This is a genomic window from Peribacillus sp. NPDC097264 (genome assembly GCF_050277925.1).
Taxonomy (GTDB): Bacteria; Bacillota; Bacilli; order Bacillales; family DSM-1321; genus Peribacillus.
This window is the reverse complement of record NZ_JBNNSR010000009.1, coordinates 1-57,671: the sequence shown is the minus strand read 5'-3', so window position 1 is coordinate 57,671 and position 57,671 is coordinate 1. Positions and strand designations below refer to the sequence as shown.

The window sequence follows — 57,671 nt, the reverse complement described above, 5'->3', positions numbered from 1 at the left end:
GTGGGTGAGTCTAATGGAAATGAAAGTTGAAACTGGAAATAACATACAAGTTCAAGAAGTGAGTCCTTCGGGAATGAAAATCATTTGGCAGGAAATTAAGAAAGATAAAATGGCAATGGGCTCATTGATTCTACTGGCAGCCATCTTGCTTTTCGTTTATGGTGCATCTTTCTTCATGGATGCCAAGGAAATCGCTAAAGTCGATTTCCTATCCATCTATATGGAGCCATCTTCGGACTATTGGCTTGGAACTGACTATGGTGGACGGGATGTATTTGGACAACTCATCATCGGTACAAGGAATTCATTCACGATTAGTTTATTTATTACTTTATTCACGGCTATCATCGGATTGACTTTTGGGCTTCTTGCTGGTTATTTTGGCGGTGCTACCGATAATGTAATCATGCGTATTATAGATTTTGTCATTGCGCTGCCACAGTTAATGTTCATCATTGTTTTCGTTACGATTGTGCCTACTTTTAATGTCCCGGTTTTCATTTTGATCATGACGCTGTTTTTATGGACCGGTAAGGCAAGGCTCATTCGTTCGAAGGTATTATCTGAGCGAGAATTGGATTATGTTCATGCGTCACAAACACTTGGTACTCCACATTGGAAAATCATCATTTTCCAGGTGCTTCCAAATATAAGTTCTCTGATCATCGTAAACTTCATTTTGAATCTTGCAGGCAATATTGGCCTAGAATCCAGCTTGACCTTTTTAGGATTCGGTCTTCCAGAGAGCACACCGAGTTTAGGTACGCTCATAAGTTATGCTCGAAACCCAGATGTTTTAGAAAACAAATGGTGGATATGGATACCCGCATCACTCATGATTCTAGTGTTGATGCTGAGTATAAATTTTGTTGGTCAAGCATTGAAACGTGCTGCTGACGCAAGACAAAGAAGAGGATAAAAAAGGGGAGTGTATGTCATGAAAATTAAAAATTATAGCAAAGTATTAAGTGCATTGGCCATATCGTCGCTACTTCTTGCTGCATGTTCAGATGATACGTCGACTAAGGAGAAAAAGGGAAAAGCTGTTGAACAAGTGGATGCATCGAAATTCCCGGCGGTTACATCAAATAAAGGGAAACCAATCGAAGGCGGTCACCTTACTTACGGTTTGGTATCTGATACGCCATTTGAAGGAATCTTAAATAAAGTCTTCTACCAAGGTGATCCGGATAATCAAGTTATTACGTTCTTTGATGAAGATTTATTGGATACCGATGAAGATTGGGTATTTACAAATGAAGGCGCAGCTACCTATGAAATATCAGAAGATAATAAAACGGTCTCACTTACCATCAAAGACAATGTTAATTGGCATGACGGTAAACCTGTAACGGGGGCCGACTTGGAATATGCTTATCTTGTAATGGGAAGCAAAGAGTACAAGGGAGTCCGTTATGATGAACAAATGGCATTGATTGAAGGGATGGAAGAGTATCATGAAGGCAAGGCAGACAGTATTTCCGGAATCAAGGTAGACGGAAAGAAAATCAGCTTCACCTTTAAGAAAGCGAATCCTTCGGTTAAGACAGGACTATGGACATATCCGCTTCACAAGGAATACTTAAAAGATGTTGCAATTGGTGATTTGGAGTCTTCCGATAAAATCCGTAAAAACCCAATTGGTTTCGGACCATTCAAAGTGAAGAAAATCGTTCAAGGTGAAGCGGTCGAATTCGAAGCGAATAAAGATTACTACCGCGGCGCTCCTAAGTTGGACAGCGTCACACTGAAAGTCATCAACCCATCCGTCGTTGTAAAATCATTGGAAAACGGCGATGTTGATGTAGCAGAAGTTACGGCAGATTATTATGATCAAGCCGATAAGTTGGAAAACATCGAGATTTTAGGGAAAGTCGATTTGGCTTATACGTACATCGGTTTCAATTTAGGGCACTACGATAAGAAAAAAGGCGAAAACGTAATGGATAACCCGAAATTCCAAGATAAACGAGTTCGCCAGGCGATGGCCTATTCCATCAACAACGAACAAGTCGGCGAGAAGATGTATAAAGGGCTTCGTTTCCCTGCCAACTCGGTTATCACGCCAACCTTTAAATATAACAATAAAGATATAAAACCGTATGAATATGATCCAGAAAAAGCGAAAAAATTATTGGATGAAGCAGGATATAAAGATACGAATGACGATGGCCTTCGTGAAGATCCGGATGGCAAGGAGTTCAAAATTAATTTTGCATCCATGAGCGGAGGCGACATTGCCGAACCGCTTACGAAATATTACATCCAACAATGGCAGGAAGTTGGACTGGATGTACAAATGTTAGATGGACGTCTCCATGAGTTCAATTCATTTTATGATTTGTTGAAAAAAGATAGCGATAAGGTTGATATTTTCCAAGCAGCCTGGGGTGTGGCTTCCGATCCTGATCCATCTGGAATTTGGTCAAGACAAGCACAATTCAATTATACTCGCTGGGTGAATGATAAGAATGATGAACTATTGGCAAAAGGAATTTCGGAGGAAGCGTTCGACGATCAATTCCGTGTCGATGTCTATAACGAGTGGCAGCAATTGATTCATGATGAAGTGCCTCTTATCCCAACTCTATTCCGATATACAATGACCGGGGTCAATGAACGTGTGACGGGTTATGATTATACTGCTGGTCGCCAATATCAATGGTTTGATGTGGGTGTGACAGAAGAATCAGCTAAAAAATAATGTAGAAAGTCGGCTGCCACCATTGGCAGCCGATTCTTTGGTTTTAAGATGGTGAATTATGGCTATATATGAATAGTAAGTAATTGGAAGGGTGATAGTGATGGAAGTGAGAAATCCAAATGAAACAAAGCGGGAACTTGAAGTATTGTTTACGGAGTCGGTTGGTCGTCTATTAAAGCCACTTGAAGAGGAAATCATTGCGGACATCGTAGCCTATCCTGATGAAAAGAGAATTGCCTTCTTGGAATTCATGAAGGAAATGTCCAATAAACAAAGACAGTTAAAGTAATCATGGTTCGCAAGTTTCATCGCGTTACCTGGATTAAGGAATCGGTTTGCATGGGACCGTCAATGGACGGTCTTTTTATACGGCCTTTAATATGTTCTTTGATCGCTGAAAGAGATATACTTTTATATAAGAAGAAGGGAGTGTCATTGATGAATCAAGTTAATGAAAAAGAAATCGTTTCGTACATAAAAGAGTTGGTATCCATTCCCAGTCCTTCCGGTTATACGGAACAGGCCATAAAGTATACGGCAGCCTTCATGGAAAGTAAGCAAGTACCCTACCAAATCACGAACAAGGGGGCATTGCTTGCCACGATAAAAGGGAAAGATGATAGCTGCCATCGATTGCTGACGGCCCATGTGGATACATTGGGAGCCATGGTTAAGGAAATTAAGCCAAATGGGCGACTGAAATTGACGATGATTGGCGGGTTCCGGTGGAATTCCGTAGAAGGGGAATACTGTGAAATCCATACCGCAAGTGGAGATGTTGTCACAGGCACGATATTGATTAACCAAACATCCGTACATGTGTACAAGAATGCTGGGGACGCCAAGCGCGATGAAGAGACAATCGAGGTTCGTATCGATGCAGTCGTCAAATCAAAAGAGGAAACAGAGGCCGTGGGCATATCCGTTGGCGATTTTGTTTCATTCGCACCAAGGATCGAGGAAACGGAGACTGGTTTCTTGAAGTCTAGACATTTGGATGACAAAGCAAGTGTCGGCATTTTGCTTCATATTATTGAGCAGATTCAAGCGGGGAAAATCGAATTGGCATATACGACGCATTTCCTGATTTCAAATAATGAAGAAATCGGATATGGCGGTAATTCCAATATTCCCGATAAGACGGTTGAATACTTAGCTGTCGATATGGGCGCAATCGGGGAAGGGCAAACGACGGATGAATATAGTGTTTCCATTTGTGCTAAAGATTCTTCCGGTCCGTACCATTATAAGTTACGCCAGCATCTGGTTTCACTTGCCAAGGCGAATGACATCGATTATCGCGTCGATATTTACCCGTACTATGGTTCTGATGCCTCAGCAGCAATCCGTGCAGGATTCGATGTGGTTCATGGCTTGATCGGACCAGGGATTGATGCATCGCATGCATTTGAGAGAACGCATCTCTCATCTTTGAAGCATACAGCGAACTTAGTTGCACACTATTTACAATCTGAGCTTGTTTGATCACATAAAAACCCTCGCTTATGCGAGGGTTTTTATATTTATCGGTCGATTCCATTCGTTTATCAGTCAAACTTGAAGATATATCGGTCCATTTATCAATATATCGGTCAAATTACGATGTTTATCGGTCAATTGGTTACTTAAAGGTTTAGTTCTTCTGGTGGCTCACCGTTATTATTCATAAGTCGAATAGAATCGGGTTTGATCTGTAATAATACGTAGTTTGGATCTTCTGGCCCTTCAAACCATTGTTCAAAGGATTTATTCCATAATTTTTTCTTCAATTCGGCGGTATCATTGATTTTCGATGTTCCTGAAATTTCAATGTATGAATCGCCAAGGCCTTCATTGTCATAGCCAAACAAGACATGAACATGTGGGTTCTTTTCTATTTCATCTATTTTTTCAGTCTTTACGCTTGTTGGTGTATAAAAGGTTAATTCCTCGTTGAAGAATGTCATGTAGCGCGAATAGGGCTTGTTATTTTCTACTGTTGATAGGACTCCGATTTTGCTTTCCTTGATCACATTCAATATTTTTTCTTTTAATTGATCTTGACTCATCTTCACCACTCCTTTTATTTTTCTCTTTATTACTCTTCCTCGTATGCCTATAACTTAAACGGATTTGCACAGTTTTTATTATTTGGATGAATGGAATTTATGCTAAAGTACCATACTATTGATTACGTGTTTATGGAAAAAGCAAATTCTTATTTTTAAATCTATAGGTGAAGGTGAGTACAAGCAAATGAATTGTGGAGAATTACTGATCATCGGCGGGGCGGAAGATAAATGCCCAGAAGGTGAAGTTTTGAATAAATTCGTGGAGCTTGCAATGAGAAAACCAGGTGGAATCGGGATCCTACCGACTGCTAGCGAAATTCCCGATGAGGTTAGTAAAGAATACATCCGCCTCTTTAAAGAGCTTGGTGTAAATCGAGTGGAAGTTCTCGAAGTGAATTCGAAACGAGATGCAGAGGATCCGGCCATTTGTGAACAATTGGCCTCTTTTTCGGCTGTATTTATAACAGGGGGAAATCAAAGCCGATTGTCCGAGCTGATCCGTGATTCCCGATTGCACAAAACCCTTTCGAAAGCCTGGCATGATGGGATGGTCGTGGCCGGGACAAGTGCGGGGGCCTCGATAATGGGGAAGCAGATGATCGTTGCCGCAGACATGAAACTGGATGATGAAAAATTAAAAGTCGAAATAGGGAAGGGATTCGGCTTTTTGGACGACCTCCTGATTGACCAGCATTTTTCACAACGCGGCCGGTTCGACCGGTTATTAAGTGCGATAGCCGAGAATGAAGAAATCATGGGAATTGGTATAGATGAAAATACAGCGATAGTAGTAAGCGATGGGAAATTTGAAGTGTATGGAATAAATCAAGTTCTGGTGCTTGATGGAAGTAGTAGTGACTATATCAATATTACGATTGCTGAAAACGGTAGCGAAGAACTGACACTTTCAGGTTTTCGTCTACATGCTTTAACTAGAGGGTATCAATTTGACTTGAAGACAAGAAAATTGTCGCTGGAGAAGAGGATTCAATCATGAAAATCAATCGAGTCCGCTATTTAAAAGGACCTAACTTTTTCGCATATAAACCAACCATTTGCATTGAATTGGACTTGGAGGAACTGGAGGAAAGGCCATCTGATTCGATTCCTGGCTTTAATGAAAGGCTGTTGGAGGTGCTCCCCGACCTGGGCAAGCATACATGTTCTCATGGATATGAGGGTGGTTTTGCAGAGAGGTTGAACCGTGGTACATGGATGGGACATGTATTGGAGCATATGGCGATTGAACTGCAAAATATGGCTGGTATAGACGTTGTTCGTGGGAAAACGATTATGATGAAAGATCCTGGGGTTTATTCCATTACCTACGATTATAAGGAGCCTAAGTCGGGGTTTCAGGCATTCCTCTCCAGCAAAGAAATCGTGGAAGCCATTTTAAAACGTGAAAAGAATATCAATGTTCAATCCTATGTGGAGCAAATAGCCAATTTATATTACCAACATAAATTGGGACCTAGTACAGAGGCCATTTACCAGGCGGCACATGCGAGGAATATCCCTGTGGAGCGAATTGGGGAAAATAGCTTGGTCCGGATAGGGACTGGTTCTAGGCAGAAGTTTGTCCAGGCGACGATTACAAGCCAGACTTCCAATATAGCCGTAGAGAATGCCTGTGATAAATCGATGACGAAGGAAATTCTGAAAGGCTGTGGCCTTCCCGTACCGGAAGGCGAAGTCGCGCATTCGATTGAGGAAATATTTGATTCAGCGGATAGACTTGGTTTTCCACTCGTCCTTAAACCTTTTAACGGGCGGCAGGGCCAAGGGGTCATTACCCATATTAAAAATAAAGATGAATTATTTAATGTCGCTCATTGCTTGGAATCCCACGTACAGAAGTACATTGTGGAACGCCATTTTGAAGGACATGATTATCGCTTATTAGTCGTAGATGGAAAGCTTGCTGCTGCTAGTCTCCGGCTACCACCCTACGTCATCGGGAATGGGAGGGAGACTATACGCAACTTGATAGAGAAGGAAAACCAGAATCCGTTGAGGGGAGAGGGCCATGAAAAACCGATGTCCAAAATCCCCCTTACACATACGGTAACGTGTTATTTGGAAAAACAGAACAGGAACCTGGGGAGCATTCCGAAAAAAGGCGAGGTAATCCAAGTGGTCGGAAATGCAAACCTTTCAACCGGAGGGAAGGCAATCGATGTAACGGAACAGGTTCACCCGACTATAAGGAAAGTGGCTATAGGTGCTGCAAATGCGATTAATCTGGATGTAGCGGGCATAGACTTTATTTGCCAAGACATTTCGAAACCATTCGATTACACAAAAATGGCCATCATAGAAGTGAATGCAGCACCGGGGATTCGGATGCATCATTATCCAAGTGAAGGCAAAAAAAGAGATGTGGGCAAGGCAATTGTCGATTATCTATTTCCTAGCCGAGAAGAAGCGGCCATCCCAATTATCGCAGTAACGGGGACAAACGGAAAAACCACAACAACCAGAATGATACATTATTTTCTTTCTAATGATCGGAATAAAGTCGGAATGACGAATTCCGACGGGGTATATGTGGGACAAGAGGTTCTCGATCAAGGGGATTGCAGTGGGCCAATAAGTGCAAGAATGGTCTTATCCCATCCAGAAGTAGATACAGCCGTATTGGAGACAGCAAGAGGTGGGATTTTAAGGGAAGGGCTTGCTTTTCGTAGGTGCGACGTAGGGGTTATTACCAATGTGAGTGAGGATCATCTTGGTCATGATGGAATTGAAACGCTGGAGGACCTAGTTAAATTAAAGCGACTGGTAGCGGAGGTTGTTCTCGAAAATGGATATTGTGTGTTGAACGCGGATGACCCTCATGTAGTGGCCATGAACGAATATACAGACGGGGAAGTGATTTATACCTCTACTCAAGCCAATCATCCCGTCATAATGGCAGCGATTAAAGAAAGAAAAAGGGCTTGGTTTGTGGATGAACAAGGAATAATCAATTATGTGGAAAACGGAGGAGTAAAACGTTTCATGGAATGTGAGGAAGTACCCATCACGATTAAGGGTAAGGCCCGCCATAACGTATCCAATTTGCTCCAAGCTTTAGCGGCAGCCTCGACACAAGGCATTTCTATCGATGAATTACGAAAGAAGGCTATGACATTCATGCCAGATGGAAATCTATCCAAAGGAAGATTTAACTTGAAAAAGGTCAATGAAAGGACCATTCTCATTGACTATGCTCATAATGCAGCAGGACTAAAAGCCATTTTCGATACCGTTAGTGCGTATCATAGAAATCGACTCATTACTGTTTTGGCGGGACCAGGCGATCGAATAAATGAAGAAATCATTAGCCTGGCAAATATCGTGGCTGTACAGACGGATTTGTTCATTATTAAAGAGGACGATGATTTGCGAGGCAGAAACCCTTTAGAAGTAGCTGAACTGATTCAGGAAGCAGCGTTTAAAAGAGGTTTGACCGGTGAACAGACAGTCATTGTTCCAAATGAAATGGATGCGTTTTTAAAAGCTTGGGAATTATCCCAACCTGGGGACCTTCTATTGTTTTTTTACACCGATTTTAATTATGTAGAGCGTTTTTTCGAAACCATTACAAAAAATGCATTGCCTAAGAAAATGAATGGAAATAGGTAAATAGCGGCTTTAGGAAGATGATCCTTACATAAAGGTCATCTTCTTTGGCCTTTTACCCTTTATCCTATAAAAAACCCTGTAGTTCAGACTCCTTGAAAAGTCTGAACTACAGGGTATAGTAATAGGGTTAGCTTTTTTTTGCGTTGGTTTCATTGACGGCAGGCACATTTGTCTTTTCGTTGTTATAAACACGTTGAAGTACAATGGTCTGTACAATCATGAATAATCCGCCTACTGACCAATATAGTGGCAAAGCAGCAGGGGCGGAGAATGAAATGAACAAAATCATGGCAGGTGAGACCAAACTCATTATCTTCATTTGTTTCTGTTGATCTTCCGGCATTTGCCTCATGGAAATCACAGATTGGAAATAGTAAATGACTCCGGCAATGAGTGCCATGGCGATGTTAGGCTCCCCAAGGCTGAACCAAAGGAAGTTATGGGTAGCAATTTCATGAGATCCTTGAATCGCATAATACACACCCATTAGAATTGGCATCTGGATCAAAAGGGGCAGGCAACCCATATTTAAAGGATTGACACCATGTTTTTGATAGAGTTTCATCATTTCCTGCTGAAGTTCCTTCTGTTTGGCCGGATCCTTCGTTTCTTTAATCTTCTGCTGAATGGCAGTCATTTCTGGCTTGAGTCCATTCATTTTCGTCTTCATGTTGCGTTGTGTTTTATATTGCTTGATATTCAATGGTAACAGAATGAGACGAATGATGACAGTCATCATGATGATGCCTATCCCATAATTCCCGTTAAAAAAATCCGCATTAAATTCAAGCAATGTGTTCATCGGATTGACTACTACAGTATGAAAGGGTCCGCTAGTAGCTGCTGAACATCCTGATAAAAGGCCGATCATTAGAAAGAGTGTTCCAATTAATAGTACATTTTTCTTCTTCAAAATATATTCCTCCTCAAATTGTTAATGGTTAAACAATGAGAAGGAGGCTTGGCTCTTCAGAATCATCTGGAGAGTCCTTTTGGCGAATATACGTGATAAAGCGTCGTATTCCTAGTGGATGAAAAACGCTACCTGTATAAACAAGAGATTTACCAGGGCTTGAGTGAAGTGAAGCTTGATATTTATCATTTAAGAGTGTCTGATTTTTATTAATAAAGTAAAACGCCGCAAAAGGGAAGACGAAGGTCAATAAGTACCCTGCCCATAGTGCATGGCGGATGGTTTGATAATCAAATTCTAATAATAACTCCCACATAGTAATCCCTTCTTTTTCTTAGATAAGGATAGTTGCTGTAAAAACGCATTCTAATATCTGTAAGAACACTATACCAGATTCAAGTTATAGAATGCGAAAAAATCATATGTTTTTTAAAAAGAAAATAGAGGGATATTTTAGTTTTTCATGGGTACGCTGAATGAAAATCATTTTAATTATATCAGTCAGCCATGTCACGGATGGTCTGCAGCCTACATATGAATAGAGGGAAGTTTATAACGAGGTGAAAAAAGGATGAATCTATACGATCCATTAAATTCGCACATCAATTATTTTGATAGTCATTTCTATCTTAATCCATTTAACCCATATGTGGATAATGGTTTTCCAGTGGAGCCCAATCAATTTGACTATCTGAATTTTGAAGAGAGGCAGCCGCCACCACCAAGACCGCCTCAAGGTGGACCACCACCAAGACCGCCTCAAGGTGGACCACCACCACGACCACCTCAAGGAGGTCCGCCACCACGACCGCCTCAAGGAGGTCCACCGCCACGACCACCTCAAGGAGGAGGACCACCTACTGTACCTCCGCCGTCATTCATCCCCCAATTTCCAAATGTAGGTTTTTTCGGAATTGAAGCTGGGGCAATGAGAGGGTGTTTATATAAAAATACGTATATTTGGTTAAGGAATGGCCGCTCATTTTGGCTTTATCCTACGTATGTTGGTCGGAATACCGTTGCAGGTTACCGCTGGAGACCCAATCAAAAACGATGGGCCTACTATGGTACCGATGAAGATGAAATTCAATCTTTTCAATGCTATTGAAAAAAACAATCCGCAGAAGCGGATTGTTTTTTTGGGGGATCCAATGTTATCTCTCTTTCAAAAAAAGTCAGGAAAATCCGAAATGATTCCATCCAAGTTCATTTTCTTTAGAGATTGCATCTGTTTTTTATTGTTGACTGTCCAAGTAAATACTTTCATTCCGTGACTCTGAATTCGTGTTTTAAGATTCGGGTTTAATAAAGTTTGTTTTGGATTCGCAAAACTAGCGAATTCCGATATCTCTTTTAGTTTTTGATCCGACACTCGGCGATTTAGTAGTACACCGACTGGAATGTTGGGTAAGAGTTCGTGAAAAGTTTTCATGGAGTTCATATCAAAAGAATGAACCATGATTTTATTTTCAACGTTTGAATTAAGCGGACTTTTCAAGAGTTCTTCTGCCAGTTTTCTCTCGATACCGGGGTAAAGGGAGGGGTGTTTAATTTCTATTAATAGTCCAATCTCATAAGACGAAAAAGTTTCCAAAACCTCGCTAAGCAAGGGAATCTTTTCATTTTTAAAATCAGGGTGAAACCAGCTCCCGGCATCCAATTCTAGTAACTCTGCGGCTGTATAGTCCCTGAGATTTCCCTTACCGTTAGTCGTCCTCTCGAGAGTTGGATCATGATGCACAATAAGTTCCCCATCTTTACTAAGATGGATATCTACTTCCAGAACATCCACGCCCATCTCTATTGCTTTATAATAGGATGCCATTGTATTCTCAGGACAATATCCAGATGCCCCGCGATGTCCAATCTTTAGTGGTGTATGTTGATTTGAGAGAATGGGAACCACCCTTTTCCTTCTGTTAAAGGAAAAAATGAGCAGGATGAATAAGATGATAAAGACTATAAGGAATAACTCTTTCAATTTGCACACTCCTTGATTATATTTATGGGTTATTAGATATCTACCCTCATTTAAAAGAAATAAAAGAACGTTGTCAAAACGTCTCTATTGAAAGGGAGAGAAGGAGGATTGAAGGAGTAAGGCGCGCGTTGTATATTATAGGCAATAAAAAAAGGAATGGATGCAGCTTTAGAAGCTGCATCCATTCCTTTTTCATTATACGATGATTGGTGTAACGTCTATATTCCCGCGGGTTGCCTTGGAGTAAGGGCAAGTTGCGTGTGCTTTCTTTACAAATCCTTCAGCTTCTTCTTTGCTCAGGTCTGGGATGGAAACATCTAATCTAACGGCCAATTTGAAACCGCCATCTGTCTCATCTTTCCCGATTGTGACATTCGCAGTCACGGATGTATCCACTTTCTTTTTTTCCTTACTAAGTACAAGGTTCAATGCACTGCCAAAACAAGCGGCATACCCTGCGGCAAATAACTGTTCCGGGTTTGTTGCCTTTTCACCAGAACCACCTAATTCTTTCGGTGACCTTACATCAAAATCGAGGATACCGTCCTCCGATTTTACATGGCCTTCACGTCCACCGTGTACGGTAACTGCAGTTGTATATAATGGTTTCAAAAAAACAACTCCTTTTGATTTAGTTATATTATATAGGTTCCCATTAATTGGACTTGTTAAACAAAAGAAAGAGAGTTGGTCATCTATTTATAATTTATTTATAAAATGTATTAAATTGGAATAAGTTGTTTTATAATAACTGTATTAAGCCAAGTAGTACACTTAGTACAGTGAGGGGGCTGATGATGTTTGAGTTGGACGTACAAAGTAGAAGACCCATTTATGAACAATTAATGGAAAAATTCAAAGAGCTTATAATCAGTGACGTACTAAAAGAACATGACCAGCTGCCTTCCGTTAGAATATTGGCTCAGGAACTGACCATTAACCCTAATACGATTCAAAAAGCTTATAGGCAGCTTGAAGCGGAAGGGTTTATATATACGATACCAGGAAAAGGTAATTTCGTTTTACCCCCCGGGGAATTGAAGAATTCATTAAAGGAAGAGAAGATAAGGTCGGAGCTTACTAGGGTGTTAGCGGAAGCCCTGTATATTGGTATCGAAAAAAAAGAAATTTATAGGTTGGTCAAGGATATAAGTTCGATAGCAAAGGGGGGGGAAACATGATAGAAATCAAGCGTGTTAGTAAGTTATATGAAGGAAAAGTAGCGATCAAAGACGTAAGTTTGGATATACAAAGAGGATCTATTTTTGGATTGTTGGGATCGAACGGGGCAGGAAAGACGACCCTTTTGAAAATGCTCTCTGGAAATTTGATCCAGGATAGCGGTGAGGTTCTTATCGATGAATCCCCAGTATTTGAAAACCGGGTAGTGAAAAATCGATGTTTCTTCCTTCCTGATATGCCTTACTTCTTGGCTAACTATTCCATCATGCAAATGGCAGGTTTTTATAGTCATGTTTATAGTGAATGGAATCAAGAACGTTTTTATCAATTGCAGGAAGTGTTTGCGATTCCCTTTCAATATAAAATTCACAAGCTGTCTAAGGGAATGCAGAGGCAGGTTGCTTTTTGGCTGGCCCTTTCAACGATGCCAGAAGTTTTAATACTTGATGAACCCTTTGATGGGCTTGATCCGGTCATGCGCAAAAATGTGAAACAGTTGCTGATTCAGGATGTATCCGAACGAGAAATGACGATCTTGATTTCATCCCATAACCTTCGGGAAATTGAAGATTTAGCAGATCATGTGGGGATATTGCATCAAGGGGAGCTCATCATCCAGAAGGATTTGGATGATTTGAAAGCGGATGTACATAAAGTTCAAATAGCCTTTAAAAATAAAATTCCATATGGCATTTACCGTGGCATGCAAATCCTGAATAAGGAAAGGAGGGGCAGCGTCATCGTCTGCATCTTAAAAGGAAAAGAATCTGATATCAAGACTCATTTCAGCCAGTTTCAACCTGATATATTCGATATTCTGCCCCTCACTTTGGAAGAGATCTTCATATATGAAATGGGGGACATCGGCTATGCCATTCAAAATAGTCTCGTTTAATAAAGAACTGGTATTTTATATTTTTAGAAGTACCGGATGGATTGGGTTTCTTTATTTTATCGGCCTCATTTTTGCACTGCCTTTGGAAATATTAACGATTATTCTCAATAATAATAGTGAATATATGAACTTTGTAAATTTATTTTCCAGTCAGGGGATGATTCAATTCGTCCTAGTCATAAGCATTCCGGTATTGCTCGCCATTTTCCTATTTCGATTTTTACAAGTAAAACAGGCTTCGGATTTTATACATAGTTTACCGATCACTAGGAGAAGTATATACGTTCATATGATAGGGATGGGGATTTCCTTTATCATTGTCCCCATTTTGCTTACAGGCCTCATCTTGTATTTATTCCACTCAGCCTTAGATGTTGAAAAATTGTATAGCCTGACAGATATTTGGTCGTGGATGGGCATTACTTTTGTCATGGAGACAGTGATTTTCTCTGTAGCTGTCTTAATTGGAATGGTGACGGGATTATCGGCTCTACAGGGCTTACTTACCTATATAACGCTTGGGTTGCCAGCTGGGCTATTTATCTTACTAGCGGCGAATGTGAAGTTTTTGATGGTTGGTTTTTTTGCCGAATACTACTTAAGTGCCAACATGAATAGCATGTCCCCTATATTGGCGGCAACTGAAATGGAAAAAATGAATGTTTTCTCCTTTCAGCTACTAATCTATGCACTGGTCTCCTGCCTATTTCTATGGCTTTCATTGGTTCTCTATAAACGGAGAAAGCTGGAGCATGTATCGCAAGCCTTTGTGTTCCCCTTGATTAAACCGGTATTTAAATATGGTTTAACGATAAGCATGATGCTTTTTTCCGGCTTTTATTTTAGTCAAACAACCGGGAAAATCGAATGGGTCGTGTCCGGCTATGTGATTGGATCCATAATTGGCTATTATTTAGGCGATCTCGTCTTGCAAAAGACTTGGCGGGTCCGGTTTTCTTTTAAAGGGTACATCACCTTTATGGTGAGTGTCATCGCTCTTTCCATCCTTCTAAAGTTAGATCCGCTTTCGTATGAGTCAAAGGTGCCTGATAAAAAGATGATCAACCAAATATATATAGGGAACCATTCACCTATATATTATGAAGATGAGGATTCAGGGAGTTCAATCTATCTAAAAGAAAAAGAAAATATCTCAGCTGTACGTTTGTTACATCAGCAGATTCTTGAAAAGGGTAAGATGGAGAGCGTCGCAGATCCTAATCCTGAAAACTCCGTGTTTCTTATATACGAACTTGAAAATGGAAGACATTTAGCGAGGGAGTACCATTTGCAAAATTATGAGTCGTATATGCCGCTTTTAGCCAAAATCTATGAATCTAGCGAATATAAACAAACAGTTAATGAGCTGTTGCATGTACCGGTTGAAGAAGTTTCCAAAATGAAAATCAATGCCACCGGAGAAATGGATAAGTCCGTAATCATTACTGATAAACAGCAGCTTGCGGAAGCGGTTCAGGCGTTATCGGAAGACCTGAATAACCAGACACTCGCCCAAATGACGAAGACCTGGGGAGAATATGCATACATTGAAATTCTTCTCGAAAATAACAAGACCATCTATATGAATTGGAACTCTTCTTATCCTGCCTTCACAAATTGGATGGAACAAACGGGACAAGCTGAAGAGGCAAGATTAACGGCAAATGATATCTCTCATATTCTTGTAACGAAGACCGATTTTAATTTATATAGTACGTCCGAAGAAGAAATTGAACAAAAAGTGGAAAAGCAGTCGATTCTGTTGAAGATTGATCAGCCTGATGAAATAGAGATGGCCATCGAAAACAGTCAATTGGATTATGGGGAAGGAAAGTATACAGCTGTTTTTTATTATAAGGATAGCCGAGATTTTGAGATAAGGACTTTTTCTGGTGACCATGTTCCCGATTTTATTTTAAACCACTTTGAATGAAAAGAAAGGGAGGATGAATTTGAAGAAAGGACATTGTAATGAAGCTGAAGGTTTCACCAGGGTTTATCATTCATTTTATAAGCGAATCTATTACATTGCTTTATCCATCATCAAATGTCCATATCTCGCCGAAGATATTACTCAGGAAACCTATATAAAAGCCTATACTAAACGTGATACGATCAAGGATGACAGAAAAATGGGGGCATGGTTAGCCTGCATCGCCACGAGGACGGCCATTGATTTTTCGCGTAAGCAAAAACGGGGAAGCCATTTGATTCAGCAGGAAATGATGGATTGGTTGGAAAGTCAGCCCTGTAGTCAAAATGAGGTAGAAGATGCCATGGATTTATGGACATTAAAAGAAGACATCATCCACGTCTTATTTAAATTATCCCATAAACAGCGGGAAATACTATTGCTTAAGGTGAATGGCGGGTTAAAAGAACGTGAAATCGCCATGGTGCTCAACATTAAGCAGGCGACGGTTAAAATCAATCTGTATAGGGCAAGAAAACAATTAAGAAATGAGTTGCAAAACAAGGAAATTGCATAAAAATCAACGGGATGATGCCCAATTGCTACTTCCATTTATATTTTTTATTGAACGGTTTACGTAAGTTATTCTTACTTTAAGGAAAAAATATGTAAAAGGGGGGAGATGAGATGAAAATCAGTCAAGTTTATTATCTACTAGTCATCATGGCGGTTTTCATGGCGGGTTGTAAAGATGAAGAAGGTTCTACTCATTCTTCAACTGCGGATGAGGGCATCACTTCGAAGCAGGCGACCCACGCATCAGTAGAGGGAGCCACGTATCCTCTTGAAGAAATGGAGAGTTTGTCAAACAAAATGGATGTGGCGTTCACGAGCCAAAATCGTTCGAAATGGCAGAATGAAAATCAGGCAGTCATGAAACGTTGGAAACAATTGCATGATCAAGTAGGGATAGCGAATGAGGAGTATGCGGTGGTAGAAAATGAGCTGAAAATGATAGAGGCTGAGCTTCAAAAAGAAGAGGCAAATGAAGCAAAACTGAAATCAATGATGAAGGAAGCAAAGGTGAGAATCGATTTACTTAAGCTGACATTAAAAGAATGATGTGGGGCGATCTAAAGTTTTCCTAAACGATATTTTGGGTATAGAAAAGGAAAGAAAGGATGATGAATCATGAAAAAACTCCTAAAACGAGCAGTCATTTTTGCCGCTCCTTTAATCTTTAAAGAAGTCAAGAAACGTTGGAAAAAAAAGCGTAATCAAAAAGCCATGAAGGCTGGTAGGATAAGTAACTAGCAGACTCAACATCACATTATAAGCACCAGGGGAGAAGACGCTGATACAGCGTCTTTTGTTTTTTATTACTCCTTTCATTTCTTGGATTCATTCACCTCTACATCTTTCGTTCATATCGTGTTAAAATAGTAAGGTTGATTGAAATGGATACCGGAGTAGCGAAGGTATAAGCCTTATGATATATTTTTCGTACATATATTGTGTATGTTCAAGACTTTTGCATACTAGGAAAGGTTGACATTCCAATGTGAAAAAAACGATTAGGTTCTCTATACATGCTATGTGACAATTCCAATAATGAAAGGAACATATTATGCCTACTTTAAAAGATGAGGTCCATTCAAGACGGACTTTTGCAATAATTTCCCACCCGGATGCCGGGAAAACTACATTAACAGAGAAACTACTACTGTTTGGTGGCGCGATTCGTGATGCCGGAACAGTTAAGGCTAGAAAAACAGGAAAGTATGCAACGAGTGACTGGATGGAGATTGAAAAGCAGCGGGGAATCTCCGTTACATCTTCGGTCATGCAATTTGATTATGACGATTTCCGTGTGAATATCCTGGATACACCAGGTCACCAAGATTTCAGTGAAGACACATACCGCACACTGATGGCTGTAGATAGTGCCGTAATGATTATCGATTCGGCAAAAGGGATTGAAGATCAAACGGTTAAATTATTCAAAGTATGTCGGATGAGAGGCATTCCGATTTTTACCTTCATTAATAAAATGGACCGTCAAGGGAAAATGCCACTTGAATTGCTTGCTGAACTTGAGGAAGTGCTTGGTATTGAAACGTATCCAATGAACTGGCCGATCGGGATGGGAAAAGATTTCGTAGGTATATACGATCGATTCAATAACCGCATCGAACAATTCAAGACGGAAGGACCGGAACGTTACCTTACTTTGAATGACGAAGGTGAACTTGATGGAGATCATATATTGAAGGAATCACCGTTATATGAGCAAACATTAGAAGAAATTATGCTGTTGACGGAAGCCGGAAACCAGTTCTCGGAAGAGAGAATTGCTAATGGTCAACTAAGTCCAGTATTTTTCGGTAGTGCGTTAACGGCGTTCGGTGTCCAAACATTTTTAGATGCTTATCTCCAGTTTGCACCTGAGCCACAAGCTCGTATGACCACTTCAGGTGAAGTGAATCCTGTCAGTGAAGAATTTTCCGGATTCATTTTCAAGATTCAAGCGAACATGAATCCGAAACACCGTGACCGGATTGCTTTCCTCCGCATTTGTTCAGGAAAATTCGAGCGTGGAATGAATGTGAACTTGAGCAGAACGGGCAAACCAATCAATCTTTCGTCTTCTACCCAATTCATGGCGGATGACCGGAACACCGTGAATGAAGCCGTGAGCGGAGATATCATTGGTCTGTATGACACTGGGAACTATCAAATTGGTGATACGATTACGACAAGTAAAGATATGTATCAGTTTGAACGTTTACCTCAGTTTACCCCTGAGCTTTTCATGCGGGTAACGGCTAAAAATGTTATGAAGCAGAAACATTTTCATAAAGGTATTAATCAACTGGTCCAAGAAGGAGCGATTCAGCTCTTCAAAACGGTCCGTATGGAAGAATATCTTCTTGGTGCCGTTGGTCAACTTCAATTTGAAGTATTCGAACACAGAATGAGAAACGAATACAATGTTGAGGTAATGATGGAGCGTATGGGTAGCAAAATCACCCGTTGGGCAGAAGATGAAAAACTCGATGAAAATCTGCACAGTTCTAGAAGCATACTGGTCAAAGACCGTTATGATAAATATGCATTTTTGTTTGAAAATGAGTTTGCATTACGTTGGTTCCAGGATAAGAATCCGGATGTGACTTTATATAACCCAATGGATTTGAAATAAGGTTGAGCCCGTGGATCATAAACACGGGCTTTTCTTATAGAAATTAATAGTGATTAGTTTTTTCCTATTGTTATGTCCACAGCTTAGAGAATAAATTCGAAAAGGACATCTAAGGATCATCACGTAACTGTAATAATGGGGAAGACTTAAGGATAATGCATATGAATAGAATCGTAGAAGGTATTCGTGCAATTTGGTGATACTATGAGCACCGTATAGAATAAAATTCCTTTGACAATATTGAAAAACTTATATATATTTATACCTATGCTTTAGTGCTTAAAAGCGTCTAAGTGAAAGTGAGTGCGAGCGATTCTTACCTCGAGAATTTTTAACTTGAAAGCGGTGAAAAATATCATGCGTCTTGAAGATGCGAAGCTTAAGCTCTCATTGCCCGAAGCACTCGGTGTTTTGGCCATTCTATTATTGATTATAGCAACTGGAATTATACATTATGGCTTGGATCCTCATATTCCAATTATAGCAGCTATCCTTTTTTTATTTGTTTATGGGAAAGTGAAAAAGCTTCCATTTTCAATCATGGAGTCAGCTATCGTCAAAGGGGCGGTCTCCGGTATGGGAGCCATCTATATTTTCTTCTTTATTGGAATGTTAATTTCAATCTGGATGGCGAGCGGAACAATTCCGACCATCATGTATTATGGATTTGACTGGATTTCTGGTGAATCCTTTTATGCAGTGACATTTCTGGTGACATCGCTTCTCGGATTGTGCATCGGGAGTTCACTCACCACCTCGGCTACGATAGGTGTCGCTTTCATCGGAATGGCGGCGGCCATGGATTTATCGCTGGCCATCACGGCGGGTGCCATTATCTCGGGGGCCTTTCTTGGGGATAAAATGTCACCACTTTCCGATACAACGAACTTGGCATCGGAAACAGTGGGCGTATCTTTGTTTGAACATATTAAAAATATGCTTTGGACGACACTTCCGGGATTTATTATTACGCTGGTTATCTTTTTCTTCCTTTCCCCTGATATCAATATAGCCCGGATAGAGGAAATAGAAGTGATGAGCCGTACGTTGAAGATGGAAACGAATATCAGTATATGGAGCTTGCTTCCATTTATCATCGTTTTAGGTATGGCTTTGAAAAAGATATCAGCCATCCCGACTTTATCTGCAGGAATCGTTTCCGCAGCAATCATTGCCTTTTTACAAACACCGGGTTTTACTGTTCCAAAGCTAGCTGATATTCTATTTAGCGGTTTCGTTCTTGATAGTGGGATGGAACAGCTGGATTCCATTTTATCCCGGGGTGGCATTGAAAGCATGATGTTCTCGATTTCTCTCGTTCTATTGGCATTGGCCATGGGTGGACTTTTATTTGAATTGGGCATTATCCCATCTATTCTTAGTAGCATTCAGGATTCGCTGACGAGTGTTTCGAAGTTAATTGCCGCAACTGTTTTTACAGGAATCAGTACCAACTTCCTTGTTGGGGAGCAATATTTATCGGTGTTGTTGCCGGGGAAGGCTTTCCAACAAAAGTATGATGATCTGGGGTTGCATCCTAAGACACTGGCACGTGTGCTTGAAGATTCAGGAACGGTAGTGAATCCACTTGTACCTTGGGGAGTCTGTGGTGTCTTTCTGACAAAGGTACTGGATGTTCCGACCTTGGAGTATGCACCATTTGCTTTTTTCTGTTTACTCTGTCCATTACTTAGTTTGATCAGTGGATTCACAAAAATCGGCATTCATTATAATAAGTAAGAAAAAAAGCGGTGAAGAAAACGAAAGGTTTTTCTTCACCGCTTTTTTACATTACAGACTCTTCTTTTGAAACAATACTCCATCCGTTCGCCAAAAGCTTATCTATATAATCTTCGATAGGCAATTCCTCTAAATCTATGGCCACGGGTTTCATAGATACATAGCATTCATCTTTCTCATAATTAACAGTGACTTTTACGACCTCGTACCCATTATGATACTTAGCATCAAATCCAGGGTCCTCGATGATATCTCCTAGAAAGGGACGAAAGGATGATTCAAATGTTTTCATTACAACTTCGGATCTATTTTTTTCCTTATGTTCCTTGGAAGACGTTAAAAAAATGAACAGTTTAATTTTCATCAGTACCTCTCCTTTTCTAAAGTATAGTAAGCAGTAGCTACCCTTTGAAGTTCTTGAAATAGGAAAGGCTGCCCCAAATGTCACCTTTGATGATGTTTGGGGCAGCCCTTTTTTTGTTAAATTGGTTTTATCCAATTCACTTGGAAGAGAGAATATCTTCCGTTGGAACCGTCGTAATGACTTTTTCTTTTTGTTCAAGCAAGTTCATTCTCATCACGACATTTTGGTAGATACCCATTGAAAGCATCAGTAGGAGTAAGGATGAACCACCATAACTGATGAATGGAAGGGTAATCCCTGTAATGGGAATGAGCCCCGTCACGCCTCCAACATTAATGCCCACTTGTATGCCTATCATGGAAGATATACCAATCAAGAGAAGGCTGCCAAATGGGTCTTTGCATTTTGCAGAAAGGATGAAGCCCCTTAAGACGATGAAACCGAGTGTCAACAGGACGAAAGCCACACCGAATATTCCTAGCTCTTCCGCAATGATGGCCATGATGAAATCGGTATGGGATTCGGGAAGATAGCCATACTTCTGTACGCTGTCTCCAAGGCCGACTCCCGTAAGACCGCCAGAACCGATTGCAAATAAAGAGTTCACGAGTTGATATCCGTCTTCTCCGGCTGTACCGAAAGGATCAGCGAATCCGGTAAAACGGGATACCTTATTCTCGGTGAAAATACTCGAGAAATTCCCTGTCACTAGTACGCCTAGAGCTACAAGGCCGATTAATAGCATCGTAAGTATAGATAGCTTAAAGATACTTTTAAAAGACATGCCAGACGAAAGGACCATGGTAACTGCAATGAGAAATATGACGGCAGCCGTTCCATAGTCAGGTTGAATGGCAATTAAAAAGCAAATACCAACGAGAAACCCGATCGGTGGAATGACGGCTTTATCGATGCTGTTGATTCGATCCTGCCTTTTACCGTAAATGGCGGCCAGATAAATAATCATGGCTAGCTTGGAAAACTCCGCGGGCTGAATGGATTTTGTTCCTATCTTAAACCAGCTCGTAGCATTACCCGCTGTATGGCCGAAGATGAATAGAAGTAAAAGGATACCAGCCATTCCAAACATCATACTCATTAAAAACGTTTTGTGCTTGTACATCTTATAAGGAAGAATCATCGTCACGATCATGGCAATGAATGAGATGATAAAGGCCGTTTTTTGTTTTTCAAAGAAGAAATCCATGGACAAGCCGTATCGAGCAACTGCAGTAATCATGCTCGAACTATAAATCATGACTAAACCAAACAGACAAAGTAATGTGACTGCGATGAAAATTGGGAAATCATATGCTTTAATAATTCTTTTCACTTGTGCGCTCACCTCGAATATGTATGCGCGAAAAATTCGCCTTCTTATATAGTAACGGAAAATCGGTTAGATAGATAATGATTTTAATCATTTACTAGAATTTAACCTTAAAGAATAGAATATAAACACCCGGTTTATTTAATGCACATGAATACTACTATTCTCTATTTTCGATAATCTGGTTGGATACTCCTTTTAAAAAACAATATTTTTCTTTTCATCCCTTGAATAATAGTAATAATTTGTCAAATAACTTACAATTAAGATAATTAAAGGGAGGGATAGGATGGGACATATATACTTTTTTACTGGTTTTCCAGGGTTCATTAGCAATCAGTTGATTAGGGAGCTTATAAAACGGGACGAGGCAGTAGATAAAGTCTATCTACTTGTACTACCTGAGCAAATGGGAAAAGCGGAAGCGGAAATCAAGACAATAGAAAGCGAACTGGACGGGGCAAAGGTGCTATTCCAATTAGTAATAGGAGATATCACGAAAGAGAACCTCAATATCACTGTTCCGGAGAGTCAAAGTCTTCAACAAGAAATCACGCATGTTTTTCATCTAGCTGCGATATATGATTTGGCTGTCCCGGAAAAAATTGCTCAGCTAGTCAATGTCGTTGGTACGAAGCATGTGAATGAATGGGTCAAAGGGATCCCCAAACTTGTACGTTATACCTATTTTAGTACCGCTTACGTTGCCGGGAATCGGGAAGGTGACCTGTTTGAACATGAACTTGTACTGCCGAAAAGCTTCAAGAACCATTACGAGCGGACGAAGTATGATGCAGAATTACTGGTCGAGCAATTAAAAAGCGAAGTACCCACAACTATCATCCGTCCAGGGATTGTGAAGGGACACTCCAAGACAGGGGAAACCATCAAATTTGACGGGCCATATTTTATCCTCAACTTCCTAGATCGTCTAAGTTTCCTGCCTATGTACCCATATATCTCGTCGGAAAGGGAGACCGTTGTCAATCTTGTGCCAGTTGATTATATTATACAGGCAACCGCTTATCTGGCATTATATAAAGAAGGTGTAGGTAAGACGTATCATCTAACCGATCCGAGTCCTTGTAAAGCCACTGAGATTTATGAACTTTTTGTTGGTGAATTATATAAGAAGAAACCAAAGGGTCATATGCCAATGGCGGTAAGCCAGGCCTTTTTATCGATCCGTCCTGTACGGACATATTTAGGTGTCGAAAAAGAAGCATTGGATTACTTCACATGGCAGGGACGATTCGATTGTACAAAAGCACAGGCTGATTTAGCGGGATCTGGAATTGCTTGCCCGAATTTCAAGGATGGCGTACCGGCCATGGTCGAATTTTATTTAAGAAACAAAAACGAAAAAAGATATCAGATAAAAATAAGGTGAAGCAAGGGGAGACATTATGGAAGAACTACATAAAAAGTGGGAAGTGTATTCTCCGGCAACAGGAAAGAAAATAGCGGAACTTGATGAAACCCCACTGGAGTCCATTCCTCAATTATATATAAAATCAAGGCAGGCTTTTCTGAATTGGTCTAAACTACCCATCGCCGAACGCTTGAACTATTTAAAGCGCCTTCGTTTATTGATGGTGGAAAAGATGGATGAACTAGCAGAAACGATTTCGAAAGATACGGGGAAGGTCAAGATAGAAGCGCTTGTGGCTGATATCATGCCAACGATAGATGCGATCAAGCATATTGAAAAACATGCTGCAAAAGCCCTTTCGAGGCAGAAGGCATCAACCCCACTCATGTTAATTGGTAAGAAATCCTATATTGAATATATGCCACGTGGGACGGTCCTTGTCATTTCACCTTGGAATTATCCTTTCCAACTGGCGATGGTGCCGATACTGAATGCCTTAATTGGTGGAAATACGGTCATTTCCAAGCCTTCAGAGGTGACCCCTTTAGTGGGTATAAGCATGGATGACTTGTTTCAAGAAGCTGGATTTCCGGAGGGCGTCATTCAATTTGCCCATGGCGGAAAAGAGCTAGGGGCAGCATTGACGGAACAAAAACCCGATTATATATTTTTTACCGGCTCTGTAAGGACCGGTAAAATTATCGGTGAAGTGGCGGCTAAACAATTAATCCCCACTACGCTCGAACTTGGTGGAAAGGATCCGATGATCGTATTTGGTGATGCCAATTTGGAACGTGCTGTAAATGGGGCACTTTGGGGAGCTTTTACTAACAGTGGACAGGTGTGCATGAGCGTGGAAAGGGTTTATGTGGAAAGGACCGTTTATAAAGAGTTTCTGTCCTTGCTGAAGGAAAAGACGACTGCTTTAAGGCAGGGTACACAATTAACGGACGATGTTGGTTCGATGACGTTCCCGGCCCAGCTTGATATCGTTGCAGATCACTTGGATGATGCACTGAATAAGGGAGCCATCATGGAATCCGGCAGCACGCCGCATGACTGGAAAAAAGGAAGTACTTATTTCATCCCACCGATTATTTTGTCCAATGTCGATCATTCGATGAAAATCATGAATGAGGAAACATTCGGCCCGGTTCTTCCTGTTGTGCCATTCGATAGTGAAGAAGAGGCGGTTCGTCTTGCGAACGACAGTCAATATGGACTTAACTCAAGCGTATGGAGCATGGATGAGGAAAAAGCGAACCGGGTGGCCCGTCAGTTAGTGACAGGAGCGGTGACCATCAATGATGTCTTGATAACCGTTGCCAATCATGGACTGCCGTTTGGCGGGGCAAAGCAAAGTGGTATTGGCCGTTATCATGGGGAACAGGGAATGCGGATATTCTGCCATGAAAAAGCGATCATGCAGGATAAAGGGAAAAAGAATTCGGAAATCCAGTGGTATCCTTATGAAGGGAAATACCCAAGATTTTTATCGCTGTTCCAACATTACTTTTCAGCCAAGACCAATTGGATCAAATTTGGAAAAGAATATATGGAATTATTAAAGATTTCCAAAGAAAAACGAAAAAAATGATTGTTATTTTTGCGGGTAGCACGTATACTACTAATATACTTAATAACTGATTTTCCTTTAATCAAAGGGGAGTAGCGTTAGGGTTCGCCCTAAAACAAAGTCGTCATTACGTGAATGGAGACATTCATCGGCTTTGTTGACATGATTTCATGTTCAGCAAGACCTTTGCCTATACGGCAGAGGTCTTTTTATTTTGCCAAATGCCGATAGGGAGGAAAATACAAACTATTGGAGGTAAAATATATGGAAGTATCATTATTATTGGAATATGGATGGGTCCTTCTTATCTTGGTCGGACTTGAAGGGATACTCGCTGCTGATAATGCAGTCGTCATGGCTGTCATGGTTAAGCATTTACCAAAAGATCAACAACGGAAAGCTTTGTTTTATGGATTGTTAGGAGCTTTTGTTTTCCGTTTTGCAAGTTTATTCCTGATTTCTTTCCTTGTCGACGTATGGCAAGTTCAAGCACTCGGTGCGCTTTACCTTCTCTTCATCGCTTTTCAGCATCTTTATAAGAAATATGCTGGTAAAGGTGAGGCTGAAGTCAAGAAACCTAAGAAACAATCCGGCTTCTGGATGACCGTCGTCAAAGTAGAAGTAGCGGATATTGCATTTGCCATTGATTCGATGCTGGCAGCCGTTGCATTAGCTGTTACACTTCCTGCTACAGGTTGGATGAAGGTCGGTGGAATTGACGGAGGACAATTTGCTGTCATGTTCCTCGGCGGGATGATAGGCTTGGTCATCATGCGTTTTGCTGCTAATGGATTCGTGAAGTTGCTTCATCAACGTCCATCACTTGAAACTGCAGCCTTCTTGATTGTAGGTTGGGTAGGGGTTAAATTGGCCGTCTACACGCTAGCTCATCCTTCCCTTGGCGTCTTGGAACAGCATTTCCCTGAATCAACCCTTTGGAAGTCAATTTTCTGGGTTGTATTAGTTGGAATCGCGGTTGGTGCTTGGATCATTTCGAGTAAAAAAGAGAAACAAATTCAAGAAGTATAAAAAATGTCAGGCGTGAAAGTCACGCCTGACATTTTTTGTGCAATGAAAATTAATCATTTTGTGGAAAATGACCGCGTTACCCACAAAAAAATAATCCTATTTTCGAAATTTATGCTTAAGAGTCAAATATTAAATTAAAGTAATAAAAATGACAAATGTCCTATGAAACCATTAGAAAACTTCGATTTTTTTATTGAACTGTAACTTTAATGTAATAAACGAGAAAAAACTAAGCATTTTATCATGTTATATCGAAAATTTAATCTGTGATTTTCGGAAAATAGGTCTTTTGGAACTGTCATTTAGGCTTGCTCCCCTTAAGATTAAGATGTTGATGCATTATTTTGCATCAATAGGAGCGAGGTGAACAAATGCTTGGTTTGTTGTTTACAGCATTCAAAAAAAAGCGTTCTTTAGAATCGACCGTCTTGAAAATTCAACAAGGCGATTTAAGCCTTCGAAATGATACCATAGAATCATTCAAGCCTTTTATAGCTAAAACCGTCTCATCCGTTTGCAGACGTTACATATATGAAACAGATGATGAATTCAGTATTGGATTGATTGCATTTAATGAAGCAATCGATAAATATTCTCCTGAAAAAGGAAGTTCGTTACTGGCATTTGCAGAAACCCTTGTTAAAAGGAGGGTTATTGACTATTTGCGGAGCCAGTCAAGACGTAAAGAAATGACTGTGGATCTTGCAGTGGACGAAGAAAATAACCAAAACCAAAGTTATTTCGATGATAAAAATTCCATACAAGAATATGAAAAGCAATTGGAATCAGAAAAAAGAAGTGAAGAAATTCATCTTTACATAAATGAATTAAAAGATTTTGGTCTGTCGTTTGACGATCTTGTCGAAGTTTCTCCGAAACATGCTGATGCTAGGAAAGGAGCAATCATGATAGCTAAAATGCTAATGGAAGATGACGAGTTAAAAGAAATCCTGTTTACCAAGAAACGTCTTCCTGTTAAGCAGCTAGAGGGTAGGGTGGAAGTGAGTCGAAAAACAATTGAACGGAACCGAAAGTATATCATTGCTGTGGCCATAATACTGAATGGGGATTTCCTGTACTTGAACGAGTATATTAAAGGGGTGATTAATGGATGAAAAAAGGAGTTGTTCTTTCTATAAATAAACGTTTTGTCACTCTTTTAACCCCTGAAGGCGAGTTCTTAAAAACTAAAAGGAAAGCCCGGCCCTATAAAGTAGGAGAGGAAATTACCTTTTCGACTGTTAAACCATCGTTTAATTTTTCTTTATCTACCTTTCATTTTTCAGCAAAGAAAACCGTCGTACTCAGCTTGACATCCAGTTTTCTTATTCTCATTTCCCTCCTTCCGTCATTGTTTTCTGACCATGTCTCGGCTTATATGACGATCGATGTGAACCCAAGTATTGAATTGGAACTTAATGATGAACTGGAGGTTCTCAAGCTCACTGGACTTAATGGAGATGGGAAGTTGGTGATTAGGGAAATTTCAAACTGGAAAGGCAAGAATGTTAAAACGGTCACGAATCGTATCGTGAAGACCACAAAACAACTTGGTTATTTGAAAGGGAAAAAACAAATTGTGGTTTCAACAACTTTATTGGATGAGAATAAAGAACTGGATAAGAACCTAAAATCAGAAATTAATAAAATCTCAACTCAGGATAATATCGCCCAAACAAAGCTGAAAGTTATCCCAGCAACAGAAAGTGACCGCAAACACGCAAGGGAGCAGGGGATATCTACCGGAAAATATGTGGAAAAGAAGCTCGAGAAAAAGGAGAAGGAAAAAGGGGACACAAGGAAACCGGTACAGGGAAGTAACGCGAATCATTCAAGACACAGTGAAAATAATAGTAGCAAACGTGAATTACATAAAAAAGAAGCCGGAACAATACCTGAAAAAAATAAAGAGCTCGAGCAAAAGGAAAAAGCGGTAAAATCTTTAAGGGATTCAGTAGAAGAGTCAACCAGAAAAAAGGAAGAATCGCCTCAGAAAAAACAAAAGGTGAATAATCCTAAAGTAAAAGCACCAAAGCAGGAGCCATCAAAGCCACAGCCACAAAAGGAAAAAGCGTCAAGGCCACAGCCACAAAAGGAAAAAGCGTCAAGGCCACAGCCACAAAAGGAAAAAGCACAAAAGCCAAAGTCACAAAAGGTGAAAGCAGCAAAGCCACAGCCACAAAAGGAAAAAGCAGCAAAGCCACAGCCGCAAAAGGAAAAGGCAGCAAAGCCAAAGCCACAAAAGGTGAAAGCACAAAAGCCACAGCCGCAAAAGGAAAAGGTAGCAAAGCCAAAGCCACAAAAGGTGAAAGCACCAAAGCCAAAGCCACAAAAGGTGAAAGCACCAAAGCCACAGCCGCAAAAGGAAAAAGCAGCAAAGCCACAGCCGCAAAAGGAAAAAGCGCAAAAGTCACAGCCACAAAAGGAAAAGGCGTCAAGGCAGCAACTGCCAAAGGAAAAAGCACCGAAACAACCACCCCATAAAGAAAAAGCAACAAAACAAAATAGTGAACATTCCCCTAAGAAAAATGAAATCGATTTTCACCATAAATAGAGCCCAGCTAATAGCTGGGCCCTTATCCATTATATTCAGTTAGGTTAATTATTGACCTTTAAGCTGAGATTGTGCCTGCTGGACAAGTCGTTTTGTAATTTCTCCACCAACCGAACCATTTGCTCGGGCTGATGTATCTGAACCCAATTGAACACCGAATTCTGAAGCAATTTCATATTTAATTTGATCTAATGCCTGTTCAATTCCAGGCACAAGAAGTTTATTGCTGCTACTATTATTAGCCATTTTATTTTCCCCCTTATTGGTTCAGCGGTTTTTCCGCTGTAATTATAGTATGAGTAAAACGGTTGTTTTTACTTATAGGACGGATGTCAAATTTATTGGTAAACCTACCTTATTGTTGTAAGTAAGTCAGTTCCTAAAAGGTAATGGAAAAATCATCGAAAAAAGAGTACACTAAGATAGATTTTGTAACAATCATCGATTACGTAGAGTAAGAAAGGAAAACTGCATGGTTGCTATTAAAAAGCTATTATCAAAATTAACGCCAGCCCAACTTATCGTTGGTTATTACTTTATGGCCGTCAGTATTTCTACAATACTGCTTAGTTTGCCAGTTGCTCTAAAACCTGGAGTGAGATGGGGATTCATGGATGCACTTTTCACTGCGGTTAGCGCAGTAAGTGTGACAGGATTAACCGTAGTCAATACAGCTGACGTATTCAGTAACACGGGCTATTTCATCTTAATGTTCGTTCTCCAATTTGGCGGAATTGGCATAATGACACTTGGAACTTTTTTTTGGTTGATTTTAGGCAAGAAAATTGGGATCAAAGAAAGACAGCTGATCATGACTGACCAGAATCAGACTAATCTTTCGGGTCTTGTTAAGTTATTGATTCAAATTATAAAGATTTTTGTCGTAATTGAATTAATTGGAGCTCTTATTTTAGGTGTTTACTTCCTGAATTATTATCCAGATTGGAAGGCAGCCTTGGTAAATGGACTCTTTTTAGCGGTCAGTTCCACTACAAATGCTGGTTTTGATATTAGTGGTGTATCCATGATCCCTTTCAAAGGCGATTATTTCGTCCAATTTATCACGATTATCCTCCTGATTCTTGGGGCAATCGGATTTCCGGTCTTAATCGAATTAAAAGAGTTTTTGTCGAATAGTTCGCGTAGTTATAAGTTTCACTTTTCCTTGTTTACAAAGCTGACCTCGGTAACTTTTTTTGGTCTTATCATTGGAGGCAGCATTCTTATCTATTTCCTTGAAATCAAGGGATTTTTTCACGGAAAAAGCTGGCATGAATCACTTTTCTACTCATTATTCATGTCGTCGAATACGAGAAGTGGTGGCCTTTCCACGATGATTGTTAGCGAGTTTTCGGAACCGACCTTATTACTGATGAGCATTCTAATGTTTATTGGAGCATCGCCTAGTTCTGTAGGTGGTGGCATACGGACGACGACCCTTGCTATCATGATTCTCTTTTTGTGGAACTTCATGCGGGGGAGAAAGTCCATTAAAGTATTCAAAAGGGAAGTGCATCCTGATGATACCCGAAAAGCAACGGCTGTCATGATAATGGGTTCCCTGCTATGTATCCTGGCGATTTTCGTTTTGACTATAAGCGAGAACTTCACTTTGATGCAGATCATTTTTGAAGTTTGTTCCGCTTTCGGTTCAGTAGGCCTTTCGATGGGCATTACTCCGGAATTGAGTAATGTGGGCAAAGTTGTCATTATGATAATTATGTTTATTGGTCGGGTTGGAATTACCTCCTTCCTCTATATCATCGGTCATAAAGAAGTTACAGAGAACTACCATTATCCTAAAGAGCGTGTCATAATTGGCTGATTATTAAATAATAAAGATGAACCTTTCCGTTATTGGAGAGGTTTTTTTGGTTAATAGCAGGAATTGCGGATATTTTATGGAATTTTACTTTAAAGAGATTGTTTACCATATATAACCAAACCTTAAGCGAATCGGACAATAAATAAAATTATATTGTAAGTATGGGAGGTGTAAGGTTGAATAGCTATGTTGGCAGACTGGTTGTCCCCACCCTATTTTCCGCATTGCAACTACCCTATATAGTTTGGCTTTACGCTGAGTCACGGAAAGTCCCTGTAGTAGGAATATTCTATCTTGCCATTATTGCTGTCGTTGCATGGTTGTTAGGAGCCGTCTATGATAAAAAGCAAAGGACCATTGAATTGTTGAAAGATAGCGAAGGACGTTATCGCATTATTTCTAAATCCTCTAAAGAGTTGCTTAACAGCTTCAATGAAGTGATTTTTAAAACGGACGAAAAAGGGAAATGGCAATACTTGAATCCAGCATGGAAAATGATGAGCGGAAGGACTGTCAATGAATCACTGGGTCTCCATTTTTCCAAAGAAATAGATAAGACATCTTATCATCGTATTTTGAAAGCGTTTGCAAATTCCTTCCGTGAAGGAAAGCGATATTTCCGTGTCGACATTAAAATGAATAATCGAAATAATGAAGGGTCTTGGGTAGAAGCATTCGTTAAATTAGTCTATGACGACGGAGGTGAATTCATTGGGACGGCGGGCATATTATCGGAAATCAATGAAAGGAAACATGCAGAAGAAAAACTTGTAAGCCTGAATGAACATTTGGCCATTACCTCCAGCAAGTTATCTACAGCTGCCCAACTTGCAGCTGGTATTGCCCATGAAGTCCGAAATCCTATGACTTCCATTTTGGGGTTTGTAAAATTAATCAAAGATGGGTCTGAAAACAAACAGGAATATTATGACATAATTTTCTCAGAAATTAACCGGATCGAGCAAATCCTCAATGAATTATTGTTACTTTCGAAGCCTAGTAAAACTGAATTTTCGGAAAAAAATCTAATCGGTATTTGCAATCATGTATTAACGTTGTTGGAGACAAATGCTGTTCTTAATAATATCCAAATTCATAAAAACTTTGATGAAGACCCGATTTTAATTTACTGTGATGAAAATCAAATCAAGCAGGTACTAATTAACCTTATAAAAAATGCGATTGAGTCCATGGCGAATGGTGGTAACATTTTTGTCAATATTCAAGAAAAGGATCACGAGGTTTCAATAGGCATACTGGACGAAGGGGAGGGAATACCAGAACACTCGATTCAAAAAATTGGCGAACCATTCTTCACGACGAAATCGTCAGGTACGGGGTTAGGTCTTTCTGTATGTTTCAAGATCATTGAAAATCATGGGGGAAAAGTGTTCATAACAAGTGAGAGAGCAAAAGGAACGAAAATTGTTTGTATCTTTCCTACCTGCAAAACCAGTGAAAAAAAGGAGGTACCTTTTAAAAAAATGAATCAATTTTCAGAAAATAAAATTTAATTATTGAAAATATTGTAAAAATAATAATATAATGGAAAATAATGAACATACCGACCAGTTAGTTAGTAAAAGGGAGGAATGAATGTGAATTTCGAACACACTCAAAAAGTGAAGGACTTAGAAAAAAAGTTAATCGGTTTCATGGAACAACATGTCTATCCAAATGAGGCCGTCTATCAAAAGGAATTAGAAAAGCAAGACAGTCGCTGGAGTGCCATACCGCCCATTTTATCTGAATTGACGGGTAAAGCGAAGGAAGCTGGACTTTGGAATTTGTTTTTACCTGATAGTGAACACGGAGCAGGTTTAACCAATCTTGAATATGCACCACTTTGTGAAATCATGGGAAGATCCATGATAGGACCCGAAATATTCAACTGTAATGCACCGGATACGGGAAATATGGAAGTTTTGGTTCGTTATGGAACGGATGAGCATAAAGAACGCTGGCTTAAACCCTTGCTTGCCGGGGAAATAAGGTCTTGTTTTTCGATGACTGAGCCTGAAGTGGCCTCTTCCGATGCAACTAATATTGAATGCAGAATTGTAAGGGAAGGTGATGAATACGTCATCAATGGTCGAAAGTGGTGGTCATCTGGGGCTGGAGATCCGAGGTGTAAAATTGCCATTGTCATGGGTAAGACCAATGCCGAAGCACCCAAACATGAGCAGCAATCGATGATTCTGGTGCCGCTAGATACACCCGGCGTCAAAATTGAACGTATGCTTTCTGTTTTTGGTTATGACCATGCTCCACATGGACATGCTGAAATCACATTTACTAATGTCAGGGTCCCTTCTGAAAACATCCTCTGGGGTGAAGGGAAAGGATTTGCCATTGCTCAAGGAAGACTCGGACCTGGCAGGATCCATCACTGCATGAGGCTAATCGGTGCAGCTGAAAGAGCACTTGAAGAATTATGTAAGCGCATACAAGAACGTGTAGCATTCGGTAAGCCTTTGTCGAAACAGGGGGTGATCATGGAGTGGGTGGCCGATTCGAGGATTGAAATTGAACAAGCCAGACTTTTGACTTTAAAAGCTGCTTATATGATGGATACTGTTGGAAATAAAGAAGCGAAAGCTGAAATAGCCATGATAAAGGTAGTAGCTCCCAATATGGTATTGAAGGTGATAGACCGTGCAATCCAAGGCTTTGGTGCTGCAGGGGTTTCAGGTGACTTCCCGCTTGCTGCCCATTGGGCCAATGCTAGAACATTGCGGCTAGCGGATGGCCCAGATGAGGTACACCGTCAACAGGTGGCTAAAATCGAACTTCGTAAGTATCAAAAGGATGAGGTGAAAATATGAAAATAACCGAGTTATTCGACTTAACTGGAAAGACGGCGATAATTACTGGCGGTGGAAGGGGATTGGGCGAACAGATAGCGACCGGTTTTGCCGAGGCTGGGGCCAATGTCGTCCTGTGTTCAAGAAAGAAGGCCGCATGTGATGAAGTTGCAGCCCGCATGGAGGAACTTGGCGTAAAGGCGCTTTCCTTTAAATGCGATATCACAAATCCTGCCGACGTACAAGAAGTCGTGAATGAAACGGTCCGGAAATTTGGCTCCATCGATATCTTGGTGAATAATAGCGGTGCATCCTGGGGAGCATCGGCCATCGACATGCCCCTTGAGGCCTGGAACAAAGTGATGAATGTGAATGTAACGGGTACCTTTATCATGTGCCAGACTGTTGGCAGGATCATGATTGAGCAGGGATATGGAAAAATCATAAACATCGCCTCGGTTGCCGGTCTGGGCGGTACGAATCCAAACATACTGGATGCCGTTGGCTATAATACGAGCAAGGGAGCGGTCATAACCTTGACAAAAGATTTAGCCGCTAAATGGGGTCAACATAATATCAACATAAATGCGATAGCCCCGGGTTTCTTTCCCACAACCATGACGAAAGGCGTGCTAGCTAAAGGGGAAAGTCCTATTCTCGATTCCACTCCGCTCAAAAGATTAGGCAACGAGGATGACTTGAAGGGTGCTGCTGTATACCTCGCCTCAAAAGCTTCAGATTATGTGACGGGCAATATCCTGATTGTTGATGGCGGTTCTCATGTCATGTAGAAAATAGAATCAAAAATGGCTGGAGGGTATGTAATGAATAATAAAAGATGGCTGTCCGTTTATCCTGATTCAATCTTGAAGGAAATTGAAGTCCCTGAAGTCCCGGTGCAACAGATCCTCCAAAAGGCATTTGAGTCTTATCCAGGCAACACAGCGATCACCTTTTATGGGAGAAAGATTTCGTACAAAGAGCTCTTCTTTGCATCACAGGCTTTTGCTTCCGCCCTTCAAAAAAAGGGAGTGCAAAAGGGTGATCGAGTTGCCCTCATGCTACCTAACTGTCCTCAATACGTTATCGCCTATTATGGGGCCTTGACGGCAGGAGCAATCATTACCCAAGTCAATCCAATGTTGGTCGAAAGGGAGCTTCAGCAAATTCTACAGGATTCGGGAGCCGAGACCATTGTCGTTTTAGATGGATTGTATCCAAAAGTGAAGAGCGTACAGCCTAATGGGAATGTGAAAAATGTCATTGTAGTCAGTCTCCAGACATCTGAAGCAGATTTTCAACCCGATGTTGCTTTTGACCAGTTTTTGAAAACGGGTGACGGTAACATAATCCCTGTTTCATTTGATTCTGTAAATGATATAGCCGTCCTTCAATATACAGGAGGAACAACGGGACGATCCAAGGGTGCCATGCTGACGCATCGCAACATTTTGGCCAATGTCATTCAGTCTTATGAATTTTTTAAACATGAGTTAAAAATGGGAAGGGAACGAACGTTGACGGTCATCCCGCTTTTCCATGTGTTTGGGATGCAGTCTGCAATGAATTTGTCCATTTATACTGCGGGGGATTCGATTATGCTCCCTCGTTTTGAAATAGAAGAAGTACTTGAAACAATCAAGCGTGAACAGCCAACTACTTTTCCAGGTGTACCGACAATGTACGTCGCTTTGACGAATCATCCTAAAGCCGAAGAATACGGCATGGATTCTATACACCTTTGTAATAGTGGCAGTGCACCGATGCCCGTTGAGTTGCTTCGTGAATTCGAGAGGAAATCAGGTGCGAAGATATTGGAAGGATATGGACTTTCGGAAGCATCCCCAACCACACATTGCAATCCGGCGTTTGCTGAAAGAAAGCCAGGGAGCGTGGGGATTGGTTTCCCATCGACGGATTATAAAGTAGTGGACCTGGGGGAGGGATTGAGTGAAGTATCACCAGGAGAATTGGGAGAACTGGTGGTTAAAGGCCCACAAGTGATGAAAGGGTACTGGAACATGCCGGAGGAGACAGCGGTCACATTGAGAGATGGATGGCTTTATACGGGGGACATCGCCAAAGTGGATGAGGATGGATATCTCTATATTGTAGATCGGAAAAAGGATTTAATCATTGCTAGCGGATATAACATTTATCCGCGTGATGTGGAAGAGGTACTTTATGAGCATCCAGCCGTCCAGGAAGCGGTGGTAATCGGAGTTCCAGATGCGTATAGGGGAGAAAGCGTAAAAGCGGTACTTGTTCTTAAAAGTAACCAGGAAACCAGCGAACAGGAAATCATCGATTATTGCCGGAAAAACTTATCGGCTTATAAAGTCCCTCAATTAGTTGAATTTCGAGATGCACTTCCAAAAACAAATGTCGGGAAGATTTTAAGGCGCGCTTTAAGAGAAGAAATGACTAGGAAATAAGAAGAGGCATGATTGTACGAAAGCCTATGGTATCAATTCAACTGATAGTTTAACAGAATGCGGGGATTACACACATGAAAGATAAAATGACGGAACATGGCATACGCTTATTCGAACAGAAAGGCTTCAGCGAAACGTCCATTCAGGATATTGTCGAATCGGTAGGGGTGACAAAAGGAACGTTTTATTATTACTTTACAAGTAAAGAACAGCTACTGATGGATATTCATCTCGCTTATATCAATGAACTGCTAACTGGGCAGGAAACGATTCTTCAGGATACTAGTAAAGGATGTAAGGATAAGCTGTTCGATATGGTTTATATGCTTTTAAAAAGCATCAAGTCCAAAAAGTCGAGTGCAACCATCTTTTTCCGCGAAATGAAAAACCTCAGCAAAGATAAATTGGATCAAATCCTTCCGAAGCGGGATGAATTCCGCAATAAAATAGAAGGATTGTTGATAGAGGGGGGCAAACGGGGGGAATTCCGTTCTACTCTTGATACCTCTATTATCTCATTTGCCATTTTGGGTGTGGTCAATTGGAGTTATCAATGGTTCGACCCTGATGGAAAAAAGACAGATCGGGAAGTAGCCGAAATATTCATGGAAATGATTTTACATGGAATTAATGAATAAACGAGTTAAAAAGGGAGGGTGACTCAATGTCGACCAATAAGATACAGTCGATATCGGTAATCGGGGCAGGACAGATGGGACATCAAATTGCGATGCTTGCTGCCCTAGGCGGATTCAATACGGTATTACAGGATGTCCAGGACACTGCTTTGCAATCGGCAAAGGAAAAGTTAGAGGCAATCATGAATAAATGGGTGCAAAAAGGAAAGCTGAGTGAAGACAGTAGATTGGCAGCCTTCACCCGTCTTCAATTTACGACCGATTTGAATAAAGCCGCCAGCAATGCCGATTTGATTATTGAGGCAGTAGTCGAAAAAATTGAAGTGAAGCAGGAAGTCTTCGCTAAGCTAGAGCAATTTGCACCGGCAAACACCATTTTTGCGACAAATAGTTCGACTATCGTGAATAGTTTACTTTCCGGGGTGACGAACCGTCCGGATAAGTTCATCAATATGCATTTCTTTTTCCCGCCTCTTGTCATGGATTGCGTGGAAGTGGTCATGAGTGATCAAACATCCGAAGAAACAGCGAAGCTTGCATTAGAAGTCACGGAGAAAATGAATCGGACAGGCATTTTACTACGCAAGGAAATTTCCGGGTTCGTCGCAAATCGCATATTGGGGGCGTTGCAACGGGAAGCCCTTTATTTATATGAAGAAGGGATAGCGGATTATAAGGACATCGATTTGATTTGCCGTAAAGCTTTAAGTCACCCCATTGGCCCATTTGAATTGATGGATTTGTCTGGTATTGATGTGGGTTACTACGTTATGCAGCAACGTTATAAAGAAACAGGTAATCCAGAAGATAAACCTAATGCCTGTATAGAGGAAAAGGTGAAACAAGGTAATTTAGGAAGGAAAACTGGAAAAGGCTGGTACGACTATACAAATCAAGGAGTGAAGAATGTATGACAAACTTAGTGAGAGTGGAAAAAGAAAATCAGCTTGCGATTGTGACAATTGATAATCCGCCGTTGAATGTGATCAGCAGACAGGTATTTCAAGGGTTGTCCGAAGTTTTCACACAACTTAAAGATGATAATGAAATTGTTGCCGTGCTCATTACCGGGTCTGGAGATATGGCGTTTGCCGCAGGTGCGGACATAAAAGAATTCCCACAAATGATGGGCAATCCAAATATGAAGGAGACGGTAAGAGAAAGCCATGGGGTTTTAACTCAGATTGACCAATTTCCTAAACCGACCATCGCTGTTTTGAATGGAATGACTTTAGGGGGTGGATGTGAATTGGCACTGGCTTGTGATTTGCGCGTGGCCGAAGTAGGCGTGCAAATCGGTTTACCGGAAGTGAAATTAGGGTTATTTCCAGGAGCTGGGGGCACGCAGCGTTTGTCGAGACTTGTAGGAAATGCTAAAGCAAAGGAAATGATCTTTACTGGAGATCCACTTTCTGCTCAGGAAGCAGAAAAAATTGGGCTCGTCAATAAAGTCGTGGATGAGGGAAGCGCATTAAACGAGTCTAAAAAGTTGGCATCCCGAATGACGAGGCATTCATTACAGGCCCTATCAAGGATTAAGAAGGCCATCGATGAAGGGAGCGAATCGACACTTGAACAAGGGTTGGAGCTTGAAACGAATCTTTTTGAGGAAATCTTTCAAACGGAAGATGTGAAAGAAGGAGTTGCAGCATTTTTGGAAAAGCGGAAACCCGCGTTCTCCCATCGCTAAAAATTAGGAGGTATATTATGCATGAACTAAATGTAAACGTGCGTTTTTCTGAAACGGATGCATTGGGACATATCAATAACACCAGCTATTTTATTTATCTTGAAGAGGCCCGGATGAAATTCTTTGAAGCGCTGGGATTGGCCTCGAATATCGAAGACTGGAATTTCTTACTTGCTTCGACAAAATGCGATTTTATTACCCAAGGGTACTTTAACCAACTCTTATCCGTTCGAACTTATTTGACTAAGGTAGGGACGAAAAGCTGTGAGATGAGCCATGATATTATTTGTTCGCAAACGGGAGAGACCATCGCAAAAGGAACGGCGATATTGGTTTGCTTTAATTTCGGGGAACAAAAAAGCGAACCCATTCCTGAAACGATTAAAGAAAGATTAGTCTCGCATATTGTCCATAGCTAGTTTACTAAAGTACGAGGGGTGAAGGGAACGATGGATGATACCATTCCTGTTCGTTCAGGGGAGGAGCTCGGTGTTAAAAGACTAGAGGCATTCCTCCAGGAAAAGATAGTGGATTTGCCAAATGATCCATTGGAAGTGCAACAGTTCTCGACAGGATATTCCAATTTGACCTATCAACTTAAAGTCGGTGAGTGGGAAGCAGTATTGAGGAGACCTCCACTTGGTCCGGTCGCTCCAAAAGCCCATGATATGAAACGGGAGTACCATATTCTTTCTTCCATCCATCCGTATTTTCAAGCAGCGCCTGAACCCATCCTGTTTTCGGATGATGTCTCGGTTGTGGGCTCCCCTTTTTTTCTAATGGAAAGAAAACATGGAATAGTAATAGATTCCAAGTTTCCTAAAGATATTGTCCCGACTGTGGAAAAGTGCCGTCAACTATCCACTATTATGGTGGATCAGCTTGCGGATCTTCATTCCATTCCATATGAAAAGACGGGATTAGCTCAAATTTCAAAGCCTGATGGATTTATGGAGAGACAGGTACACGGGTGGATTTCCAGATATGAACGGGCAAAGACGGATGAAATCAAGGAAGTGGGACCGCTCGTTGCTTATTTACAAAAGAATATGCCGCGTTATAGTCAAACCTCGATCATTCACTATGACTTTAAGATCAATAATGCGATGTTCAACCAGAATTTAAGCGAGATGGTCGGTCTTTTTGATTGGGAAATGTCGACGGTCGGTGATCCGCTGGCTGATTTAGGCGTTGCCTTAAGCTATTGGACGGAAAGTGGCGACCCAGAAATGGTCAAATCCGGTTTGGGCCAAGCATCGCTTACTACTATGGATGGTTTTTTATCAAGGAATGAATTTATCGAAGCCTATGCTGTGAGAAGCGGTAGAGACGTTTCTACCATCGATTATTATTTGACATTTGGCTATTTCAAGTTAGCTGTGATTCTTCAGCAAATCTATTATCGGTATGAATTGGGGCAGACCAAGGATATACGCTTTTCTTCATTGGGGAAAATGGTGAAAAGTTTAATTACTCATGCTGCCCACGTAGCCGCAAAGGAAGCCTGATTAGATGAAACAGACGATGCAGCATATACACTTGCTATTGAAAAAAGAAGAAATCAACAGGGACAAGCTTCTAGATGGGGAGAAAGTCGCCATCGTACTAGATGTGCTATTAGCAACCACGACCATCGTGTCTGCTCTTCATAATGGAGCGGAGCAGGTAATCCCTGTCCTGAGCCCTGCCGATGCCGAATTGAAAAGCAAAGATATGACTCAAGGGGAATGCCTCCTTGCCGGGGAAATGAGGGCCCAACCTATTGAGGGCTTCATCTATCCGAGTCCGACGCTGTTGAATAAGCTAGTTCAGGGTAAAACGCTTGTCTTATCGACAACTAATGGCACAGTGGCCCTACAAAAATCAAGTTCGGCCAAAAAGGTGTATATTGCCTCTTTACTGAATAATCCATCCGTTGCAGAAAAAATCAAAAACGTTCACCAAACGGAAACCATTGTTATTGTGTGTTCGGGCAATTCGGGTGAATTCAGTATGGAAGATTTTTATGGGGCCGGCCATTTGATTCATTGTTTGGTCAATGGGACACAAGATGCGTTCCTGTTAAATGATGCAGCGAAAGCAGCATGTGCCTTTTATAGCACGAATATCAACAGTGCCTTTGAAATCCTCCAAACTTCGCATGTTGGTCAGCTGTTTGAAAATCATGATTTAAATGGCGATTTGAGGTTGGCAACTCAAAAAGGGTCGATAACCCTTGTTCCGGAGTTGATAAATGGAAAAATACAAACTGTGAAGAATAGGCAGCAGAGATAAAGGGTCGATAAGGTAAGAAGAAAGGTGTGAAACAATGAGATTCTCACAATCCATTGCTGTAATAACAGGTGCGGGTTCGGGTATTGGGAAAGCGACAGCATTAAGGTTAACGGATGAGGGTGCACAGGTTTTATTAGTAGGAAGGACGAAAAGGAAGCTGAAAGAAGTGGCGGCTGAGATCAATGCCCGCCATACTATCCCGCTGGCTGACATTTTTCCTGCTGATGTTACGGATGAGGAAGACGTTAAAGAGCTGGCCATGTATGTTACCGAACAATACCGGGATCTTCATATTTTGATAAACAACGCGGGAGGATCGAGGTCCTCCAAACTTTTAGATACCTCCACAGAAGTATGGGATATGATCCAAGATGTCAATTTGAAAAGTGTCTTTCTTGTCTCAAAATATTTAGGGAAGGTGATGAAAGAAGCGGCAAGCCATGAACTTGACTCTGCCGGCAATCGGGCCATCGTCAACACGGCCTCACTATCCGCCCATCAAGCAGGGGCCCATATCCCGCATTACAGTTCTGCTAAAGCTGGTGTACTTAGTCTGACGAAGTCATTGGCACTTGAACTGGCTCCATACGGAATCCGGGTTAATTCGGTATCACCGGGATTCATTGAAACTCCATTAACGGAGGATGGCTTGCAGAATGAGAAATTCCTGAAGTCGATACAAAGAAACACGGTCCTCGAAAGAGTAGGGAAGGCAGAGGAAATCAGTAACGTCATCGCATTTGTCGCTTCACCTGAAGCCTCATACATGACAGGCACCGATATCTTAGTGGATGGTGGATGGTTAATCAAATAAAGGGGGATGAAGACATGTTAAGAGAACATTTATTAACGGAGGTTTCCAATCATGTATTGCTGGTGACTTTGAACCGCCCTGAAAGCTTGAATGCCTTTAGTCCGGATATGATAGCGGACTTAACCAATACGATTGTTGATGTTCGGCAGAATTCTCAAATAAGAGCCATCGTAATCAGGGGAGCCGGACGGTCATTCTCCGCCGGAGGGGATGTCAAATCGATGGGCCAGGCCACTGCCGTACAAATGTATGACCATGTCGGTAAACTGAATGATTGTATATTGGCGATGGATTCCTGCGAGGTTCCCATAATCGCCGCGGTACACGGATTTGCTGCAGGGGCCGGTTTTAATTTGGCACTTGCTTGCGATTTAATCGTGGCTGCAGAGGATAGCCAATTTGCTATGAGTTTTTCAAAGGTAGGGTTAATTTCGGATGGAGGTGGTTCATACTTTTTACCGAAATTAGTGGGCCCGCATCTTGCCAAACAACTCTTTTTCTCGGCCGAACCTTTTTCGGCCGAGCGTTTACATCAGTTAGGCGTTATCAATCATGTATTTCCATTGAATCAACTTGAAGAAGAAGTGTTAAAGATAGCCGACAAGCTGGCACATGGGCCAACAAAAGCCTATGGAATGATGAAAAAACTTGTGAGTCATTCGTTTACGGCTTCACTTGAGGAAATTCTTGAACAGGAACGGATTACCCAAACCCTAATGGGGACAACTGAAGATCATATAGAAGGGGTTACTGCATTCAAAGAGAAACGAAAGCCGAAATATACGGGGAACTAATAGAGGGGGAAGAAGATGAAAGCCATACAATTTGAAGCCTACGGTGGACCTGAAGTTCTAAAGTTGACAGAAAAGGAAAAACCGACGCCTACCGGATATGAAGTATTGATTGAAATTGACTGTGTCGGGGTCAACTATGCCGATACAGCCCGGCGGGAAGGGCAATATGTCGTACCAACGCCGCTCCCGTTTATTCCAGGTGCAGAAGTGGCAGGGGTTGTGGTGGAAGTAGGAGAAAAAGTAACCAAGATCAAGGCTGGAACTAGGGTTGTGAGTTTGATTGAATCAGGCGGCTATTCCGAATATGCCTTGTCCAATGAATTCTCCGCAATTCCATTACCGGATGAAATCTCTTTCCATGACGCGGTTGCTTTACCCCTACAAGGGCTAAGTGCGTATCACATCTTAAAGACGATGGGACGCCTGCAGGCTGGGGAAGTGGTACTTATCCATGCAGCAGCCGGGGGCGTTGGGACGCTTGCTGTCCAGCTTGCAAAGATTTTCGGGGCAGGGAAAGTAATTGCCACAGCTAGCACCGAAGAAAAATTGGAACTCGCAAAAGAGATGGGGGCGGACGTACTCATTGATTATACGAAAGAGGGATGGGAGCTCGAAGTGAGAGAGGCGACAGACGGTAAGGGCGTGGATGTTGCCCTTGAAATGGCAGGAGGGGACATTTTCAATAAGACCCTGAAATGTCTGGCTCCTTTTGGTCGCATAGTCGTTTTTGGCAATGCTAGTCGTGAGCTATATACGATGAATCCTCAGAATTTAATGCGCCGTAATCAATCCGTCATAGGTTTTTTCCTACCCCAGATCATGAAAAGGCCGGATTTGCTTGTACCGAGTATCGAAGAGCTTTTCTCTTATGTAGCCTCAGGTAAACTAAAGATGACCATCGGAGGTATTTATCCAATCGAACAGGCAGCGGCGGTTCATGAAGAAATGAACGCGCGTCAAACGAAAGGGAAATTGATTTTGCAGATTAAATAAGGAAAGAGGGTGTCCTGGAAGTTTCAGGATACCCTTAAATTTGCGAGAGCTTAATCCGTTTCGGAGCTGACATCTTTATCGGGATGGAAAAAAGGGGCTTGAGGATCTCGTTTGGCTTCTAATAGTTCCCGATTTTCAGTCGAGTTCCAGCCAATATCATTTGTCGGGTGGACCCATTCATCACCAGCCATGATTTCCGGGTCTGTATCCTCATTCCAATTTTCAAGCGGTGAATTGTCTGAGGCGTACTTACTGTCCCCGATGACCACTCCATACTCATTCACAAATGGTGCTTCTGGTTTTATTCCAGTGTTCTTGAAGCTAGGTGCATTGATTTGATGTGGCTGAGTATCTGATAAAATTGGGTTATCGAGTTTTTTCTTCATTATATCCTCCTCCGTTTTTAGTCTTAATGTACGCGAATGACGATATATTATCCGTGAATAATTTTGAACGGAATTACCCCATTCTATAATGTTAACTTTTTTTATAGAGGTGGAATGAAAATGAAAAGGAAAGCCAATGTTGATGGGGCTGTAAAAGCCAGTAAAACGCCGAAGAAGAATCAAGGAATAGATGAATTTTCAAATGAATTTGCAGCCGATGAAAATGTCATGAAGGGTGCAAACCGTAACTCTAAACAAGGCAGAAAAGGAAGAAGTTAAATGAATAAACAAACACGTAAACAACCAGAGAAAAAAGATAAGGCCCAGTACGTACGAACGGAATTCGGTATGGAATTTAGTGAAGATATGAATGCAACCGAGATCTATGAAATACTGGCCGCGAAAAATAACAAAAAGTAAATAAGGACGGACCCCACAAACAGGGGTCCGTCCTTATTCTTATTGTATTGTGCTTTCAGCCTTAGATAGTGAAAAGATACGAGAACCTTTACCACTTGGATCAAAATAGGCAAGCATGATGGAAGGTTGTTCAATTATGGTCCCATCCGTTAAGTAGGTTTCTAAATCAAACGGAAGTTCTTCAATCAAGGTATGCTTATATATTTCCTTTTCGTTCAGTTGTAAATCCCTGAAATCGGTTCCTAGGTGCTCGGGATGCTTAAGAATTTCTTCATAAATCTTAGAACGGCCATGTTTATCTAAAGAGGCTTCCCACCAAGGTTTACGTGGCTTATATTTTTGATTCTTAAAGTAATCCAATTTCATGAGACCGATGACATTATTCAATTGATCGGTTTCCCTTTTAATCAAAAATAGCTCTAATCGCTTGAATAAATCTTCAAGCTGATGCCCAATGCGTGACCAGCCCTGCTCATCCCAATAGGTGCCGAATTCCTGGAAGAAGTCGAATGGGGAGGTAAATACCGTTTCTACAAGGAACTCGGTTGTATGGTTCATTCGATGATCGTTCCAGTATTTTTCAAGGACATCTTCGACTTGTTTAATGCGGACAATATCATCAAAGGTTAAAACATTGTTTCCCAGGATTTCGTAAGGGGCATGATCACTGTAAATATAATCGTGTTCATCCGCTCTAATGCGCAGCCCAGTGCCACGCAACATTTTTAAGAATCCGAGTTGCATCTCTTCGGGGCGTAGTGCAAAAACATCATTGAAGGTCTTTCTGAATGAAAAATAATCTTCTTCAGGCAGGCCAGCAATTAAATCGAGATGCTGATCTATTTTCTGTCCGTCTTTTACCATCGTGACAGTTCGGGTCAACTTTTCGAAATTCTGTCTTCTCATCACGAGATCATTTGTATGATCATTCGTAGACTGTACACCGATTTCAAAACGGAACAATCCGGCAGGCGCATGATCGTTCAAGAATTGAATGACTTCCGGGCGCATGATGTCAGCCGTGATTTCGAACTGAAAAACGACTCCAGGTTGATGCTCATCAATTAAAAACCTGAACATCTCCATCGCATAGCTCCGGCTAATGTTAAATGTACGATCGACAAACTTAATCGTTCTTGCCCCATTATCCATCAAATACCTGATGTCTTCTTTAATTTTTTCGCGGTCAAAATAGCGCACACCCACTTCAATCGATGATAGGCAGAACTGACAGCTGAACGGACAGCCACGGCTTGTCTCGATATACGTCACCCGTTTGGATATCTCATTACGATCTTCCTCTAAACGGTATGGTGAGGGAAGGGATTTCAGGTCCACCTTGCCATTCTGGGGCTGAATCACCTTTTTACCATCTTGCCGATAAGCAATTCCACTAACTTTCTTATAGTTGTGTTCCCCTTCTATTTCGGAAAGCAGGTCCTTGAAGGTTACTTCCCCCTCGCCAATGACAATAAAATCAGCACCTGGAATTTGATCTAGCCAATCATGAACATCGTAGGTCACTTCAGGACCACCGAGGATGATAACCAGTTCAGGATTGATCTTTTTAAGCATCGCCACGACTTTCATGGTTTCTTCGATATTCCATATATAACAACTGAATCCGATTACATCCGGCTTTTTGGAATAGAGGTCGCCGACGATGTTCATAATCGGATCTTTGATGGTGTATTCCGCAAGCTGTGCATCGTATTCCGGTTGGGCATAAGCCTTCAGGTATCGTATGGATAGAGATGTATGGATGTATTTTGCATTAAGAGTACTAATAATTATATTCATAAAAAATGGCGCAATGAAAGCGCCTATCTCCTTTCGTGTACATGTTATCTAAAAGCCAACAAGCACTAACGAATAATTGTACCATAGTCTCTTGGTTTTGGAAAACCACTTACAGTATAAAATGTTAAATAGAAGAAAATAAAAGGACAACCCTATGGCTGCCCTTTTTGTTCTAAAACCTGGTAGTAGATTGTTTATGTTCTTTACTAGGCTTTATATATTCTTTAACTTTACGAGCGAACTGTTTGGTCCTGGATATTTTCAATTCGATAATGGGCTGTGCCATGGAACCTATGATTTCGCTTGAAAGCATAACTGTAATCAAGAAGGAAAGCCCGGCTAGCATGATGAAGCTTTCGGTGTTACTAAAGTATTCCTGAAGGGTGCTTTCACGGAAAAAACGAATGAAGAAGCCGTGAAGCAAGTACACATACAGGGTTTGCTTACCCCAGTTGGTAAAGAAATATTGTTGTCTTGGGATAAAGGATAAAAAGCTAAACACTGTAATGACACTTAATCCGTAAAAACCAAGACGTTTAAACATGGATATGATGGACGCTTCCTCTAGCTCGGAATAGGGCTTAGAGCCAAGCAACCATTTATAATTGATATCTGCTTTTAAATAAAAACCGATGAAAACAACAAGGATGATAGAGAGTGATGCTATATGGACTTTAGGTGTAAATAGTCTTTTTAAATGATCTTTGTTTAAATGATACCCAATTAAAAACATGGGGAAAAATACAAACGTTCTCGATAAGCTTAGGAAATTGGAAATGAAGTCCACATATCCAATTAGCAAGGCGATTAGGAACGATAAACCTATACCGACAAGCGGCTTCAGTTTAGAGAAACCGAGAAGCATGATATTCCAGCAAAATAAACTGATCAAGAACCACAAAGACCAATGGGGGGTGAGCATGTCTACATTGAAGGAAGAACGATCATATAGAAAATAATAGTACACTGTGTAAATGATTTGGAAAATGATATAAGGTACGATCATTTTCATGGTGATTTTCGCTAAATACCCTTTTTGATAAAATCCTTTTGCAAAAAAACCGGAAACAAGGATGAAGGCCGGCATATGGAAGGAATAAATGGTTTTGTAAAGCGCATAAATCGTTTCACTATCGTTTATATAGGTGTTCAACAAGTGTCCAAAAACGACAAAGCCCATGAGAATGAACTTAGCATTGTCAAAGAAAAAATCACGTTGTTTCATAGTTGCCTCCAAATATTTATTTTTAGGAGAAGAAATCATTGTATCTCTATACCCTAAAAATAGAGATTGAAATCCATTATCATGGAAAGAGCTTAAATTTCCCTTAATTCAAAAATGAATTAAGAGAATGGCAATATAAATTTTACACGCATGACTAATTCTATTCTACTGTTTTTTTTGAAATAGCGAGGGAATTTGGGGTGGATGTCGAAAGAGATAGGTGTCGAAAGAAATGAATGGAAGTAGGTTTGGAAAGGGGTTTGAATATGAATGTAGAGTACGAGGCTGTCTGTAATGAGGAGATCAGCAGGTTGAATAAACACATCGAAGAATATAAAGAAATCTTTAATTCCATTATAGAGCCCCATATAATGATCGATGAAAACCTGAGATTCACCTATGCGAATGAGGCGGCATGCTTGTTGTTCGATCAGCCCAGAGAACAACTGGCTAAACTGAAGCTTAGTGATTTTCTTCAAGCAAGTACCTTACTTGCAGTTGATGTGGAGGGATTAAGCAGGCATAAAAAGCCTCTTAAGAAAAGGAAAGCGGTACAACTCCATAATGGAAACATGAGGGAGTTTGAGTTTATACAGGTTGGGACACTTTCAGGTGGAAAGAGGATTTTTCGTTTGGAGGATGTGTCTGAAATCGATCAGGTCGGGAATTTGATGCCACCGCAAATGGTTTTGGATAATTTCGATACAGCAAGAGAGGGTATTCTCCTTTTAAGTCGTAAAGGACTTATATTAGAGGCAAACTCCGCATTCATGAATGGTTTGAAAATCAATAAAAGAGATCTTATTGGGAAAAGACTATCAGATTTGGTGACACATGATGATAAGTCACAGCTAGACGAAGGGGTTAGTGAAATTTTTACAACATTGAATTCTATGGGTGAATTGGAGGTAACCCTACATGGGAAGCCTTGTCGTTTTACTTTTTCAACCCGTACACCAGTCGGAAATGAATTATTCATAACGACGTTTTCGAAGATCACTGAATCGAATATTATTGAAAAGAAATTAGAGTCGAGCGAAAGGATTTTTGCCGAGTTATTTGATCAATCAATGGAAGGAATCGTTTTTTGGAATGAGGCCGGTGTTATTTTTCGAGTCAATCAATCAGCCTGTAAAATATTTGAATCCACTAAGGAAGAAATGATTGGCAGTGACATATGGAAATTCATCTATAAGGAAAATCGTTATTTTAAAAGAATGCTTGCTACTTTTGAAAGAGACGGCCAAGTCAGGGATGATATTTTTTATAAGATGCCAAACAATCAAATCAAATTACTTGAATTAACGGCAAAGAAACATGAGGGCGATGGGTATAATGTAACCATCTTTCGTAATGTAACCGAACGCTGGGAAATAGAAAAAGAATTAAGGAAAAGTGAAGAGAAATTCAGGAAAATTTTTGAGGGGTCACTTGATGGGTTGATCTTATGGAACAAGGATGGATTTACGGACTTTAATGAATCAGGTAAGGCAATACTGGAAATCTCTAAGGAAAAACTCCTTTCTCTAACCGTAAAGGAATTCATCGGAAAAGTACCGGAAAATGCAATTGATTTGAATGCACATGTGGAAGCGGTATATAAAAAAGGAGTGTATTCTTCCATCATTCCACTAAAATTCGAAGATGGAAGGATTAAGCATATTGAATTTTTAACAAGAGGCAATCTGTATTCAAACCTGAATTTAACCATTTTTCGCAATGTAAGTGAAAGGCTTGAAATGCAAGAACAAATCAGGAAATCGGATACCTTACATGTTGTTGGTGAACTTGCCGCCGGAATCGCCCATGAAATTAGAAACCCAATGACAGCTTTAAAAGGTTTCATCCAACTGCTTGAAGATTTGGTCAAAGAGGATTTCTCTACTTATTTTCACATAATCACTTCAGAAATACAGCGCATCGAGACGATTATTACAGAGTTCCTGGTTTTGGCTAAACCGCAGGCCCTTCAATATTTGGAACAAGACTTGCACATCATCCTGAAAGAGACACTGGAGCTTTTAGCGGCACAAGCTTTACTTAATAATGTCCGCTTTGAGACAGATTTTGAGGGAATTGCATGCAACATATTCTGTGAAGCAAATCAGTTAAAACAAGTATTTATCAATATTATTAAAAATGCACTGGAAGTCATGCCGGACGGCGGCACAATTCGTATCCAATCGAGCCAAGTGTCAAATAGCCACGTTCGCATCTCGATTATTGACCAAGGAAACGGGATATCCAAAGAAAAGTTAAAAAAGTTAGGTGAGCCATTTTATACGACAAAGGAAAGAGGGACCGGCCTCGGATTGATGGTCAGCTATAAAATCATAGAAGAACATAATGGATATATCGAAGTGGAAAGCGAAGTCGATAAAGGGACAGTTTTTCATATCTATTTGCCCATTAAAAGTGAAGCTTAGAGGATGATGCCAATTGGGTAACTGGTTCTTTTCACAAGGTTGGGTACTTAAAATCTTTCATAAATTGAAGGGTTTTTTTTTTGAGGTCATAAGGGTTCCCGTCATTTTCTGTCTTCTGTTGCTTTGAATTTTATCGCAATATAAGAAGTTTTGTCTTTTTTTGCGAACCTATTTACATATAAGGTATATTTTGTAATAATTCTTAAATATAATCAAACTCTAAAAAGGGCAGGAGTAGTGAATATAGGTATGAATTGTCGGAATGCAATGGAAATTTGTAACGAAATACGAATAAAACGGTGGGAAATGATGGATTTTGCGCAAATACACGGAATGGGTCATAATCATACCATTCGGATCAGTGAGGAGCTTGATAAACTGATTAATGAATATTTGATTCTGCAACATCATACGCCTATTGAAATGAGAGTGGAAACAAAAGACTTGGTCGTCATCTTACAGGAACCTTTCTACAATGATTACTTCCTTTAATAAAATATATAAGAAAATGGATCGTGAATTTATCTTTGGATAGCAGTGACTATGAAGAAATAGAGGTCAAGAATGGAATATATTCAACTAGTAAAACGAGGGGAGATTAGCCAGGCGGCATTATTTTTTATCGAAGGGGAACTGATGAATGTCATTGTTATGGATCCTGATCGATTTAATTCCGGTGATGCCGTTATCTGCCTGCATAAATCCCAAACATTCGAAACGAATATCATAAAAAAACAAGAGAATAATCTATACTTATTTGTTCCATGGTACGATACCCTTCAGGATAGTGAAAGAAGACGGGCTGCAAGGGTATCGTATGTTGCTCAAGGAAAAATCCAGTCCCCCAAAAAAAGTGAAAGGGTTCAGTTGATTGATTTGAGCATCAAGGGCCTAGGATTTTCGTGTGAAAACAAACTAATGAAAGCCGAGTTGCATACCATCACCTTTATGATTGATCATGCCAGGAATCATTTTACCATCAGGATACAAAATGAGCGGGAAATGGAAGATGCATATCGGTATGGAGTCAGTTTCATAGGAGTGCCTGTCAAAGATTTGTTTTATGTCAGGAGATATATTCTTAACAGTCAGCTTGATAAATTATCATCTGCGGCTGTTTAAAAAGGAAAAAGGCTGACTCACATAAGGAGCCAGCCTTTGTCATGTTCAATTATTATAGAATTTCCAATAAGATGACCATAAATAAGAGTCCGACTATGAAGGAATAGGTGGAGGTGCGCTCATTCCCATCCCCGTGACTTTCGGGAATCAATTCTTTGTAGACGATGAATAGCATAGCCCCAGCGGCAAATGCAAGACCATAAGGGACCAAGAATTCAATATAAGAGGTTAAGTAATATCCTAATAGACCCGTGACGATTTCTATGGCGCCAGTTAAGGTGGCAATTATGAAAGCCGTGAATCTCCCAATTTTTTGATTGATTAGAAACAATGCGACGAGCAAGCCTTCGGGAGCATTTTGGAGACCTATTGCAAAAGCTATCAAATTCCCTGTATCAGGCGCATTTGAGGCATAACTGACCCCAACGGAGAGACCTTCAGGAATATTGTGCAATGTGATGGCCGTGATGATGAGCAAAGCTTTCTCATCAAATTGAATACCACTTTTCGTATGGCCGAGATCAATGTGTGGAATATTTTTTTCCATCATCGTTAAAGTTAAGACTCCGAGGAAAACCCCGATGATAAGTTGGATATACCCCCCGGTTGCCAATGATTCTGGAATGAGGCTTAGCAAGGAAGCAGCCATCATGATTCCAGCTGTAAATGCTAAAAGTGTATCCCTGAATCGATGGGTCATGGACCCTTTAATGAAAAGAATCGGTAGCGCACCGGCCCCTGTAGACATAGCAGAGAGGATACTGCCTAATAAAACTCCACTCATAAATTTCTCCTTTGCATGGTTGTTCTTTTTTCATTCTTTCTTTTTTCTTCTTCTCTGGGTAAAACAATAATGTATTGTATTTTTGATTATCCAAATTGGTTACAGTGTGAAACCTATTTTTCGGGATACCATTGTTTTAACATGAAATCACTTGGTAGGAAGACACTGAGGATCCCTAGCAAGGGCAAAAATCCTACGATTTTAATCATGGCTGCAATCCCGATAATATCTGCAATCGCCCCCAATGAAACGGATCCAATCGCCCCCATACCAAAAGCGAGTCCTACAGTCAGACCAGCCATTGTCCCCACTTTACCGGGAACTAATTCCTGTGCATATATGACGGTAACGGAAAAACTGCTCATGATGATGAATCCGGCAATCAGTAATAGAATGAAAGCTGCAATCGGTGGTACGAATGGCAGAAGACCGGTTATCGGCGTACTTGCAGCAAAGGAAAAAAGTATCACGTTTTTCCGCCCAAAGCGGTCGGCGAGCGGGCCACCGAAAAAGGTCCCGACTGCCCCAGCGGCTAAAAAGGCAAAAAGGAAGATCTGTGCCGCTTTTATTGTGAATGAGTGCTGTTCGATTAAATAAAAACTATAAAAATTTGTCATGCAGGAAACATACCAGGAGCGGGCGAAGATAATGAATAATATTAAGACCATGGCTTTGGCCACTTTATTGGACCGCTCTTTATTAACGACTTTAGCCGCCAGAGTTTTTGGCTGAAAATGCACGAGCCTTTGGGAATACCACTTGGCTATGTACAGTAATAGCATGACCGCGGCAAAGGCAACGAAAGCAAACCAGAGAGCGCCCTTCTGCCCGAACGGGACAAGAATGATGGCCGTGATGAGCGGAGCTAGTGCCTGTCCACTGTTTCCACCCACTTGATAAATTGACTGGGCCAATCCACGCTTGGGACCTCCAGCCATATAGGCGACTCTGGATCCTTCTGGGTGGAAAATGGCTGATCCAAAGCCCATTAAAACGACAGCACCGAGTATAGTTATATAGTTTGGTGCAAGAGCCAGGATGATGACTCCGATTAATGTGCTGGTTAATCCAACTGGCAAAGCATAAGGCAGTGGCTTTTTATCGGTATAAAATCCGACAGCTGGCTGTAGAAGTGATGAGATGATGTTCAGGCAGAAGGCAATCATGCCCAACTGTGTATAAGTTAAAGACATGGATTTTTCTAGGATGGGAAACATGGCCGGTACCACGGCCTGAAGAGAATCATTCATTAAGTGGCATATGCCAATAATAATCATTATTTTGAGGGTCATCTCTTGATTCTTTGGTATAGGTTTAGTTGCTGTGGTACTTGCCATATGTATTTGCCTTCTTTCTAAATTAGAATCTTATTCTAGTGACCTTTTATTTAAGGTCCGTCAAGATGATTATCTTAGGATAGAAGGGTTTACTTTACTGAAACGTGATTCTTTCCATATAGATTACTTACTCACGTTCTCTTTTAGGATTGGTAAGCGAATCATGACCGTCGTACCCTCCGAAAGCTTGCTTGTAATCTCGATTGTTCCATTGAAGAGTTCGATGATTCTCTTGCAGACGAAAAGTCCTAAACCGGTCCCTTCCTTTTTGGAAGTATAGAATGGCTCAAATACTTTCTGGATGTCGTTCGATTCCAACCCGTGTCCAGTGTCAATGATTTCTATAATAGCTTCTTGTTTTTTGGATAAATATGTATGGTCAGGTTTTTGCCTTGTTCCATGGCTTCAAAGCCATTTTTTGCTATATTAAGTATGACCTGCTTGAGTTGGTCCTTCGTACAGTATACAGGAAGTGGTGACCTAACTATATCCCATTCGACTTCGATACAGTAAAAACGAGCTTCAGATTCTATTATCGGTCTTAATTCAGCAACGATACCGCGTACATCATATGAGGATAAGTTTTGCACCATCGGCTTACCTAGAATCAAGAACTCACTGACGATACTGTTTATCCTTTCTATCTCTTTCATGATGATGGAATAATAAAACTGGTCTTGTTCATCTGGATGCTTCTCATTTAGCAATTGGACAAGTCCTTTTATGCCCGTGAGTGGATTTTTGATTTCATGTGCAGTACTTGCTGCAAGTGTACCTACGAAATTCAACTTTTGGTCATCAATGAGTTGTTTTTGTTTTTTTGAATTCCTACGATAGAGGAACTCATATACAATAATATAAATCACATGGGTGATGATGAAGGTGAAAAATATAAAAGAATAGAATATATGGATGTTTTGGGTATCCTTTTTTTCCAGCATTTTAACTGATATGGACCATTCGGCTTCTGTCAAGGGGAGGGTCATCCATCTTGAACTTGGGTTTACATTCCCGATATTTATATCAACGACCTTTTCTCTCTCATTCGTTTGAAGTTTTACTGTTTGTTCAGGTGAAAGTGTATTCAAGATATTCTTTAAATAATCGAATTTGATCTGAACCAATAAAAATCCCCGTACTTCCTTTTCCTTTTCCAATATTGGGGCGAAGATGGTGAAGCACGTACAATTCAAATCATCAATTCCTGTTTTGTTGGCCATCACCGCTTTTTGAGTATTTACAGCTAAGTCCATATCTTCATGATCAATTAATTTGGATTGGGGGGCTGCTTGCTTGTACTATGTATGGTCATTCCTTCTCGATCCAGCAGATAAATGTCAGCGTATCTGGGGTCTGTATCTTTGATGGAGTCTAACAATTGATTCTTTGATTTTTCGTCCATATATGGAATAGAACGGTTGCGACTCAACCATTCCACATTTCCCTTGGTTTCCCTGATTACTTGGTCTATCGATTTTTGATAAACGGATCCAATCCATTCAGCCTTTGCTTTCCGTTCTTCTTGGATGGAATAATCAAAATATAACCAATAAGTGATAGTTAAAATGATTAATGGTAAAATGACAATAAGTATGTATTTCGAAAATCTCTGCCTTGAATTCATGTGGTCACTACTTTTATTTTTTCTTTTAGTATATCAAACTGGAGAATTAAACAATAGCAATAGCCATGCCCTATAGGCAAATTGACAAAAAAGGCGCAATAGAATATAATAACCTTCAATTCAAGATATTTTAATTAAAAATTTTAAGGTTGTGAAGTTATGGGGAATGATAGCATCCAACAGTCATTAAAGCTGTTTATCGTGATGTCAAGAGCTCACCGTTCGATTAATGATATAGTGAATAAACATATAGCTGAAGCGGGCTTGAATCCTACTGAATTTGCCGTACTTGAACTGTTATATCATAAAGGTGATCAACCTCTTCAACAAATCGGTGGAAAGATCTTGCTTGCAAGCGGTAGCATTACTTATGTAGTGGACAAGCTTGAACAGAAGGAGTTTTTACAGAGGATAGCTTGTAAAGATGACCGACGTGTAACGTTTGCCAAAATTACGGATAAAGGTAAAGCCTTTATTGAGGATGTCTTTCCTGATCATGAAAAAAGAATCGATGATGTGATGAGCGTCCTTACGAAAGAGGAAAAAGAAACGGCAATTGAATTACTGAAAAAGATTGGTTACTCCGCAAAAAAATAATCCAGTAAACCAGCACCTTAATTTAATTGAGGTGTTTTTGTAGTTTCATTATGAGTCGTCCGAATCTGACGGTCATGCCCACTAAAGGCGGAGAACCCTATTACTTTTTTCGTAAATAGGAAGGCTTTACATAAGAATATGGCGAATGTAATTATGTCCTATTTTAACTGGCAACCAATGAACACGATAGGTGTTTTTTGGGGAAAAAGGGATACAAATGATGAAATTGGGGTGTAAGTATGAAATTTAATGAGTATAAATATGAACGGCCTGAATTGGATGACATTAAAGGGAAATTCACGAAAGCTCTTAAGCAGTTTGTGGATGCGACTGAGGTTGAAGAACAAGTAGAAGCCATAAGTGAAATAAATGCCATTCGAAACTATGTTGGTACGATGAGCAATCTGGTCTATATTCGGCATACCATTGATACGACTGATGAGTTTTATAAAAATGAAAATGATTATTTGGACGAATTCTCACCTGAAATGGAGGAAATGACTTCCGCGTTTTATACAGAACTCGTTCAATCGAAATTCCGTCGGGAACTTGAGTCCAAGTGGGGAAGGCAACTATTTGATTTGGCTGAGGCACAGCTCAAAACGTTCTCGCCGGAAATCATCCCGCAACTGCAAAAAGAAAATAAGCTGGCAAGTGAGTACTCACAGTTAATAGCTTCCGCGAAAATTGAATTTGAGGGAGAAGAGCGGACATTGGCACAGCTTCAGCCCTTCATGGAGTCTGAGAGCCGTTCCATCAGAAAAATGGCAAGTGATGCTTACTATGGTTTCTTTGCAGAGAAGCAGGACGAACTGGATCGGATTTTTGATGAGCTGGTAAAGGTGCGACATGGCATAGCAACGACATTAGGGTATGATAACTTCGTCGAGCTAGGTTATTATCGCATGACACGGACCGATTATAATGCAGAGATGGTGGCAGCTTTCCGTAAACAGGTGAAAGAGGAAGTGGTTCCGCTCGTTACCCGCTTGAAGGAACGTCAGCAGAAACGCCTAGGTCTGGAGAAACTCTATTATTACGATGAGAATTTCCAATTCAGTACGGGGAATGCCGTTCCTAAAGGCGAAGCGGAGTGGATCGTGGAAAATGGTCAAAAAATGTACCATGAACTTTCTGCCGAAACGGATGAGTTTTTCAATTTTATGATTGAAAATGATTTAATGGACCTGGTTGCTAAAAAAGGAAAAGCAAGTGGTGGATATTGTACATTCATTGAAGATTATAAAGCTCCCTACATTTTTTCCAACTTCAATGGGACATCTGGTGATATCGATGTTCTTACACATGAGGCAGGACACGCTTTCCAGGTGTATCGAAGCCGTGACCTGGATATTCCGGAATATAATTGGCCAACCTATGAGGCTTGCGAAATCCATTCGATGAGCATGGAGTTCCTTACATGGCCTTGGATGGATCTGTTCTTCAAAGAAGATACAGAAAAGTATAAGTTCTCCCATTTAAGTAGCTCGCTCGTGTTCCTGCCATATGGGGTGGCTGTGGATGAATTCCAACATTTTGTCTACGAAAATCCAAACGCATCGCCACTTGAGAGAAGACAGGCATGGCGCAAAATCGAGAAGGAATACTTACCTCATCGTGATTATGAAGAGAACGGATTTTTAGAGGGCGGAGGCTATTGGCAACGTCAAAGTCATATCTATCAGTCTCCATTTTATTACATTGACTATGCTTTGGCTCAAATATGTGCTTTCCAATTTTGGAAAAAGTCTGTGGAAAAAGATGAGAGTGCGTGGAAGGACTATTTAAACCTTTGTCAACTTGGAGGAAGTAAATCATTCCTTGGGCTCGTGGAATCGGCCAACCTTGATTCCCCATTTGCAGAAGGTACTGTGCAGTCTGTCGTAAGGGTTATCGATGAATGGCTGAGTTCGGTCGATGACCAAGCTTTATAAGTTGTGAAATCTCGTGAATCGTTAGCGGGTCTTCTATAGAAAGGCGCTCCCTTTAGAGGGAGCGTTTTTAAAATGGGAGGACCGAAGCTTTCCCATTAATTTAGGTTAAACTGACTTGGACTGTCTTAAAATTCTCCCTCTTACATATAGATGTAGGGAGGAGGGGTGTACATGCTTTCTAGGTGGTCAGGAATCTTTCAGGTTGCAGCCGTTTATGTAGGTACAGTTGTCGGAGCGGGTTTTGCAACTGGAAAGGAGGTTGTTGAGTTCTTTACCCGTTATGGCTTTTATGGCTTTATCGGGATTTTAATAGCAGGCTATATTTTCATTTTCAGTGGTACGAAGATCATGTTGATTTCCTCAAGGATCAAGGCAGCTTCCTATGAAGAATTCAATCAATTTTTATTTGGGAAGAAATTAGCGGGCGTCATCAATGTTTTTTTCCTTATCATGCTGCTAGGTGTTACAGCGGTCATGATTTCGGGATCAGGTGCCGTTTTCGAGGAACAGCTTGGCATCTCGAAAAACGTTGGGAGCTGGACAACGGCCCTTCTGGCTTCATTGGTTTTGATGCTAGGAATGCGTGGGCTTTTTACAGTGAATTCTTTTGTTGTTCCCATCATGATTCTATTTAGCTTGATTCTGTTCTTCTCGACTTTAGGGACGGGTGAATTTTTATCTTCTCTAACGCAATTCCCAGAAGAACGGATCAGCTTGAAGATGATATTCTCCCCGTTTGCCTATACCGCTTTTAACCTGGCTTTAGCGCAGGCGGTGCTTGTTCCGGTGGCGTATGAGGTTAAGGATGAAAGAATTATAAAGCAAGGTGCTATTTTGGGTGGGGTATTCCTTACGATTATTCTACTCACTGGGCATTTATCACTTATGACCCTTCCGGATGTGATGAGCTATGAAATTCCATCGGCGGTCCTTATGAAAATGGTGGGCGGTCATTTACATTGGATGTTCATCTTGGTGATATACGGCGAAATCTTCACTTCAGTCATCGGAAATATTTACGGATTGCAGAGGCAAATCAGCAACTATATTAAAGTGCCTGGCATATTCATCATCGCCTTCAGCTTTATTGTGGCGTTGATTATCGGCACGTACGGATATGGAAGACTCCTGGGTTATCTCTATCCGGTATTTGGATACATAAGTTTACTGTTTTTAATCCTCGTCTGGAAAAGTGATGCAGGCAAAAAAATATAAAACGAGGGGCTGTCTAATAAGTCCCTAAAATAAAACAGGTGGAGAAAAACGAGTTGTTTTTCTCCACCTGTTTTTCTATTTCTATAATAATTTACTGAA

58 protein-coding genes and 1 riboswitch are annotated in these 57,671 nt (G+C 40.8%); of the genes, 41 read left to right on the top strand and 17 right to left on the bottom strand.

Translation table 11 applies throughout. The annotated features are described in order from the left end of the window. Positions 1–19 precede the first annotated feature (19 nt). From ACQKL0_RS15285 to ACQKL0_RS15270, 4 genes are all read left to right on the top strand, one after another. Entirely contained in the window at positions 20–919 is a 900-nt protein-coding gene (locus ACQKL0_RS15285; RefSeq protein WP_407406586.1) for an ABC transporter permease, read from the top strand. 18 nt (positions 920–937) lie between these two features. Then, positions 938–2,704 carry an oligopeptide ABC transporter substrate-binding protein gene (gene opp4A / locus ACQKL0_RS15280; protein WP_427688426.1) on the top strand — a complete coding sequence of 589 codons (1,767 nt, stop codon included), beginning with the start codon at positions 938–940 and terminating at the stop codon, positions 2,702–2,704. A 100-nt stretch (positions 2,705–2,804) separates the two neighbouring features. Then, positions 2,805–2,993: a hypothetical protein gene (locus ACQKL0_RS15275; RefSeq protein ID WP_427688424.1), complete on the top strand. Its 189-nt coding sequence runs from the start codon at positions 2,805–2,807 to the stop codon at positions 2,991–2,993. Between the two features lie 149 nt (positions 2,994–3,142). Then, the gene (locus ACQKL0_RS15270) at positions 3,143–4,189 is read left to right on the top strand and encodes a M42 family metallopeptidase (protein ID WP_427688422.1); all 1,047 of its coding nucleotides are present in this window, start codon (positions 3,143–3,145) and stop codon (positions 4,187–4,189) included. A 140-nt stretch (positions 4,190–4,329) separates the two neighbouring features. Here ACQKL0_RS15270 and ACQKL0_RS15265 read toward each other — a convergent pair whose 3' ends face one another. Beyond that, positions 4,330–4,752, bottom strand: coding sequence for a pyridoxamine 5'-phosphate oxidase family protein (locus tag ACQKL0_RS15265; RefSeq protein ID WP_402867910.1), 423 nt, complete (start codon positions 4,750–4,752; stop codon positions 4,330–4,332). Between the two features lie 187 nt (positions 4,753–4,939). Here ACQKL0_RS15265 and ACQKL0_RS15260 point away from each other — a divergent pair, with 187 nt between their 5' ends. Together ACQKL0_RS15260 and cphA are read left to right on the top strand one after the other, a co-directional pair. Then, complete coding sequence (locus tag ACQKL0_RS15260) at positions 4,940–5,752, top strand: cyanophycinase (RefSeq protein WP_427688420.1); 813 nt, start codon at positions 4,940–4,942, stop codon at positions 5,750–5,752. Further along, positions 5,749–8,385, top strand: a complete 2,637-nt coding sequence (gene cphA / locus ACQKL0_RS15255) for a cyanophycin synthetase (RefSeq protein WP_427688418.1) — start codon at positions 5,749–5,751, stop codon at positions 8,383–8,385. The genes ACQKL0_RS15260 and cphA overlap by 4 nt, the downstream gene beginning before the upstream one ends. Positions 8,386–8,512: 127 nt before the next feature. Here the strand turns inward: cphA and yidC are convergent, their stop codons facing one another. The 5 genes from yidC to ACQKL0_RS15230 all read right to left on the bottom strand — a co-directional run bounded on the left by yidC (position 8,513) and on the right by ACQKL0_RS15230 (position 11,891). Beyond that, positions 8,513–9,298: a membrane protein insertase YidC gene (yidC, locus tag ACQKL0_RS15250; RefSeq protein WP_402867913.1), complete on the bottom strand. Its 786-nt coding sequence runs from the start codon at positions 9,296–9,298 to the stop codon at positions 8,513–8,515. A gap of 28 nt (positions 9,299–9,326) precedes the next feature. Next, positions 9,327–9,614, bottom strand: coding sequence for a hypothetical protein (locus tag ACQKL0_RS15245; protein WP_402867914.1), 288 nt, complete (start codon positions 9,612–9,614; stop codon positions 9,327–9,329). A gap of 322 nt (positions 9,615–9,936) precedes the next feature. Next, positions 9,937–10,071 carry a hypothetical protein gene (locus tag ACQKL0_RS15240; RefSeq protein WP_427688416.1) on the bottom strand — a complete coding sequence of 45 codons (135 nt, stop codon included), beginning with the start codon at positions 10,069–10,071 and terminating at the stop codon, positions 9,937–9,939. Positions 10,072–10,463: 392 nt separating this feature from the next. Then, the gene (locus ACQKL0_RS15235) at positions 10,464–11,279 is read right to left on the bottom strand and encodes a glycerophosphodiester phosphodiesterase (protein ID WP_427688414.1); all 816 of its coding nucleotides are present in this window, start codon (positions 11,277–11,279) and stop codon (positions 10,464–10,466) included. A 195-nt stretch (positions 11,280–11,474) separates the two neighbouring features. Further along, the gene (locus ACQKL0_RS15230) at positions 11,475–11,891 is read right to left on the bottom strand and encodes an organic hydroperoxide resistance protein (protein WP_402867917.1); all 417 of its coding nucleotides are present in this window, start codon (positions 11,889–11,891) and stop codon (positions 11,475–11,477) included. Positions 11,892–12,076: 185 nt separating this feature from the next. Here ACQKL0_RS15230 and ACQKL0_RS15225 point away from each other — a divergent pair, with 185 nt between their 5' ends. The 8 genes from ACQKL0_RS15225 (at position 12,077) to nhaC (ending at position 20,210) form a co-directional block, all read left to right on the top strand. Beyond that, entirely contained in the window at positions 12,077–12,460 is a 384-nt protein-coding gene (locus ACQKL0_RS15225; protein ID WP_402867918.1) for a GntR family transcriptional regulator, read from the top strand. Next, positions 12,457–13,356 (top strand): ABC transporter ATP-binding protein, encoded by a 900-nt coding sequence (locus tag ACQKL0_RS15220; RefSeq protein ID WP_402867919.1) that lies wholly within the window; start codon positions 12,457–12,459, stop codon positions 13,354–13,356. Before ACQKL0_RS15225 ends, ACQKL0_RS15220 begins: the two co-directional genes overlap by 4 nt. Next, positions 13,331–15,289 carry a DUF6449 domain-containing protein gene (locus ACQKL0_RS15215; RefSeq protein ID WP_427688411.1) on the top strand — a complete coding sequence of 653 codons (1,959 nt, stop codon included), beginning with the start codon at positions 13,331–13,333 and terminating at the stop codon, positions 15,287–15,289. The genes ACQKL0_RS15220 and ACQKL0_RS15215 overlap by 26 nt, the downstream gene beginning before the upstream one ends. A 19-nt stretch (positions 15,290–15,308) precedes the next feature. Then, entirely contained in the window at positions 15,309–15,845 is a 537-nt protein-coding gene (locus ACQKL0_RS15210) for an RNA polymerase sigma factor (protein ID WP_402867921.1), read from the top strand. Between the two features lie 110 nt (positions 15,846–15,955). Continuing rightward, positions 15,956–16,390 (top strand): hypothetical protein, encoded by a 435-nt coding sequence (locus ACQKL0_RS15205; RefSeq protein ID WP_427688409.1) that lies wholly within the window; start codon positions 15,956–15,958, stop codon positions 16,388–16,390. A 69-nt stretch (positions 16,391–16,459) separates the two neighbouring features. Further along, entirely contained in the window at positions 16,460–16,582 is a 123-nt protein-coding gene (locus ACQKL0_RS15200; RefSeq protein WP_402867923.1) for a hypothetical protein, read from the top strand. A 313-nt stretch (positions 16,583–16,895) separates the two neighbouring features. Continuing rightward, positions 16,896–18,470 carry a peptide chain release factor 3 gene (locus ACQKL0_RS15195; protein ID WP_402867924.1) on the top strand — a complete coding sequence of 525 codons (1,575 nt, stop codon included), beginning with the start codon at positions 16,896–16,898 and terminating at the stop codon, positions 18,468–18,470. A 345-nt stretch (positions 18,471–18,815) separates the two neighbouring features. Further along, positions 18,816–20,210 (top strand): Na+/H+ antiporter NhaC, encoded by a 1,395-nt coding sequence (gene nhaC, locus ACQKL0_RS15190; RefSeq protein WP_427688569.1) that lies wholly within the window; start codon positions 18,816–18,818, stop codon positions 20,208–20,210. Positions 20,211–20,256: 46 nt separating this feature from the next. Here the strand turns inward: nhaC and ACQKL0_RS15185 are convergent, their stop codons facing one another. Both ACQKL0_RS15185 and ACQKL0_RS15180 read right to left on the bottom strand, forming a co-directional pair. Continuing rightward, complete coding sequence (locus ACQKL0_RS15185) at positions 20,257–20,574, bottom strand: hypothetical protein (RefSeq protein ID WP_402867925.1); 318 nt, start codon at positions 20,572–20,574, stop codon at positions 20,257–20,259. Positions 20,575–20,710: 136 nt separating this feature from the next. Next, complete coding sequence (locus tag ACQKL0_RS15180; protein ID WP_427688407.1) at positions 20,711–21,907, bottom strand: FtsW/RodA/SpoVE family cell cycle protein; 1,197 nt, start codon at positions 21,905–21,907, stop codon at positions 20,711–20,713. Between the two features lie 286 nt (positions 21,908–22,193). On the opposite strand from ACQKL0_RS15180, the gene ACQKL0_RS15175 reads away from it, so the two are divergent. The 5 genes from ACQKL0_RS15175 to ACQKL0_RS15155 all read left to right on the top strand — a co-directional run bounded on the left by ACQKL0_RS15175 (position 22,194) and on the right by ACQKL0_RS15155 (position 28,435). Continuing rightward, entirely contained in the window at positions 22,194–23,294 is a 1,101-nt protein-coding gene (locus tag ACQKL0_RS15175; RefSeq protein ID WP_427688406.1) for an SDR family oxidoreductase, read from the top strand. A gap of 16 nt (positions 23,295–23,310) precedes the next feature. Beyond that, positions 23,311–24,873 carry an aldehyde dehydrogenase family protein gene (locus ACQKL0_RS15170; protein WP_427688404.1) on the top strand — a complete coding sequence of 521 codons (1,563 nt, stop codon included), beginning with the start codon at positions 23,311–23,313 and terminating at the stop codon, positions 24,871–24,873. Between the two features lie 54 nt (positions 24,874–24,927). Beyond that, a riboswitch (yybP-ykoY riboswitch) is annotated at positions 24,928–25,028 on the top strand. An 88-nt stretch (positions 25,029–25,116) separates the two neighbouring features. Continuing rightward, positions 25,117–25,881, top strand: coding sequence for a TerC family protein (locus ACQKL0_RS15165; RefSeq protein WP_402956070.1), 765 nt, complete (start codon positions 25,117–25,119; stop codon positions 25,879–25,881). A gap of 371 nt (positions 25,882–26,252) precedes the next feature. After that, positions 26,253–26,996 carry an RNA polymerase sigma factor SigI gene (gene sigI / locus ACQKL0_RS15160; protein WP_402867930.1) on the top strand — a complete coding sequence of 248 codons (744 nt, stop codon included), beginning with the start codon at positions 26,253–26,255 and terminating at the stop codon, positions 26,994–26,996. Then, positions 26,993–28,435 (top strand): anti-sigma-I factor RsgI family protein, encoded by a 1,443-nt coding sequence (locus tag ACQKL0_RS15155; protein ID WP_427688402.1) that lies wholly within the window; start codon positions 26,993–26,995, stop codon positions 28,433–28,435. The genes sigI and ACQKL0_RS15155 overlap by 4 nt, the downstream gene beginning before the upstream one ends. 48 nt (positions 28,436–28,483) lie before the next feature. Here ACQKL0_RS15155 and ACQKL0_RS15150 read toward each other — a convergent pair whose 3' ends face one another. After that, positions 28,484–28,681 (bottom strand): small, acid-soluble spore protein, alpha/beta type, encoded by a 198-nt coding sequence (locus tag ACQKL0_RS15150; protein WP_402867932.1) that lies wholly within the window; start codon positions 28,679–28,681, stop codon positions 28,484–28,486. Between the two features lie 226 nt (positions 28,682–28,907). On the opposite strand from ACQKL0_RS15150, the gene ACQKL0_RS15145 reads away from it, so the two are divergent. The 14 genes from ACQKL0_RS15145 (at position 28,908) to ACQKL0_RS15080 (ending at position 42,702) form a co-directional block, all read left to right on the top strand. Then, positions 28,908–30,260 carry a TrkH family potassium uptake protein gene (locus ACQKL0_RS15145; RefSeq protein WP_427688400.1) on the top strand — a complete coding sequence of 451 codons (1,353 nt, stop codon included), beginning with the start codon at positions 28,908–28,910 and terminating at the stop codon, positions 30,258–30,260. Between the two features lie 176 nt (positions 30,261–30,436). Next, on the top strand, positions 30,437–31,774 hold the full coding sequence (locus tag ACQKL0_RS15140) for an ATP-binding protein (protein WP_427688398.1): 1,338 nt from the start codon (positions 30,437–30,439) through the stop codon (positions 31,772–31,774). Between the two features lie 141 nt (positions 31,775–31,915). Next, on the top strand, positions 31,916–33,085 hold the full coding sequence (locus ACQKL0_RS15135) for an acyl-CoA dehydrogenase family protein (protein WP_427688567.1): 1,170 nt from the start codon (positions 31,916–31,918) through the stop codon (positions 33,083–33,085). Beyond that, on the top strand, positions 33,082–33,855 hold the full coding sequence (locus ACQKL0_RS15130; RefSeq protein WP_407408058.1) for an SDR family oxidoreductase: 774 nt from the start codon (positions 33,082–33,084) through the stop codon (positions 33,853–33,855). Before ACQKL0_RS15135 ends, ACQKL0_RS15130 begins: the two co-directional genes overlap by 4 nt. Positions 33,856–33,888: 33 nt before the next feature. Continuing rightward, a complete protein-coding gene (locus ACQKL0_RS15125; RefSeq protein ID WP_427688396.1) occupies positions 33,889–35,499 on the top strand; it encodes a long-chain-fatty-acid--CoA ligase in 1,611 nt (536 codons plus the stop codon). A 74-nt stretch (positions 35,500–35,573) separates the two neighbouring features. After that, entirely contained in the window at positions 35,574–36,137 is a 564-nt protein-coding gene (locus ACQKL0_RS15120) for a TetR/AcrR family transcriptional regulator (protein WP_407408055.1), read from the top strand. A 26-nt stretch (positions 36,138–36,163) separates the two neighbouring features. Then, positions 36,164–37,051 (top strand): 3-hydroxyacyl-CoA dehydrogenase family protein, encoded by an 888-nt coding sequence (locus ACQKL0_RS15115; protein ID WP_402956082.1) that lies wholly within the window; start codon positions 36,164–36,166, stop codon positions 37,049–37,051. Next, on the top strand, positions 37,048–37,827 hold the full coding sequence (locus tag ACQKL0_RS15110; RefSeq protein WP_407408052.1) for an enoyl-CoA hydratase/isomerase family protein: 780 nt from the start codon (positions 37,048–37,050) through the stop codon (positions 37,825–37,827). The genes ACQKL0_RS15115 and ACQKL0_RS15110 overlap by 4 nt, the downstream gene beginning before the upstream one ends. 17 nt (positions 37,828–37,844) lie before the next feature. After that, a complete protein-coding gene (locus ACQKL0_RS15105; RefSeq protein ID WP_402867940.1) occupies positions 37,845–38,246 on the top strand; it encodes an acyl-CoA thioesterase in 402 nt (133 codons plus the stop codon). Between the two features lie 30 nt (positions 38,247–38,276). Beyond that, positions 38,277–39,335 (top strand): phosphotransferase family protein, encoded by a 1,059-nt coding sequence (locus tag ACQKL0_RS15100; RefSeq protein ID WP_402867941.1) that lies wholly within the window; start codon positions 38,277–38,279, stop codon positions 39,333–39,335. Between the two features lie 4 nt (positions 39,336–39,339). Then, positions 39,340–40,101, top strand: a complete 762-nt coding sequence (locus tag ACQKL0_RS15095; protein ID WP_407408049.1) for a 2-phosphosulfolactate phosphatase — start codon at positions 39,340–39,342, stop codon at positions 40,099–40,101. Positions 40,102–40,135: 34 nt separating this feature from the next. Further along, a complete protein-coding gene (locus tag ACQKL0_RS15090; protein WP_402867943.1) occupies positions 40,136–40,915 on the top strand; it encodes an SDR family NAD(P)-dependent oxidoreductase in 780 nt (259 codons plus the stop codon). Positions 40,916–40,929: 14 nt separating this feature from the next. Continuing rightward, on the top strand, positions 40,930–41,709 hold the full coding sequence (locus tag ACQKL0_RS15085) for an enoyl-CoA hydratase/isomerase family protein (protein ID WP_427688394.1): 780 nt from the start codon (positions 40,930–40,932) through the stop codon (positions 41,707–41,709). A gap of 15 nt (positions 41,710–41,724) precedes the next feature. Continuing rightward, positions 41,725–42,702 (top strand): quinone oxidoreductase family protein, encoded by a 978-nt coding sequence (locus ACQKL0_RS15080; RefSeq protein WP_427591045.1) that lies wholly within the window; start codon positions 41,725–41,727, stop codon positions 42,700–42,702. 50 nt (positions 42,703–42,752) lie between these two features. Here the strand turns inward: ACQKL0_RS15080 and ACQKL0_RS15075 are convergent, their stop codons facing one another. Further along, entirely contained in the window at positions 42,753–43,088 is a 336-nt protein-coding gene (locus tag ACQKL0_RS15075) for a DUF3905 domain-containing protein (RefSeq protein WP_427591046.1), read from the bottom strand. 120 nt (positions 43,089–43,208) lie between these two features. Between ACQKL0_RS15075 and ACQKL0_RS15070 the strand changes: the two genes are divergently transcribed. Together ACQKL0_RS15070 and ACQKL0_RS15065 are read left to right on the top strand one after the other, a co-directional pair. After that, positions 43,209–43,367, top strand: coding sequence for a hypothetical protein (locus ACQKL0_RS15070; protein WP_402867950.1), 159 nt, complete (start codon positions 43,209–43,211; stop codon positions 43,365–43,367). Continuing rightward, on the top strand, positions 43,368–43,508 hold the full coding sequence (locus tag ACQKL0_RS15065; RefSeq protein WP_402867952.1) for a hypothetical protein: 141 nt from the start codon (positions 43,368–43,370) through the stop codon (positions 43,506–43,508). It begins immediately after the preceding gene. A gap of 39 nt (positions 43,509–43,547) precedes the next feature. Here ACQKL0_RS15065 and ACQKL0_RS15060 read toward each other — a convergent pair whose 3' ends face one another. Then, entirely contained in the window at positions 43,548–45,308 is a 1,761-nt protein-coding gene (locus tag ACQKL0_RS15060) for a B12-binding domain-containing radical SAM protein (protein ID WP_402867954.1), read from the bottom strand. 172 nt (positions 45,309–45,480) lie between these two features. Then, positions 45,481–46,533: an acyltransferase family protein gene (locus tag ACQKL0_RS15055; RefSeq protein ID WP_402867956.1), complete on the bottom strand. Its 1,053-nt coding sequence runs from the start codon at positions 46,531–46,533 to the stop codon at positions 45,481–45,483. Between the two features lie 266 nt (positions 46,534–46,799). On the opposite strand from ACQKL0_RS15055, the gene ACQKL0_RS15050 reads away from it, so the two are divergent. The 3 genes from ACQKL0_RS15050 (at position 46,800) to ACQKL0_RS15040 (ending at position 50,081) form a co-directional block, all read left to right on the top strand. Beyond that, positions 46,800–48,959: a PAS domain-containing protein gene (locus ACQKL0_RS15050; RefSeq protein WP_427591047.1), complete on the top strand. Its 2,160-nt coding sequence runs from the start codon at positions 46,800–46,802 to the stop codon at positions 48,957–48,959. A 249-nt stretch (positions 48,960–49,208) separates the two neighbouring features. Beyond that, a complete protein-coding gene (locus ACQKL0_RS15045; protein WP_427688392.1) occupies positions 49,209–49,451 on the top strand; it encodes an aspartyl-phosphate phosphatase Spo0E family protein in 243 nt (80 codons plus the stop codon). 72 nt (positions 49,452–49,523) lie between these two features. Further along, on the top strand, positions 49,524–50,081 hold the full coding sequence (locus ACQKL0_RS15040; protein WP_427688390.1) for a PilZ domain-containing protein: 558 nt from the start codon (positions 49,524–49,526) through the stop codon (positions 50,079–50,081). 52 nt (positions 50,082–50,133) lie between these two features. Here ACQKL0_RS15040 and ACQKL0_RS15035 read toward each other — a convergent pair whose 3' ends face one another. From ACQKL0_RS15035 to ACQKL0_RS15015, 5 genes are all read right to left on the bottom strand, one after another. Next, the gene (locus tag ACQKL0_RS15035) at positions 50,134–50,865 is read right to left on the bottom strand and encodes a ZIP family metal transporter (protein ID WP_402867963.1); all 732 of its coding nucleotides are present in this window, start codon (positions 50,863–50,865) and stop codon (positions 50,134–50,136) included. A gap of 113 nt (positions 50,866–50,978) precedes the next feature. Further along, a complete protein-coding gene (locus ACQKL0_RS15030; RefSeq protein WP_427688565.1) occupies positions 50,979–52,208 on the bottom strand; it encodes an MFS transporter in 1,230 nt (409 codons plus the stop codon). A 117-nt stretch (positions 52,209–52,325) separates the two neighbouring features. After that, the gene (locus ACQKL0_RS15025; RefSeq protein WP_427688388.1) at positions 52,326–52,520 is read right to left on the bottom strand and encodes an ATP-binding protein; all 195 of its coding nucleotides are present in this window, start codon (positions 52,518–52,520) and stop codon (positions 52,326–52,328) included. Between the two features lie 23 nt (positions 52,521–52,543). Next, on the bottom strand, positions 52,544–53,455 hold the full coding sequence (locus tag ACQKL0_RS15020; protein ID WP_427688386.1) for a histidine kinase dimerization/phospho-acceptor domain-containing protein: 912 nt from the start codon (positions 53,453–53,455) through the stop codon (positions 52,544–52,546). Positions 53,456–53,469: 14 nt separating this feature from the next. Next, a complete protein-coding gene (locus ACQKL0_RS15015) occupies positions 53,470–53,826 on the bottom strand; it encodes a PDC sensor domain-containing protein (protein WP_427688384.1) in 357 nt (118 codons plus the stop codon). 159 nt (positions 53,827–53,985) lie between these two features. On the opposite strand from ACQKL0_RS15015, the gene ACQKL0_RS15010 reads away from it, so the two are divergent. The 3 genes from ACQKL0_RS15010 (at position 53,986) to ACQKL0_RS15000 (ending at position 57,572) form a co-directional block, all read left to right on the top strand. Continuing rightward, positions 53,986–54,423 carry a MarR family winged helix-turn-helix transcriptional regulator gene (locus ACQKL0_RS15010; protein ID WP_402867969.1) on the top strand — a complete coding sequence of 146 codons (438 nt, stop codon included), beginning with the start codon at positions 53,986–53,988 and terminating at the stop codon, positions 54,421–54,423. 239 nt (positions 54,424–54,662) lie between these two features. Continuing rightward, a complete protein-coding gene (locus ACQKL0_RS15005) occupies positions 54,663–56,357 on the top strand; it encodes a M3 family oligoendopeptidase (RefSeq protein ID WP_402867971.1) in 1,695 nt (564 codons plus the stop codon). 171 nt (positions 56,358–56,528) lie between these two features. After that, positions 56,529–57,572 carry a YkvI family membrane protein gene (locus ACQKL0_RS15000; protein ID WP_402867973.1) on the top strand — a complete coding sequence of 348 codons (1,044 nt, stop codon included), beginning with the start codon at positions 56,529–56,531 and terminating at the stop codon, positions 57,570–57,572. Positions 57,573–57,671: the final 99 nt, after the last annotated feature.

What these genes read in the sequence shown, in the direction of transcription:
- ACQKL0_RS15285 (WP_407406586.1), top strand. Translation starts at nt 20, where the DNA reads ATGAAAGTTGAAACTGGAAATAACATACAAGTTCAAGAAGTGAGTCCT.
- opp4A (WP_427688426.1), top strand. Translation starts at nt 938, where the DNA reads ATGAAAATTAAAAATTATAGCAAAGTATTAAGTGCATTGGCCATATCG.
- ACQKL0_RS15275 (WP_427688424.1), top strand. Translation starts at nt 2,805, where the DNA reads ATGGAAGTGAGAAATCCAAATGAAACAAAGCGGGAACTTGAAGTATTG.
- ACQKL0_RS15270 (WP_427688422.1), top strand. Translation starts at nt 3,143, where the DNA reads ATGAATCAAGTTAATGAAAAAGAAATCGTTTCGTACATAAAAGAGTTG.
- ACQKL0_RS15265 (WP_402867910.1), bottom strand. Translation starts at nt 4,752, where the DNA reads ATGAGTCAAGATCAATTAAAAGAAAAAATATTGAATGTGATCAAGGAA.
- ACQKL0_RS15260 (WP_427688420.1), top strand. Translation starts at nt 4,940, where the DNA reads ATGAATTGTGGAGAATTACTGATCATCGGCGGGGCGGAAGATAAATGC.
- cphA (WP_427688418.1), top strand. Translation starts at nt 5,749, where the DNA reads ATGAAAATCAATCGAGTCCGCTATTTAAAAGGACCTAACTTTTTCGCA.
- ACQKL0_RS15245 (WP_402867914.1), bottom strand. Translation starts at nt 9,614, where the DNA reads ATGTGGGAGTTATTATTAGAATTTGATTATCAAACCATCCGCCATGCA.
- ACQKL0_RS15225 (WP_402867918.1), top strand. Translation starts at nt 12,077, where the DNA reads ATGTTTGAGTTGGACGTACAAAGTAGAAGACCCATTTATGAACAATTA.
- ACQKL0_RS15220 (WP_402867919.1), top strand. Translation starts at nt 12,457, where the DNA reads ATGATAGAAATCAAGCGTGTTAGTAAGTTATATGAAGGAAAAGTAGCG.
- ACQKL0_RS15215 (WP_427688411.1), top strand. Translation starts at nt 13,331, where the DNA reads ATGCCATTCAAAATAGTCTCGTTTAATAAAGAACTGGTATTTTATATT.
- ACQKL0_RS15205 (WP_427688409.1), top strand. Translation starts at nt 15,956, where the DNA reads ATGAAAATCAGTCAAGTTTATTATCTACTAGTCATCATGGCGGTTTTC.
- ACQKL0_RS15200 (WP_402867923.1), top strand. Translation starts at nt 16,460, where the DNA reads ATGAAAAAACTCCTAAAACGAGCAGTCATTTTTGCCGCTCCTTTAATC.
- ACQKL0_RS15195 (WP_402867924.1), top strand. Translation starts at nt 16,896, where the DNA reads ATGCCTACTTTAAAAGATGAGGTCCATTCAAGACGGACTTTTGCAATA.
- ACQKL0_RS15185 (WP_402867925.1), bottom strand. Translation starts at nt 20,574, where the DNA reads ATGAAAATTAAACTGTTCATTTTTTTAACGTCTTCCAAGGAACATAAG.
- ACQKL0_RS15175 (WP_427688406.1), top strand. Translation starts at nt 22,194, where the DNA reads ATGGGACATATATACTTTTTTACTGGTTTTCCAGGGTTCATTAGCAAT.
- ACQKL0_RS15170 (WP_427688404.1), top strand. Translation starts at nt 23,311, where the DNA reads ATGGAAGAACTACATAAAAAGTGGGAAGTGTATTCTCCGGCAACAGGA.
- ACQKL0_RS15165 (WP_402956070.1), top strand. Translation starts at nt 25,117, where the DNA reads ATGGAAGTATCATTATTATTGGAATATGGATGGGTCCTTCTTATCTTG.
- sigI (WP_402867930.1), top strand. Translation starts at nt 26,253, where the DNA reads ATGCTTGGTTTGTTGTTTACAGCATTCAAAAAAAAGCGTTCTTTAGAA.
- ACQKL0_RS15155 (WP_427688402.1), top strand. Translation starts at nt 26,993, where the DNA reads ATGAAAAAAGGAGTTGTTCTTTCTATAAATAAACGTTTTGTCACTCTT.
- ACQKL0_RS15150 (WP_402867932.1), bottom strand. Translation starts at nt 28,681, where the DNA reads ATGGCTAATAATAGTAGCAGCAATAAACTTCTTGTGCCTGGAATTGAA.
- ACQKL0_RS15145 (WP_427688400.1), top strand. Translation starts at nt 28,908, where the DNA reads ATGGTTGCTATTAAAAAGCTATTATCAAAATTAACGCCAGCCCAACTT.
- ACQKL0_RS15135 (WP_427688567.1), top strand. Translation starts at nt 31,916, where the DNA reads ATGGAACAACATGTCTATCCAAATGAGGCCGTCTATCAAAAGGAATTA.
- ACQKL0_RS15130 (WP_407408058.1), top strand. Translation starts at nt 33,082, where the DNA reads ATGAAAATAACCGAGTTATTCGACTTAACTGGAAAGACGGCGATAATT.
- ACQKL0_RS15125 (WP_427688396.1), top strand. Translation starts at nt 33,889, where the DNA reads ATGAATAATAAAAGATGGCTGTCCGTTTATCCTGATTCAATCTTGAAG.
- ACQKL0_RS15120 (WP_407408055.1), top strand. Translation starts at nt 35,574, where the DNA reads ATGAAAGATAAAATGACGGAACATGGCATACGCTTATTCGAACAGAAA.
- ACQKL0_RS15115 (WP_402956082.1), top strand. Translation starts at nt 36,164, where the DNA reads ATGTCGACCAATAAGATACAGTCGATATCGGTAATCGGGGCAGGACAG.
- ACQKL0_RS15110 (WP_407408052.1), top strand. Translation starts at nt 37,048, where the DNA reads ATGACAAACTTAGTGAGAGTGGAAAAAGAAAATCAGCTTGCGATTGTG.
- ACQKL0_RS15105 (WP_402867940.1), top strand. Translation starts at nt 37,845, where the DNA reads ATGCATGAACTAAATGTAAACGTGCGTTTTTCTGAAACGGATGCATTG.
- ACQKL0_RS15100 (WP_402867941.1), top strand. Translation starts at nt 38,277, where the DNA reads ATGGATGATACCATTCCTGTTCGTTCAGGGGAGGAGCTCGGTGTTAAA.
- ACQKL0_RS15095 (WP_407408049.1), top strand. Translation starts at nt 39,340, where the DNA reads ATGAAACAGACGATGCAGCATATACACTTGCTATTGAAAAAAGAAGAA.
- ACQKL0_RS15090 (WP_402867943.1), top strand. Translation starts at nt 40,136, where the DNA reads ATGAGATTCTCACAATCCATTGCTGTAATAACAGGTGCGGGTTCGGGT.
- ACQKL0_RS15085 (WP_427688394.1), top strand. Translation starts at nt 40,930, where the DNA reads ATGTTAAGAGAACATTTATTAACGGAGGTTTCCAATCATGTATTGCTG.
- ACQKL0_RS15080 (WP_427591045.1), top strand. Translation starts at nt 41,725, where the DNA reads ATGAAAGCCATACAATTTGAAGCCTACGGTGGACCTGAAGTTCTAAAG.
- ACQKL0_RS15075 (WP_427591046.1), bottom strand. Translation starts at nt 43,088, where the DNA reads ATGAAGAAAAAACTCGATAACCCAATTTTATCAGATACTCAGCCACAT.
- ACQKL0_RS15070 (WP_402867950.1), top strand. Translation starts at nt 43,209, where the DNA reads ATGAAAAGGAAAGCCAATGTTGATGGGGCTGTAAAAGCCAGTAAAACG.
- ACQKL0_RS15065 (WP_402867952.1), top strand. Translation starts at nt 43,368, where the DNA reads ATGAATAAACAAACACGTAAACAACCAGAGAAAAAAGATAAGGCCCAG.
- ACQKL0_RS15060 (WP_402867954.1), bottom strand. Translation starts at nt 45,308, where the DNA reads ATGAATATAATTATTAGTACTCTTAATGCAAAATACATCCATACATCT.
- ACQKL0_RS15055 (WP_402867956.1), bottom strand. Translation starts at nt 46,533, where the DNA reads ATGAAACAACGTGATTTTTTCTTTGACAATGCTAAGTTCATTCTCATG.
- ACQKL0_RS15050 (WP_427591047.1), top strand. Translation starts at nt 46,800, where the DNA reads ATGAATGTAGAGTACGAGGCTGTCTGTAATGAGGAGATCAGCAGGTTG.
- ACQKL0_RS15045 (WP_427688392.1), top strand. Translation starts at nt 49,209, where the DNA reads ATGAATTGTCGGAATGCAATGGAAATTTGTAACGAAATACGAATAAAA.
- ACQKL0_RS15040 (WP_427688390.1), top strand. Translation starts at nt 49,524, where the DNA reads ATGGAATATATTCAACTAGTAAAACGAGGGGAGATTAGCCAGGCGGCA.
- ACQKL0_RS15035 (WP_402867963.1), bottom strand. Translation starts at nt 50,865, where the DNA reads ATGAGTGGAGTTTTATTAGGCAGTATCCTCTCTGCTATGTCTACAGGG.
- ACQKL0_RS15020 (WP_427688386.1), bottom strand. Translation starts at nt 53,455, where the DNA reads ATGGACTTAGCTGTAAATACTCAAAAAGCGGTGATGGCCAACAAAACA.
- ACQKL0_RS15015 (WP_427688384.1), bottom strand. Translation starts at nt 53,826, where the DNA reads ATGAATTCAAGGCAGAGATTTTCGAAATACATACTTATTGTCATTTTA.
- ACQKL0_RS15010 (WP_402867969.1), top strand. Translation starts at nt 53,986, where the DNA reads ATGGGGAATGATAGCATCCAACAGTCATTAAAGCTGTTTATCGTGATG.
- ACQKL0_RS15005 (WP_402867971.1), top strand. Translation starts at nt 54,663, where the DNA reads ATGAAATTTAATGAGTATAAATATGAACGGCCTGAATTGGATGACATT.
- ACQKL0_RS15000 (WP_402867973.1), top strand. Translation starts at nt 56,529, where the DNA reads ATGCTTTCTAGGTGGTCAGGAATCTTTCAGGTTGCAGCCGTTTATGTA.